Source organism: Bosea sp. (in: a-proteobacteria), assembly GCF_023953965.1.
Lineage (GTDB): Bacteria > Pseudomonadota > Alphaproteobacteria > Rhizobiales > Beijerinckiaceae > Allobosea.
Genome location: NZ_JAMLIX010000001.1, coordinates 2,438,829 through 2,492,490, shown reverse-complemented (window position 1 = coordinate 2,492,490; position 53,662 = coordinate 2,438,829). Strand labels below are relative to the sequence as shown.

Sequence of the window (53,662 nt, the reverse complement as noted above, 5' to 3'; positions counted from 1 at the left end):
GCGGCCGGTGATAGATCGTCTGGCCGTGCAGGCCGACGAGATCGATCGCGGAAAGATCGAGGCCCTGATCCGCCCCATAGGCCCGGATGGCGGCGAGATGGTCGGCGGTGACGGCGGCCTCGAGCTCCGTCAGCGGCTCGCGGCAGAGCCGTTCGGCGTCGGCGATGACGGCCTGCAAAGCCCGGCGCGTCTCGTCGCGATAGGGATAGGCGGCGCCAGTGCCGAAGGAAGGCCGGCCGCGCCCGTCGCTCGTCACCAGCGAGACGTCGATGGCGTCCATCGAGGTGCCGCTGATCACGCCGATGGCGGTCAGGACGGCGGCCGGGTCGGAGAGGCGATCCGTCAAGCCGCTATTCGCCCGGCTGCGGGCCGTCATAGCCGCCGATGATGACGAGGTCGGACTGGCCGGCGGCGCTGAGATGCTTCACCGCCTCCTGGTATTCCGGCGAGGCGTAGCAGGCGCGCGCCGTTTCCTCGTCCTTGAACTCGATCACGACGTTGTGCTTGCGGCCCTCGCCGCGGGCGAGCTTGTACTCGCCGCCGCGCACCAGGAAGCGCGCGCCGTATTTGGCGAAGGCCACGGCGTTGAGCGAGCGGTATCTGGCATAGGCCTCGGCGTTCTCGACATCGACGCGCGCGATCCAGTAGCCCTTGGCCACGGCTCAGGCTCCCTCGACGGCGACGAGGTCGATCTCGCCGGCGCCTTCGCGCAGCTTGCGGGCCTCGGCATATTCCGGCGAGAACAGATAGGCGCGCGCCGCCTCGAAATCATTGAACTCGATGACGATGTTGCGGGCGCGGCCCTCGCCCTCGCCGACCGTCATCGCGCCGCCGCGCACGATCGGCGTGCCGCCATAGATCTTCATGACCTCGGAGGCTTTGGCGGCGTACGCCGCCCATTTCGTCGCGTCGCAGACCTTGGCGCGGCCGATGACATATCCCTTGGGCATGATGCTGTCTCTTGGCTGAATCGGGTTCGAGCGGAGCTTACGAAGCCGCGACGATCTCGTCCATGACCGCGCCCGCCGCCGCGCGCGGGTCCGCCGCGCGGATGATGGGACGCCCGACGACGAGATGGTCGGCACCGACGCGGATCGCCTCGGCCGGGGTCAGCGTGCGCTTCTGGTCGCCCGCCGCGCTGCCCGAGGGGCGGATGCCCGGCGTGACGATGACCATGTCGGGGCCGATGACATCGCGCACGATCCCCGTCTCGGCGGCCGAGCAGACGATCCCGTCGATGCCGGCGCTGCGGGCCTGCTCGGCGCGCAGCCGCACGAGGTCGCGCACGGCCAGCCCATAGCCGGCGTCGCGCAGGTCGCCGTCGTCATAGGAGGTCAGCGCCGTGACCGCGAGCAGCTTCAGCGGCGCATCGCCGCGCCCCTCGACCGCGCCGCGCATGGTCTGCGGATAGGCGTGGACGGTGAGGAAGGTGACGCCGAGCCTGGTCAGCGAATCGACGCCCTCGGTCACGGTGTTGCCGATGTCGTGCAGCTTGAGGTCCAGGAAGACCTTCTTGCCCTCGGCCACGAGCTGGCGCGCGAGATCGAGCCCGCCGGCGAAGGCGAGGCGATAGCCGATCTTGTAGAAGGTGACGCCGTCGCCCAGCGTCGAGACGAGGCGATAGGCATCCCAGATGGTCGGCACGTCGAGGGCGACGATCAGGCGGTCGCGGACATCGTTGATCTTCTGCATCGGCCGGCTCCCCTGCGCTTTTTCGGGAAGGCGCACGATTCGAAGGGGGATGCAAGAGCGCGGCCGGCGCGCATCGGCCCCGCCCGAAAACGAATTCCGCCGATCCCGATAATCCTCTAGATCGTCGCGCGTCCTATCGGACGCGCGACGATGATCCATCCCATTGTCGGAGCATCGGAACTTTCCGGAAAGTGGATTCCACTTTTCGCATCCGATGCTTTAGGCGTCACGCTCCGTCCTGCTGGAGACCGCCGACGATGACCTGGGCCGCGCTGACCGGCTTTCTGCTGCTGACCGGCATGGCGGCCTATGTCCAGACGCTGACCGGCTTCGCCTTCGGCCTGATCACCATGGGCGGCGTCGGCCTGACCGGCCTCATCTCCCTGCCCGACGCCGCCATGCTCGTCAGCGTCCTGGCGCTGGTCAACGCGACGCAGATGCTGCTCAAGGGCTGGCGCGAGGTCGACTGGCGCAAGTTCGCGCTGGCGCAGCTCGGGAGCTGGCCCTGTCTCTTCATCGGCTTCCACCTGCTGGGATGGCTCGCGGAGAGCCGGGCCGATCTGCTGCGGCTCATTCTCGGCTGCGTGATCATCCTGTCCAGCCTGCAGCTCGCCGGCAGACCTGAGTCGCTCAGGCAGCCTTCGGGCCCGGCGAGCTTCCTGTTCTTCGGAGGCGTCGGGGGACTGATGAGCGGGATGTTCTCCGCCGGCGGGCCGCCGCTCGTCTATCATTTCTACCGCCAGCCGATGTCCCTCGTGGTCGTGCGCGAAACGCTGGTGGCGATCTTCGCGCTGAACTCCCTGTTCCGGACCGGGCTCGTCGTCGCCACCGACCAGATCCCCCCGGTATCGACGCTGTCGGGGCTCTTCGCGATTCCGGCGGTGATGGTGGGGACGCATCTGGCGCGCCGCTATCCGCCGCCGATCTCGCGAGCCGTGATGCGGCGGGTGGTGTTCGCGCTGCTGTTCCTCTCGGGCGTCTCGCTCGGCGCGCCCGCCGTGATCCACCTCACCGGGCTTTGAGCCGCCTCAGAACTGCGGCATCTGCGGCGTCTGCGCGGCAAGGACCTGCTGGAAGACCTGCGCCCAGACGTCCGGCGGCTGCGCGCCCGAGACCGCAAGCTTGCCATCAATAATGAAGAAGGGCACGCCGGTGACGCCGACCTTGCGGGCGTGGTCCTCGAGCCCGATCACGGTCTCGCGCAATTCGTCGTTGGCGAGCTCGTCGCGGGCGGCCTCACCGTCAAAGCCCTGCTCGACCGCGATCTGGATCAGCGTCTCGAGATCGCCGATGTCGCGCCCGTCCTGCCAATAGGCCTTGAACAGGGCGCCCGTCATCTCGCCGCCGCGCTGCACGGTCGCTGCGGCGGCGACCAGCATATGCGCCATGCGGGTGTTGACGCTGCGGGTCACCTTCGCCCAGTTGAAGGTGACGCCGCTCTCCAGCGCCGCCTCCGACAGCCTGACCTCGATCTCCCTGCGCTTGCCGGGGCCGAACTTGGCTTCGAGATATTGCGCGCGGTCCATGCCTTCGGCGGGCATCTCCGGGTTGAGCTCGTAAGGCAGCCAGGTGATGGCGAAGCGCTCTTCAAGGCCGTAGCGGGCGAGCGCCGTCTCCAGCCGGGCCTTGCCGATGAAGCACCAGGGGCAGGCGATGTCGGAGACGATCGCGAGCGGCAGCTTGTCCTGCATGTCGGTGTCCTTAACGTCAGGCGGGCGGATAGCGATGCAGCCCGCCCTGCCGGTCTTCGGCCAGCGCCTCCGCGCCCGGCGCCTCGCAAGGAGAGAGGAAGGCGGGGCCGACCGGAACCTTGCCGGCGCCGCCGGGGATGTCGAGGATATAGGTCGGCTGGCACAGCCCCGAAAGGTTGCCGCGCAGGCTTTTGACCAGGGCCTGCCCCTCCGCCAGCGTCAGGCGGAAATGCGCGGTGCCGGGCGCGAGGTCCGGATGGTGCAGGTAATAGGGCTTGATTCGGTTCTCGACGAAGGCGCGCATCAGGGCACTAAGCGTCCCGACATCGGCATTGACGCCCTTGAGCAGCACCGACTGGCCGAGCAGCACATGGCCGGCATCGGCCAGCGTCGCGATCGCCGTGCGGGCGGCCTCGCTGAATTCGCGCGGGTGGTTGGCGTGGATCGCGATATAGCTCGCCTTGCCCGGCATGCGCAGCGCCCTGGCGTAGTCCGGCGTGATCCGGCCGGGGTCGACCATCGGCACGCGCGTATGCCAGCGCGCGACCTTGATCTGCGGGATCGCGGCGAGGCGCCGGGCGACCTCGCGGACGCGGCGGGCCGAGAGGATGAAGGGATCGCCGCCGGTCATGATCACCTCCCAGATCTCCGGGCGGGCGGCGAGATAGGCGAGCGCGGCGTCGAGCTTATGGCCGGTCAGCGCATCGCCGCCGGGGCCGACCATCTCGCGGCGGAAGCAGAAGCGGCAATAGACCGGGCAGGCATGGACGAGCTTGAGCAGGGCGCGGTCTGGATAGCGATGCACCACGCCCTCGACCGGGGAATGGGCGTCGTCGCCGATCGGATCGGAGAGTTCCTGCGGCAGCGTCTGAAGCTCGGCCGCATCCGGGACGAACTGGCGCGCGATCGGGTCTGCCGGATCGGCCGGGTCGATCAGCCCGGCGATCGCAGGCGTCAGCGAGACGGCGTAGCGCTCCGCCACCTTCCGCAGGGCATCGCGTTTGTCTGGCGCGGCGAGGCCGGCTTCGACCAGCGCGTCGATGCTGCGCAGCGGCTGGCCGCCGGGGGGCTGGTGAATGCTCATGGTTCTCCCCTGCCCGGTTCCGCGACCGGCGTCCAGAGCACGTCCTCGATCCGGCGCGCACCCGTGCAGAGCATCGCCAGCCGGTCGAAGCCGAGCGCGATGCCGGACGCCGCCGGCATCAGCGCGAGCGCCGCCAGGAAATCCGCGTCGATCGGATAGCGCTCGCCATAGATGCGCTCCTTCTCGTCCATATCGGCCTCGAAGCGGCGGCGCTGCTGGGCCGGGTCGGTCAGCTCGCCGAAGGCATTGGCGAGCTCGACGCCGCAGGCATAGAGCTCGAAGCGCTCGGCCACACGCGGATCGCCGGGCTTGGGCCTTGCGAGGGCGGCCTCGCTGATCGGATATTCGCACAGGATCGTGGCACGGCCACGGCCGAGATGCGGCTCGATGCGCTCGCTGAGAACGCGGCTGAAGATGTCTGACCAGCTATCGTCTTCCGCCAGCCGGATCCCGGCGGCAACGGCCTGCGCCGCGAGCCCGGCGCGGTCGGTCGCGCCATCGGCCGAGACGGTCGCGAGGAGATCGATGCCGGCATGGCGGGCGAAGGCGTCGTCGAGCGTCAGCCGCTCGGGCTCGGCGAAGGGATCGGCTTGCGTTTCGCGCCAGCGCAGGGTGGAAGCGCCGGCGGCGCGCGCCGCCTCGGCCATCAGCGCCGCGCAATCCAGCATCAGCACGTCGTAATCCTCGCCGGCGCGATACCATTCCAGCATGGTGAATTCGGGATGGTGCAGCGCCGTGCGCTCGCGGTTGCGGAAGACGCGGGCGAAATCGAAGATGCGCGTCTCGCCGGCCGCCAGCAGCTTCTTGGCCGCGAATTCAGGCGAGGTGTGCAGGTAATAGGGATGGCTCTGAGCGGCATCGTCGATCAGCGTAGTCGCGAAGCCGTGCAGATGCGTCTCGTTGCCGGGCGAGCGCTGCAGGATCGCAGCCTCGACCTCGGTGAAGCCGCGATCCTCGAACCAGCGCCGAAGCGCCGTCTTGATCCGCCCGCGCGCCAGAAGCGCCGGGCGGCGGTCGGCATGGACATCGGGCCGCCACAACGGCGTGGGGGAGGAACTCATCGAATCTCGCGTCGGAACCGTCGGGAAGCTTCCGTTTCGCGCGCGAATGCGGTAGTGGCGCGGCGACAGGAATTCGTATAGCGCGCGGCCGGGCTGCGCACCAGAAGGACATTCACGTGGTCAAGGTCATCGCCTCTTCCGTCCGCAAGGGCAACGTCCTCGAAGTCGACGGGCATCTCTGCTCGGTGCTCTCGGCCGAGAGCTTCTTCCCCGGCAAGGGCACGCCGACGACGCAGATCGACATGCGCCGCATCGCCGACGGCGTGAAGGTGACGCAGCGCTACAAGACCACCGAGCAGGTCGAGCGCGCCTATGTCGAGGACCGCGACTTCACCTATCTCTACCAGGACGGCGAGCAATACGTCTTCATGAACCCGGAGAGCTACGACCAGATCCCGGTCGACAAGGACGTGGTCGGTGATACCGCGCCCTATCTTCAGGAGGGCATGAAGGTCTCGCTTTCGGTGTTCGAGGACAAGGCGGTGGCGATCGAGCTGCCGCAGCGCGTGACGCTCGAGGTCGTCGAGACCGAGCCGGTGACCAAGGGCCAGACCGCCTCCTCCTCCTACAAGCCGGCGATCCTCTCCAACGGCGTGCGCAGCGCCGTTCCGCCGCATATCGGCGTCGGCACCCGCATCGTCGTGATGACGGCCGACGGCTCCTATGTCGAGCGCGCGAAAGATTGATTGCCCAGCGCAGAGCGGGCTGAAGGAATATCCGCTATAACGACTTGCGGCGGGCCCTTTCCGGGCCCGTCGTCGTTTTGTCGAGGATATGCCATGCCGCTCACAGTCCAGGCCGCCGCCCTTTCCGGCTTCGTTCAGACGCTGAAGGCGCTCGACGCCATTCTCGACAAGGCGCTCGAGCAGGCGCAGGACCGCAAGATCCAGCCGGAGGTGCTGCTGAACGCGCGGCTCGCTCCCGACATGCTCGCCTTCACCCGCCAGATCCAGCTCTGCTGCGATTTCGCCAAGAACAGCGTGGCGCGCCTCTCCGGCGGCGACAACCCGCGCTTCCCCGACGAGGAGAAGACCTTCCCGGAGCTGAAGGAGCGCATCGCCAGGACGCTCGCCTTCGTCGCGGCGGCCGATGGCGCCGCGCTCGATGCCGGGCTTGCCCGCGAGATCACCCTCCCGCACGCCGCCTCGGCGCCCGTGACCTTGACCGGAGAGGTCTATCTCACCCGCTACGCCATCCCCAATTTCTACTTCCACGCCACGACCGCCTACGACATCCTGCGCGAGAACGGCTTCCAGATCGGCAAGCGGGATTTCCTGAAGGGCGTCTTCGCCTGAACGCGGCTGCGGCAGGGCGGCCCTTGAAAAGGCCGCAATGCCATCCCATATAGCCGTCACGGCGATGTCGAGGACGTTCCACGGTCCTCCGTCGCCAAGACGGCCATGGGCCGAACGTGTGACGCCGGATGTACGCGCACCGTTCCGCTGCATGGCCGTTGCCGTTTCTGGCGGCTGCCGGAGCTTCATGCTCCGTTCAGTCTCGATCGGCTTTCAAAAGCCGACACCATCGCAAACAATCCTCGGGGGAATGCCATGCGCAGCTATCTGAAGCCGAAATCGATCGCGATGCTCTTCGCGATCCTCGCCGGCCTGGTGCCGCCGCTCGCCATCACCGATGCCGCCCAGGCCCAGCGGGTTTCGCAAGGCCAGCGCGATGCCGCGCGCGGTCGCGTTCAGGCCGGGCGCGGCCAGCATGTGAACCGCCCCGCGCAGCGTCCGCGCAACAACGTGCACCAGCGCTCGCGCCAGACGATCCACCATCGGCCTCAGCACAACCTCCACCGCCGCTCGAACAATATCGTCGTCGTGCATCCGCGCCGCACCTGGCATCCGGGCGGCGCCATCGCGGCCGGCGCCGCGATCGGCTTCGTGGCCGGCGCCGCGGCCTCGTCCTGGGCCGGGCCGCCGCCGCGCGCCAATTACTGCTGGTTCTACACCAACCACGCCCGCACGCACGGCTTCTGGGACGTCTGCCCGCGCTGGTGAACCGAAGCGGGAAGCCGAGGTTGACCCGCGCCGGCGTCCCGCGCGACACTCAGGCCCGGGACGCAAAGACCAGGGAGTTTCCGTTGAATCGACGCTCATTTCTGACCGCGCTCATCGGCGGCATCGTCGCTGCGGGTCTTGCGAAAACGACGGGCGCGCAGGCCGCAGCCCCCTCTTCCGAAAATCTCCCCGCCGAGATCGCGCATGGGCTCGACGGGGTGGATGCGGAATTCAGCCAGAACCGCCGCAAGCGCCGTCAGCGCGAACGGCCCCCCGGCTCCGTCGACCGCCGGCACTGGAAGCACCATCATACGCGGCGGCGCCACAACAATTTCGACCGCGGCCGCATCTGAAATACGAGAAGCCGGGCGGCCTGAAGTTCAACCCCGCAGGAACGGATTGGTCCGCCGTTCCTCGCCCAATGTGCTGGCCGGGCCGTGGCCCGGCAGGAACTGGACGTCGTCGCCGAGCGGCAGGAGCTTCGTCCTGATGCCGCCGATCAGCGCCTCATGGTCGCCATAGGGGAAATCGGTGCGGCCGACGGAGCCGGCGAAGACCGTGTCGCCGGCCAAGAGGAAGCGCAGCTCCTTCTGGAAGAAGGTGACGTGGCCGGGCGAATGGCCGGGTACGTGCCGGACCGAGAAGGTGAGCCCGCCGAGCGAGACCTCGTCGCCGTCCTTCAGCCAGCGCGTCGGCACGACCGCCTTCATGCCGGGGATATCGAAGATCAGCCCCTGTTCGGGCAGGGTGTCGAGCAGGAACTTGTCGTCCTCATGCGGCCCGATGATCGGGATCGACAACGCCTTTGAAAGCTCGGTCGCGCCGCCGGCATGGTCGAGATGGCCATGTGTCAGCCAGATCGCCACGGGCGTGACGCCGAGCTCGGCGATGGCCGCCCGCAGGCGACCCACATCGCCGCCGGGATCCACGATCGCCGCCTGCTTCGTCGCGCTCTCCCAGATGATCGAGCAGTTCTGCTGGAACGGCGTCACCGGCAGGACGGCGATCTGGAGCGGCGGCTGGTCGGTCATGAGCGTCTTTCGATTGTTCCGGAAGGTTACTACCACGCTGTGCCGTCATTGCGAGCCCGCGCCCCTCGCAATGACGGGCGGGGCTCACCGTCCGCCGCAGCGATTGGCGATCAGCGCGCGGTAGTTCGCAAGCTCCGCATCCATCTCCGCGACGTTGCGCTCACGCTCGCCGCCGCTCTGGCAGGTGGCGAAGACCGAACGCGCCTTCTGGAGATAGCCGACATGCTCGCGATAGGCCCGGCACTGCGTCGCCGGGTCGGCTGTCGCCACCGCGGAAAGCCGCGTCTGCTCACGGCGGAAAGCGGCGTCGTTCTGGAACAGGTCGCGCGAGCAGGTCGCCGGGCGCGGCTGCTGGGCAAGCGCGGAGCCTGCCAGCAGCAGCACCGCCGCGGCGAGGGCGAGCCTCATCCGAGGTTCAGCTCCTTGAAGAAGTCGTTGCCCTTGTCGTCGATGACGATGAAGGCCGGGAAATCCTCGACCTCGATCTTCCAGACCGCCTCCATGCCGAGCTCCGGATATTCCAGCACCTCGACCTTGCGGATGCAGTCCTGCGCGAGGCGCGCCGCCGGGCCGCCGATCGAGCCGAGATAGAAGCCGCCATGGGTCTTGCAGGCTTCCCGGACAGCCGCCGAGCGGTTGCCCTTGGCCAGCATCACCATCGAGCCGCCGAAGGACTGGAACTGGTCGACGAAGGAATCCATGCGCCCCGCCGTGGTGGGCCCGAAGGAGCCCGAGGCGAAGCCCGCCGGCGTCTTGGCCGGGCCGGCGTAATAGACCGGGTGGTTCTTGAAATAATCGGGCATGCCCTCGCCGCGCTCCAGCCGCTCGCGGATCTTGGCATGGGCGAGGTCGCGCGCGACGACGATGGTGCCGGTGAGCGACAGCCGCGTCTTGACCGGGTGCTGCGACAGGGTGGCGAGGATCTCGCTCATCGGCCGGTTCAGGTCGATCCTGACGACGGCGCCGCCGAGCTTCGCCTCGTCGACATCCGGCAGGTATTTCGACGGGTCGGTCTCCAGCGCCTCGAGGAAGATGCCGTCCTTCGTGATCTTGCCCCTGGCCTGGCGGTCGGCCGAGCAGGAGACGCCGAGCCCGATCGGCAGCGAGGCGCCGTGGCGCGGCAGGCGGATGACGCGCACGTCATGGCAGAAATACTTGCCGCCGAACTGGGCGCCGACGCCGAGCGCCTGCGTCATCTTGTGGACCTCCTCCTCCATCTCGATATCGCGGAAGGCGTGGCCCGAGGGCGAGCCCCTGGTCGGCAGCGCGTCGAGATAGCGGGTCGAGGCGAGCTTCACCGTCTTGAGGTTCTGCTCGGCCGAGGTGCCGCCGATGACGATGGCGAGGTGATAGGGCGGGCAGGCGGCGGTGCCCAGCGTCAGGATCTTCTCCTTCAGGAACGCCATCATCCGCTCCTTCGTCAGGAGCGAGGGCGTCGCCTGGTAGAGGAAGGTCTTGTTGGCCGAGCCGCCGCCCTTGCAGACGAAGAGGAACTTGTAGGCGTCCTCACCCTCGGCATAGATGTCGATCTGCGCCGGCAGGTTGGTCGCGGTGTTCTTCTCCTCGAACATCGAGAGCGGGGCTAGCTGCGAATAGCGCAGGTTACGCTTGAAATAGGCATCATGGACGCCCTCGCCGAGCGCCGCCTCGTCGTCGCCGTCGGTCCAGACCTTGCGGCCCTTCTTGCCCATCACGATCGCGGTGCCGGTGTCCTGGCACATCGGCAGCACGCCGCCGGCGGCGATGTTGGCGTTCTTCAGGAGGTCGTAGGCGACGAACTTGTCGTTCGAGGTCGCTTCGGGATCGTCGAGGATTTTTGCGAGCTGCGCGAGATGGCCGGGACGCAGCAGGTGGTTGATGTCGATGAAAGCCTGCTCGGAGAGCCGGCGGATCGCCTCGCGCGAGACGCTGAGGATCTCGCGGCCGCGAAACGTCTCGATGCCGACGCCCTCGCTGCCGAGCTTGCGATAGGGCGTCGTATCCTCACCGAGCGGGAAGAGGTCGACATGCGTATAGGCCATGGCTCGCGGGCTCCGAAGCAGGGCGCGCCGCGCGCGGATGGCCGGCGCGACGCCGTCTGGCCGGGGTCATAGCCGGTCGCGGCGCCACGTCCAAGCAGTCTTTAACGCGTTTAAGCTGAGAGCGCCGAACGCAGCGCCATCGTTATTCCGGGGCTTCGCGCAGCGAAAAACTCGGAATGACAGCGCCTCACGCCGCCTGCACGGCCGCTTCGGCGAGGATGGCGTAGATCGCGGCCGGATCGCGCACCTTGCGCACCTGCTCGAGCACGGACTGGTTGCGCAGCACGCGCGCGACACGGGCCAGCGCCTTGAGATGATCGGCGCCCGCCCCTTCGGGAGCGATCAGCACGAAGACGATGTCGACGGGCTGGCCGTCGAGCGCGTCGAAATCGATCGGCTTCTCGGTGCGGGCGAAGAGGCCGACGAGGCGCTCGATGCCCGGCAGCCGGCCGTGCGGGATCGCGATGCCGTCGCCGATCCCGGTCGAGCCGAGGCGCTCGCGCTGGAGCAGGGCCTCGAAAACCTCGCGGTCGGGCAGGCCCGTCAGCAAAGCGGCATGCTGGGCAAGCTCCTGCAGAGCCTGCTTCTTGCCGTTGGCCCGCAGCGGCGAGATCACCGCGGCGGGGCTCAGGAGATCGGTCAGCGTCATTCGCCCGTCCATGCATGTCCCGCGCCGGTCGACAAGCCGGCGGCGCGGGTCAGGTTCGACGGCCGGTGCGGAACCCCGCCGGCCTTCAGGACAACGATGCCGGCGGGTCGATCCAGCCGATATTGCCGTCGCGGCGGCGGTATACGATGTTCATGCGGTCATTGCCAGCGTGGCGGAAGACGATCACCGGCGCGCCCGTCAGATCGAGCTCGGCGACCGCGTCGCCCACCGTCATGACATGCAGGGATTTGGTCGATTCCGCGACGATCACCGGGTTGTCGCCGCCCGCGGCCCCGTCGAATTCCTCGATATCGTCGGCGGGCGCCGCGATCACATAGCTGGGGATTGCGATTCCGGCATCGCGGCCATTGCCGCCCGAACGATCCTTCAGCCGGCGCTTGTAGCGCCTCAGCCGCTTCTCGATGCGCTCGGCCATCTTGTCGAGGCTGGCATAGGCATCGTGCGCGGTGGCGGAGGCTTCCAGCGTGATCCCGGAGGAGAGGTGCAGGACGCCGTCGGTGCGGAAGGCGGAGCCGTCCTTGTCGACCGTGACGTGGCCCTGATAGCCGCCCTCGTAATATTTGCTGACCGCCGCGGCGACCCGCTCCTCGGCCTGGCCGCGCAGGGCCTCGCCGACATCGAGATTCTTGCCGGAGATTCGCAAGCTCATGAACTGCTTCCCCTTGGTTTAGCCATGGCCGTATTCGGCCATCCTAGGGAGGTAAGAACCGGGAGTCGGGGTTGTCAATGAGACAGCGCAATCATGGCGCCCATGCGCGATTCCCCTGGAACAAATTCGCTCAGCGCCCGCCCAAGGCCGGCGCGGCTTTCTCGCGCCGCCGCTCCATCGAGGACGGAATCCTGAGCGATTCGCGGTATTTCGCCACGGTGCGCCGGGCGATGTCGATTCCCCCGGCCTTCAGCCTGGTGACGATGGCGTCGTCGGAGAGGACGGCGGCGGGATTCTCCTCCTCGATCATCTGCCTGATCCGGAAGCGCACGGCTTCAGCCGAATGCGCCTCGCCATGGCCGGTCGCGGCGATCGCCGCCGAGAAGAAGTATTTCATCTCGAAGACCCCGCGCGAGCAGGTGAGATATTTGTTCGAGGTGACGCGCGAAACCGTCGATTCGTGCATGCCGATGGCGTCGGCCACGGTCTTGAGGTTGAGCGGGCGCAGATGCTCGACGCCATGGGCGAAGAAGCCGTCCTGCTGGCGCACGATCTCGCTGGCGACCTTCAGGATCGTGCGGGCGCGCTGCTCCAGCGAGCGGGTCAGCCAGTTCGCGTTCTGCAGGCATTCGGCGATGAAGGCCTTCTCCGCCTCGTTGCGGACCGCGCGCGAGACGCGCGCGTGATAGGTCTGGTTGACGAGCAGCCGCGGCAGCGTGTCGGGGTTGAGGTCGATCAGCCAGGAGCCGTCGGGCGCGGCGCGGATGAAGACGTCAGGCACCACCGTCTCGGCCGCCGCACCGCCGAAGGCGCGGCCGGGCTTGGGATCGAGGCGGCGGATCTCGGCGACCATCTCGGCGATGTCCTCCTCGTCGACGCCGCACAGGCGCTTCAGCGCCGCGACGTCCCGCCTGGCGACGAGAGGCAGGTTCGCCACCAAGGCCTGCATCGCCGGATCGAAGCGGTCGCGGTCGCGCAGCTGGATGGCGAGGCATTCGGCGAGATCTCGGGCCGCGACGCCGGAGGGATCGAAGCCCTGCACGACGCCGAGCATCGCCTCGACGCGGCCGAGCGCGATGCCGAGGCGTAGCGCGATCTCGGCCAGCGGCTCGGAGAGATAGCCGCCCTCGTCGACCGCATCGATGATGTGGCGGCCGATGATGCGCTCGGCCGGGTCGGCGACGGCGAGATCGAGCTGCGCGACGAGATGGTCGTGCAGCGAAAGCTCCGCCGTCAGGCTCATCTCGAAGCCCTCGGGATCGCCGTCGAAGGAGCCGCCCGCCGCGCCGTAGGCGCCGCCGACGATCGGCAGGCTGTCGGCGCCGGCTGCCTCGCTGCGGGCCGGGGCCGGCTGCTCGCTCTGGAAAACGTTGTCGAGGCCGGTGCCGAGCCGGCCCTCCATGCCTTCCTGCGTGTTCAGGCTCTCGGCCCGGGAAAAGCTCTCGGGATCGGCGGCGAGGGGCTCCTGCGTCTCGTCGGGCCGCGCCGGCGGGTCGGCGGCCTCCTCGCGCTCCAGGAGCGGATTGCGCTCGAGCTCGCCCTCGACGAAGTTCCGGAGTTCCAGATGCGAGAGCTGCAGGAGCTTGATCGCCTGCAGCAACTGCGGCGTCATCACCAGGGACTGCCCCTGGCGCAGTTCCATGCGCGGCATCATCGCCATGCGCGAAAGGCCCTTCTCGCCCGCGCACCCTCGGCACGCTTCTTGCTTGTCGATAAGGACACTAGCGCCGGCTCACCGCCGCGTCAAAGGCTCTCTCGCGCGCGCGGGCGGAAATTGATGCATCGCAACAAAGCGGCGCGCGCTACAGCCGGAAATCCTCGCCGAGATAGACGCGCCGGACATCCGGGTTGGCGATGATCTCGGCCGGGGAGCCTTCGGTCAGCACCCGTCCGGAATGGATGATGTAGGCACGGTCGACGAGGCCCAGCGTCTCGCGGACATTGTGGTCCGTGATCAGGACACCGATGCCGCGATCGGTGAGCTGGCGCACCAGCGCCTGGATGTCGCCGACCGCGATCGGGTCGATGCCGGCGAAGGGCTCGTCGAGCAGGATGAAGGAGGGCTTGCCGGCGAGCGCGCGCGCGATCTCGCAGCGGCGCCGCTCGCCGCCGGAGAGCGCGATCGAGGGCGCCTTGCGCAGCCGGGCGATGGTGAATTCCTCGAGGAGCTGGTCGAGCTGGCGCTCGCGCGCCCTGCGGTCGGGCTCGACCACCTCGAGCACGGCGCGGATGTTGTCCTCGACCGAGAGGCCGCGGAAGATCGAGGCTTCCTGCGGCAGGTAGCCGATGCCGAGCCGCGCCCGCTGGTACATCGGCAGGGCGGTGATGTCGTCGCCCTCGAGCGAGATGATCCCGGCATCGGCCGCGACCAGCCCGGTGATCATGTAGAAGATCGTGGTCTTGCCGGCGCCGTTGGGGCCGAGCAGGCCGACCGCCTCGCCCTGGCGCAGATGCAGGCTGGCATCGGAGACGACGGCGCGCCCGCCATAGCTCTTGCGCAGGCCATCGACCGCGAGGACGCCCGGCCCGCCGATGGCGGAGGCCGAGGCCGCGGCCGGCCGGACCTCCCCTCTGTCGCGGCTGCCGAACAGGCCGCGCAGCCGGCCGAACGCACCAAGCGGCTGCGGGCGCGGAGCCGGCCGCGCCGGCACGGCCAGGGGACGAGGCGCTTCGGAAACGGTCACCGCGGCACGATTCAGTTGGTCGGCTTCGGCGCCGGCCTGGCGCCGGGCTTGCCGGCCTCGTTCTTGCCCGCGTCGGCCTTGCCGGCCTCACCCGAATTCGGAACGAAGAAGCCCTGCACGCGCCCGCCCTTGTTCTCGACATTGGCGACGCCGGTGACGGTGTTGTACACCAGCTTCTCGCCGCGGGTGATGTTCGGCCCGTCGTTGAGGGCGACGTTGCCGGTCATGATGACGAGGTTGTTGGCGCGGTCGAACTCGGCATTGTCCGAGGTCGCGGCCTGCGTCTTCGAAACCACCGTGACCGGCCCCTTGCACAGGATGCGCTTGATCGAGGAATCGTTGCCCTGCCCCGCGGCGGCCGGCGCCGCCGGGCGAGCGGTGGCGGCCGCGCCCTGCGCGCCGCGGCCCTCGTAGAGCACGGTCATCACCGTGCAGCGCACCGTGGTCTCGCCCTGCACGGCGACGACGTTGCCGGAGAAGATCGCCTTGTTCTCCTTGTCGAGCACGTCGAGCTTGTCGGCGTCGATCTTGATCGGCTCCTTGCTGTCGCCGCCGAGGCCGCCGAGCGCCGAGGAAGTGCCGGCGCCGCGCGCCTTGCCCTGGCCGGCCTGGGCGAAAGCCTCCTGCGGCGCGCCGAGGAGCATGAGCCCCGCCGCGACGATGAGCGCGGCGCCGCGGACAGGCACGAAACGGGGCATCCGGCCAGCCATGGTCATGTCACTGTCCCTTTCCATTTCCGCCCTCGCCGGCCGGAGCAACGCGATTCGCGTTCAGCAGTTCCGGCATCGGCGTGCTGCCCTCGCGCTCGGGGCCGGCGAGCGTGCCCGCCGGCGCGTTCCGGACGACGACTTTCACCCGCCCCGCGAAGACGATCAACTCGCCGTTGTTCTTCACGTCGAGGGTGTCGGCATCCACCGTCGTCTCGCCGAGGCTGACCTTGACCGGCTCCTTCGAGACCACCGTGCCGGATTTGAAGTCGACATCGGCGGTCTTCATCTGCATGTCGTGGCCGTTCTCGGTGCGGATCTTGACGTCGTCGACGAGGCGCAGCTTCTCCTTCTGCGTGTCGAACAGGCCGGTCTTCGCGTTCACCGTCACCCAGCCCTCGCGCTCCATCTGGATGCGCGCCGTCAGGGTCTGGAGCTCGATCTGGGTCGGGTCCCTGATCTCCTGGAAGGCGTTCAGCGCCGTGACCTGATAGGGCCGGTTGTCCTTGCGGTAGCCGGAGAGCTTCGGCGTCTCCATCCTGACCTTGCCGCCGGTGATGCCGACCGAGCCGATCGAGACATTGGCGAGCCGGCCGCCGAGCGGCGAGAGGAAGGGCATGACCACGAGCGACAGCACCAGCAGGACCGCCGCCGCGGGGATGGCCCGGCGCAGCAGCTGCACCAGCCGCGTATGGCGGCGCGCCGCGCGGAAGGCCGCGCGCCGGCGCAGCGCCTGCGCGGTGAGCCCCGCCACCGGGTCATTGAAGGTCATCGCCACAGTCATGCCCCGCGCAATGGCAGCCGCTCACGGCATTTTCGTGTCACGCGCGCGTCGCCCGCGCGCAGACTGACGCAAGAAGCCCCGAAGCTTGTCAAGTGTGCGCGAAGATATCGATCTCGCCCCAGCCGGCGAGATCGAGCTCGGCCCGATGGGGCAGGAATGCGAAACAGGCCGTGGCCAGAGCCGCACGCCCCTCGCGCGCCAGCATCGCCTCGAGCCTGGCGTGCAGCGCGTGCAGGTGCAGCACGTCGGAAGCGGCGTAGGTAAGCTGGGCCTCGCTCAGCATCTCGGCGCCCCAGTCGGAGGATTGCTGCTGCTTCGACAATTCGACGCCGAGGAGCTCGCGCACCAGATCCTTGAGCCCGTGGCGGTCGGTATAGGTGCGGGCGAGCTTCGAGGCGATCTTGGTGCAATAGACCGGCGCCGTCACCACGCCGAAGGCGTGCTTGAGCACGGCGACGTCGAAGCGGGCGAAATGGAAGAGCTTCAGCACGGCCGGGTCCTCGAGCAGGCGGATCAGGTTCTTCGGCCGCGCGCCATCCTTGAGGATCTGCACGACGTCGGCGCTGCCGTCGCCACGCGAGAGCTGCACGACGCAGAGCCGGTCGCGATGCGGGTTGAGGCCGAGCGTCTCGGTGTCGATCGCGATGCTGGATCCGGCCTCATAGCCATCCGGCAGGTCGCCGCGATGGAAACGGATGGTCATGCTCGAAACCTCACTGGGGCCGCGCACTGACGGCGCGCGCTTTCGCAGCTAGCGGGCCGCCCGGCCCCGTTCAAGCCCTTTCTGAGCCAGCCCTCGCCGTTAACCCTTTATTCACCATAAGCTTCAACCCGGCGGCAGGCCGTGCGACAAGGGCATCGGAGCCTTTCAGCATGTCCCTGATCCGCCTTTTCAGCGATTTCGACGGCCGCATCGGGCTGCGCGCCTTCTGGCTCGGCAGCATCGCGGTGGCGCTGGTGCTGCTTGCCATCCAGCATGCCGCCCCGCTTCTGGCGGACCGGCACGATGCGGCCATGATCATCGCCTTCACCAAGGCCTTCGCCCTGTTTCCCTGGGCGGCGCTCGCGGCCAAGCGCGCCAATGACCGCGGCAGCGCGCCGCTCTTCGGCATCCTGCTGATCGGCGCGATCGTGCTGCCGGAACAGCTGAGGCCGCTCGTCTCGTTCGGCTGGCGCCCCTCGCTGGAGGCGATCGCGACCATGGCCTGGGTCGTGGCCCTGATCGACCTCGGCCTGATGCCGTCCGCCGGGCGGAACGGGGTTGCGGCCGCGCCGGCCGGTGCTAAAGCGGCGGAATGAGCATCGCCCCGACCTCCCCCGCACTGCCCTTCGACCCGACCGACCCGATCGCCCTGACGCAGGCGCTGATCCGCTGCCCCTCGGTGACGCCGGCGGAAGGCGGCGCGCTGCAACTGCTCGCCGCCGTGCTCGCGGCGGAGGGCTACGCCGTGCATCGCCCCGTCTTCAGCACGCCGGGCACGCCCGATATCGAGAACCTCTACGCCCGCATCGGCACGACGGCGCCGGTCTTCGTGATCGCCGGCCATACCGATGTCGTGCCCGTCGGCGACGAAGCCGCCTGGACGCGCGAGCCCTTCGCCGGCACAATCGAGAACGGCACGCTCTACGGGCGCGGCGCCTGCGACATGAAGGGCGGGCTTGCCGCCATGGTCGCGGCGGCGATCCGCCACCGGCGCGAGACCCCCGGCGCGCCGGGCTCGATCGCCTTCCTGGTCACCGGCGACGAGGAAGGCCCCGCGCTCAACGGCACGGTCAAGCTCCTGCAATGGGCGCATGAGCGCGGCGAGCGCTTCGACCATTGCATCCTCGGCGAGCCGACCAATCCGGCGACGATGAGCGACATGATCAAGATCGGCCGGCGCGGCTCGCTGACCGGCCGGCTCACCGTGCAGGGCAGGCAGGGCCATGTCGGCTATCCGCATCTCGCCGACAATCCCGTCCGGGGCATGGTCCGGCTGCTGGCTGCCCTCGACGCCACGCCGCTCGACGCCGGCACCACGCATTTCGACCCGAGCAACCTCGAAGTGACGACGCTCGACGTCGGCAACCCTGCGACCAACGTCATCCCTGCCCAGGCGAAGGCGGTCTTCAACATCCGCTTCAACGACAGCTGGACGCCGGAGACGCTCGCCGCCGAGCTCGAGCGGCGCCTGCGCGAGGCCGCCGGCAACACGGTGCGCTATACGCTCGAGATCCAGCCGACCAACGCCATCGCCTTCCTGACCGAGCCCGGCCCCTTCGTCACGCTCGTCGCGGATGCCGTCGAGGCCGAGACCGGCAGGCGCCCGGCCCTGTCGACCACCGGTGGCACCTCCGACGCGCGCTTCATCAAGAACTATTGCCCGGTGGTGGAATACGGCGTCGTCGGCAAGACGATGCACCAGGTCGACGAATGCGTCGCCACCGCCGACGTCGTCGCGCTGGAACGGATCACGCGCCGCCTGCTCGCCGGTTATTTCGCAGCGCAGCGCCGGGCTTGACCCGGCGGAAACAAGAGCCATTATCCTGATTAGACAAAAGTCTAAGATTGCGGATGATGGAGGACGTGATGAGGCTTTTCGCCGACGACGTCGCGCGTTCGCTGCGCGGTTCCTGGCACCTGATGACGCGCGGGGCGGAAGCCCTGCCGGAGCTCGACCTGACGCGGGATGGATTTTGGCGCTCCTTTAGCGCCTTCGCCCTGATGCTGCCGGCGACGATCGCCATCCTCGCCGCGGTGCGGCTGACGGCCGGGCTGCCGAACAGCGCCGGGCTGTTCGCGGCGCCGGCGCTCGCCCTGTCGGTGGCCGCCGCGCTGGCGCTGACGGTCCTCGCCGTGCCGGCCCTGCTGATCGCATTGCGCCCGGAACTGGCGCAGACCGCGCACTTCACCAGCTTCGTGATCGCCTGGAACTGGGCCGGCATCGTCTCGGCCAGCCTGATGGCCGTGCCGGCGGCGATCTTCGCCATCGGCTGGGCGCCGCCCATGCTCGCCATGGTGCAGGCGCTGTTCTTCGCCACGATCGTGCTCAGGCTGCGCTATTGCGTGGCGCGGGCGGTCTTCGGTCCGGAAAGCCGCCGCATCGCCATGCTGCTGCTCGCTGCCAGCATCGTGCTCGATTATGGCGTGATCCGGCTGTTCGGGCTGGCCTGAGCCCCTTCAGTAATCCACCCCGGCGAGATAGAGCCCGCAGGACGGCGCCAGCGCCGCGCATTGCGAGCGGTCGCGCGCGGCCAATACCTTGCCGACCTTGTTTTCCGGCCAGCGCCCCATCCCGACCATCTTCAGGCAGCCGACGATCGAGCGGACCTGATGATGCAGGAAGGAACGGGCATGGACATAGACCACGATCTCCGCGCCCTCGCGGCGGACATCGCAGCGGTCGAGCGTCCGGATCGGACTGTTGGCCTGGCATTCGGCGGCCCGGAAGGTGGTGAAGTCGTGCTGGCCGATGAGCGCCTTGGCCGCCCGGTCCATCGCCTCGTGGTCGAGCCTGACCGGCACGTGCCAGACCCGCTCGCGCTCCAGCGCCGGCTGGGCCCGCCGGTCGAGGATGCGGTAGATGTAGTAGCGCCGCCGCGCCGAGATGCGGGCGTCGAAATCCTCCGGCACCACCTCGGCGCTCAGCACCGCGACCGGCAGCCGCTTCAGCCGGGCATTGGTCGCGTCGCGCACGACATCGGTGCGCCATTCCCTGTCGATGTCGACATGGGCGACCTGATGGGTGGCGTGGACGCCGGCATCGGTGCGGCCGGCGCAATGCAGCCTGACGGGATGGCCGCAGAAGGCTTCCACCGCCTCCTCGACGCTCTGCTGCACGGAGGGACCGTTGAGCTGGCGCTGCCAGCCCGAGAACGGGGTGCCATCATATTCGATGACGAGCTTGTAGCGCGGCATCAGGCGATCACTCCACCTTTGTCATTCCGGGTTCGCGCCTGCGGCGCGCCCCGGAATGACAAAGGTGGTTCTGATCGCGAACAAGCCAACAATTGCACCCACCACCTAAAGCCTGCCGCCGGCTCCGAGCCGGGCGCCGCGCAGGAATTCGGCCCCGCTCATCGGCGCCTTGCCGGCACGCTGGACCTGCAACAGCTTCACCGCGCCGACGGCGCAGGCGACCGTACCCTCGTCGTCGAGCAGCGTGCCGGGCTCGGCCGCCCCGCCGGCGCGGGCGGTGCGCAGGATCTTCAGCCGCTCCGGCCCCTTGCCGAGATCGATCTCGGCGAAGGCGCCCGGGAAGGGCGAAAGCCCGCGCACGCGGTCATGCACCTGCTGGGCCGGCAACGACCAGCTCAGCCTCGCCTCGGCATTGGCGATCTTGCTGGCATAGGTGACGCCTTCCTCCGCCTGCGGCGTGAACTGCAGGCCGCCGCGCCCGAGCGCCGCGAGAGCGCGCACCATCAGATCGGCGCCGAGGATGCTGAGCTGATCGTGCAGCTCGCCCGCCGTCATGTCCGGGCCGATCGCGAGCCGCTCGACCATGGCGACCGGGCCGGTATCGAGGCCCGCTTCCATCTTCATCACGCAGACGCCGGTCTCGGCATCGCCGGCCATGATCGCGCGCTGGATCGGGGCGGCGCCGCGCCAGCGCGGCAGGAGCGAGGCATGGAGGTTAAGGCAACCGAGCGCCGGCAGATCGAGGATCGCCTGCGGCAGGATCATGCCATAGGCGACGACGACCGCGACATCGGCCTCCTGCGAGGCGATGATCTCGGCCTGCTCCGGCGTCTTCAGCGTCGAAGGCGTGAAGACCGGGATGCCGAAGCGCTCGGCGGCGCGATGCACCGGCGAGGGCTTCACGTCGAGGCCGCGGCCGGCCTGCGCCGGGGCGCGGGTGTAGCAGGAGACGACCTCGTGCCCCTGCCCGACGATCTCGGTCAGCACCGGCACGGCGAAATCCGGCGTGCCCATGAAGATGACGCGCAAGCTCATCGGCTCGACCTTACGCGGCCCGCTCGCGCTTGGCCGCCTTGGCGAATTTCTTGGTGACGCGCTCACGCTTCAGCCGCGAGAGATGATCGATGAAGAGCACGCCGTCGAGATGGTCGACCTCGTGCTGCACGCAAGTTGCGAGCAGGCCCTCGGCCGAAAGCTCGCGCGCCACGCCGTCGAGATCAATGTAGCGGAGCTTCACCTGCGCCGGGCGCTCGACCTCCTCGTAATATTCGGGGATCGAGAGGCAGCCCTCCTCATAGGCGCGGACCTCGTCCGAGGACCAGGTGACCTGCGGGTTGATGAAGACCTGCGGCTTCCTCGGCTCCGGCTCCTCGCCTTCCTTCGCCTCGGGCTTCGACAGGTCGATCGTCACCACGCGCAGCGGCACGCCGATCTGAATCGCGGCGAGCCCGATGCCGGGCGCGTCGTACATCGTCTCGAACATGTCCGCGACCAGCGCCCTGATCTCGGGCGTGACGGCCTCGACCGGCTTCGAGACGAGGCGAAGCTGGGCGTCGGGCAGGATGACGAGCGGGCGAATGGCCATGGGAGTCCGCAGGAAAGAGGCTGTTGCAGCGGGACATAAGCATTTGTGGGCAAGCGGTCAAACTGTTCCGCTTTCGTTCGCCACAGCGAATCGAATCGGCTAGGCTTGGTCCATGAACGCCATCGCCTTCACCCTGCTGGAACGCCCGGTGACATGGGCCGAGGCCGCGCTCGGCTTCGGGGCCGCGAGCCTTTTCCTGCTGCTGATGGCGGTCGTCGCGGCCTGGCGCGGCGGCAGGAGCCGCGCGATCGAGGCAGCGATGGCGACCGAGCGCGCCCGCGAGATGGACGACAAGGTCGCGGAGATGAACCGCCAGCAGGCCGAGCTCGCCGGCCGGATGCAGTCCATGGCCGAGATCCTCTCGACCCGGCAGGGCGACCTCGCCCGCCTCGTCGCCGAGCGGATGGACGGCCTGCGCCAGCAGGTCGGCGCGGGGCTCGAGAGCAACGTCCGGCAGACCACCGAGAGCCTCGGCAAGCTGCAGGAGCGGCTGGCGGTGATCGACAGCGCCCAGAAGAACCTGAGCGACCTCACCTCCGAGGTGGTGACGCTGCGTGACGTGCTCGCCAACAAGCAGGCGCGCGGCGCCTATGGCCAGGGCCGGATGGAGGCGATCGTCCGCGACGGGCTGCCCGCCGCCTTCTTCGCCTTCCAGCCGCAGCTCTCGAACGGCAAGCGGCCGGACTGCCTCGTGACGCTGCCCGGCGACGGGCGCGGCCTCGTGATCGACGCGAAATTCCCGCTGGAGAGCTTCACGCTGCTGCGCGAGGCGCGCGGCGAGGAGGCGAGGAAGGCCGCCGGCCAGCGCGTGCGCGGCGATGTCGGCGTGCATGTGAAGGATATCGCCGAGCGCTATTTCCTGCCCGGCGAGACGCAGGACATCGCGCTCCTCTTCGTGCCGTCGGAGTCGATCTATGCCGACCTGCACGAGCATTTCGACGATGTCGTGCAGCGGGCGCACCGGGCCCGCGTGATGATCGTCTCGCCCTCGCTCCTGGCGCTGGCGATCCAGCTCATGCAGTCGCTCGTCCGCGACGCGCGCATGCGCGAGGAGGCGCAGGTGATCCAGACCGAAGTCGGCCGGCTGCTCGACGACGTGCGCCGCCTCGGCGAGCGCGTCGACAAGCTCGACACCCATTTCCGCCAGGCGCAGGAGGATGTCGGCCAGATCAAGACCTCGGCCGGCAAGGTGACGAGCCGCGCCGAGAAGATCGGCGCGCTCGATTTCGACGACGAGAAGAGCGAGCCGAAGCTGCCCTTCGCCAAGGGGCTGGAGCTGAAGCGCGCGGCGGAGTGATCAGCCGCGGTTCAGCACCGCCGTGAGCTCCGGCTTGACGTTCAGCGTCTGGAAGACGACGCAGTAGCGCTCGGTCAGCTTGATCAGCGCGTCGAGCTTCTCCTGCGGCGCATCGGTCTCGACGTCGAAGGAAAGCCGGATCGCCTTGAAGCCGACGGCCGCGTCCCTGGCGACGCCGAGCGTGCCGCGGAAGTCGAGGTCGCCCTCGGCCCGGACCACGCCCTTCTTCAGCTCGATCTCGAGCGCGGTCGCGACCGCCTTCAGCGTCACGCCGGCGCAGGCGACCAGCGCCTCCAGCAGCATGTCGCCGGAGCAGAGCTCGGCGCCCGAGCCGCCGGTGGCGGGATGGAGGCCCGCGAGCGCGATGGCGCGGCCGGTCTCGACCTTGCAGGCGATGTGCTGGTCGTCGAGCTCGCCATGGGCCTTCAGCGTGATGATCGCCGCCTCTGGGTTGGTCCGGTATTCGTCCTTGAGGGGAGCCTGCAAGGCGCGCAGCGCGGTGACGTCCATGGGTCGAGCCTCGGTTCGATTTAGAAAAACGGGTAGGTTCGCTGATAGACCGAAAGCCGGCCTACCACCACATCCCGGCGGTCTCGGCCGCCTTTTCCTGATGCGGGGCCTCGTCGCGCAGCGAGCGGTCGAGCGCGCGCAACGCCTCGCGCTTGGCGGCCTCGAAGCTGGGCGAAAGCCGGTCGCGCGGGCGGGCGAGCGGATTGTCGAGCTCGTCGAAGATGCGGCCTGGCTTGGGCTGCATCACGACGATGCGGTCGGCGAGCGTCACCGCCTCCTCGACATCGTGGGTGACCATCAGCACCGTCGGCCGGCTTTCCTGCCAGAGCGCCAGCAGGTGGCCGTGCAGGCTCGCCCGCGTCGTGGCGTCGAGCGCCGAGAAGGGCTCGTCCATCAGAAGGAGTTTCGGCCTCGTGACGAGCGCGCGCGCGATGGCGACGCGCTGCTGCTGGCCGCCGGAGAGCTCGCGCGGCCAGCGCTTCTCGTGGCCGGCGAGGCCGACGCGCGTCAGCGCGTTGGTCACCAGCCCCGCGCGCTCGGGGGCGGCAAGGTGCGACAGCCCGAAGCCGACATTCTCCGCGACGCCGAGCCAGGGGAAGAGCCGCGGTTCCTGGAAGATGACGCCGACATCGGCGCGCGGCTCGGTGATCGCCTCGTCTTCGAGGCGAATCGCGCCCTCGCTCGGCCGGTCGAGCCCGGCGACGAGGCGCAGCAGCGTGGTCTTGCCGCAGCCGGAGCCGCCGAGCAGGGCGACGATCTCGCCGCGCCCGACCTTGAGCGTGATCGCGGACAGGGCGCGCGTGCCGTCGGCATAGGTCTTGGAGAGCCGGTCGAAACTCAGCACGGGGAGCCTTCAGAGCTTGTCGCGCGCCGTATCGCGCCAGGCGAGAAACGGACGCGTGATGGCGACGAGCAGCCCGTCCGCCAGCTTGCCGAGCACGGCGAAGCTGATGATGGCCGCGATGATGGTGTCGGGCCGGCCGAGCTGCTGGCCGTCGACGAGCAGATAGCCCAGTCCCTCGCTCGCCCCCATGATCTCGGCCGCGACCACGAACATGAAGCCGAGGCCGAGGCCGGAGCGCAGCGACGTCACCCAGTCCGGCAGGATCGCCGGCAGCAGCACGCGGCGCACCATGGCGAGCCGCGACAGGCGGAAGACCCGGCCGACCTCGACGATCTTGCGGTCGATGCCCTGGATCGCGGCGGCGACGCCGAGATAGACCGGGAAGAAGACGCCGGCCGCGATCAGCGCCACCTTCGAGGCCTCGAAGATGCCGAGCCAGAGGATGAACAGCGGCACCCAGGCGATCGAGGGGATCGCGCGCAGCGCCTGCAGGGTCGGGTCGAGCAGGCTGCGGGCGACGGGCAGAGCCCCCGTGATCGCGCCGAGGATCGTGCCCGCGAGCGCGCCGAGCCCGAAGCCGGCCGCGACGCGCCAGAGCGTGGCGGCGGCGTGGGTCGCAAGCTCGCCCGAGGCGGCGAGCTCCCAGAGCGTGCGGCCGACGACGCTGGGCGGCGGCATCAGCCGGCCATTGGCGATGCCGGCCTTGACGAGCCATTCCCAGAGGATGGCCAGCACGACCGGCAGCAGGAAGCCGGCCATCGCGAGCCCGTAGGAGCGGCGCTGGGCGGCGGGGCGCCGCTCAGGCTCGTCGAGCTCGGTTGCGATCTCCAGGACGCTCATCGCCGCCGGCCACCCCGTCTCAGTTGGTGGGGACGAAGCGCCGGTCGAGCAGGGCGTCGACGGCGGCCTTCACATCGGTCGAGGCCGGCAGCACGCCCGCCTGCTGGAGTGCCAAGCCCGCAGCGGTGATGCCCTCGATCTGCGCCGGGCCGATGGCGGAGTGGGTCAGCTCGGTGCGGGTGAGCTGGCGATCGATCACCGGTCCGGGGAGCTTGGTCGCGTCGATCAGCACCTTCTTCACCGCGTCCGGGTTGGCGAGCGCATAGGCGCGCGCCTCTTCATAGGCCGCGATGACCTTGCGTACCAGCGCCGGATTCTCGTTTGCGAAAGCCTCGCGGACGTTGAGGATGCCCCAGCTGTTGTCCTCCGGCTTGCGGTAGAACAGCTTCGCCCCGCTCTCGACCTCGGCTGCGGCCATCATCGGGTCGAGCCCGGCCCAGGCGTCGACATCGCCTCGCTCCAGGGCAAGCCGCCCGTCGGGGTGCTGGAGCAGGACGAGCTTGACGTCCTTCTCGGTCAGCCCTGCATCGGCGAGCGCCCGGACCAGGAAGATGTGGGGATCGGTGCCGCGGGTGACGGCGACGCGCTTGCCCTTGAGGTCGGCGACCTTGGTGATCTCGCTCTTGGCGCCGGTGACGAGCGCCGTCCATTCCGGCCGGGAATAGACATAGATCGACTTGATCGGATTGCCGTTGATCTTGCCGATCAGCGCGGCGGCGCCCGCCGTCGAGCCGAAATCGATCGAGCCGGCATTGAGGAATTCGAGCGCCTTGTTCGAGCCGGCGGTGAAGACCCAGCGCACCTTGATGCCGTCGGCCTCGAGCGCCTTCTCGAGCGTGCCGCGCTCCTTCAGCAGGAGGCTGACCGGGTTGTAGGTGGCGTAGTCGAGCCGGATCTCCTTCGGCGCCTGCGCGAAGGCCGGCGCGGCGATGCCTGCGGCGGCGGCGAGAGCGAGCGCGAGACGGCGGGTGATGCTGGTCATGGGGGTGTCCCTCTGTCGGTGATGCGAGGGATCAGGAGGGCTTCAAGTCCCTGGCCCCACGCTTTAGCTGCACTTTTTTCGCGCCCGCAAGCTGGTGGCTCAAATCGGCGCGTATCCGACCTTTAGGTCCAACCGTTCTGTTTGTCAAACAACACATCTACGAATGGCGTTTGTTTTATTTAACATATTTTGTATGTTTAATTTTGTGCTCTCGCCGGCTCGCCGCCGCATGTTACGACAGGCGACGCCCGCCGCACCGGAGCCTATGTGACAGCGCCTCCGCCCAAGCCCGTCCTGTCGCTCGCCGAGATGCTGCACGCGCCCGAGGCCGGGGTCGCGCGGCTGTTCGAGACGATCAACCGGCGCGACAAGGCCCTGATGCGGCAGGTCCTGATGGCGGAGCTCAGGCAGGTGCTCGACGAGGGCCATGCCTCGGCGCGGGCGATCCTGGCGGGCCAGCGCGGCGGGCTTGCCTGCGCGCGCCGGCTCTCGGCGGTGATGGATGCGGTGATGCGCGCGCTGCACGGCGCCGCGACCGGCTATTTCTACCCGGCCGACAACCCCTCGCAATCGGAGCGGATCGCGGTCGTCGCGGTCGGCGGCTACGGGCGCGGCACGCTGGCGCCGGGTTCCGATGTCGATCTGCTCTTCCTGTTCCCGCACAAGCAGACGGCCTGGGGCGAGAGCGTGGTCGAATCGATGCTCTACCCGCTCTGGGATCTGAAGCTGAAGACCGGCCATTCCGTGCGCTCGATCGACGATTGCGTGCGCGAGGCCCGCGCCGACATGACGATCCGCACCGCCCTGCTCGAGGCGCGCTTCCTGGCGGGCGACCGGCCGCTGTTCGAGGCGATGGTCGCCCGCTTCGAGGCCGAGGTGGTCGAGGGCACGGCCGCGGCCTTCACCGAGGCCAAGCTCGCCGAGCGCGAGCTTCGGGTGCAGCGGGCCGGCGCCTCGCGCTATCTGGTCGAGCCCAACGTCAAGGACGGCAAGGGCGGCTTGCGCGATCTCAACACGCTGTTCTGGATCGCCAAATATTCCTACCGCATCCATGACGTGCGCGAACTCGTCGGGGCCGGGCTGTTCGACGAGCAGGAATTGCTGATGTTCCAGCGCTCGGAGGAGTTCCTCTGGCGCGTGCGCTGCTGGCTGCATTTCATCACCGGCCGGGCCGAGGAGCGGCTGTCCTTCGACCTGCAAAGGCAGGTCGCGGCGGAAATCGGCTATGCCGGCCGGCGCGGGCAGGCGCCGGTCGAGCGCTTCATGAAGGCCTATTTCCTGATCGCCAAGGACGTCGGCGACCTGACGGCCATCGTCTGCGCCGCGCTGGAGGCGCGCCAGCAGAAGCCGCGCGCAACGCTGTCGAAGCTGCTCGACTCGCTTGCCAAGCGCAAGCGAAAGCGCGAGCGCTCGCTCGGCCATCCCGATTTCAGGCTGACGAGCCAGCGCCTCGACGTCGTCGACGACGGCGCCTTCGAGCGCGATCCGGTCAATCTGCTGCGGCTCTACGCCATCGCCAGCCGCGAGGACCTCGCCATCCACCCGGATGCCAGCCGGCTGGTGACGCAGTCGCTCAGGTTCGTCACCCCGGCCCTGCGCAACGACCCTGAGGCCAACCGCATCTTCCTGGAGATCGTCACCGGCCGGCGCTCGCCGGAGGTGGTGCTGCGGCGGATGAACGAATCGGGGCTGCTCGGCCGCTTCGTCCCGGATTTCGGCCGCATCGTCGCGATGATGCAGTTCAACATGTACCACCACTACACGGTGGACGAGCATCTGATCCGCGCCATGGGAATCCTCGCCGAGATCGACGCCGGCGTGCTCGAGGCCGAGCATCCGCTCTCCAACGAGATCATGCCGACCATCGCCAACCGGCGCGCGCTTTATGTCGCGCTCCTGCTGCACGACATCGCCAAGGGCCGCGCGGAAGACCATTCGATCGCCGGCGCGCGGATCGCCCGCAAGCTCGGACCGCGCTTCGGCCTGACCAGCGCGCAGACCGAGACCGTCGCCTGGCTGGTCGAGCACCATCTCGACATGTCGACCGTGGCGCAGAGCCGCGACCTCGGCGACCCCAAGACGATCGAAAGCTTCGCCGCGACCGTCCAGACGCTGGAGCGGCTGAAGCTCCTGCTGATTCTCACCGTGGCCGACATCAAGGCGGTGGGCCCCGGCGTCTGGAACGGCTGGAAGGGGCAGCTCCTGCGCACGCTCTATTACGAGACCGAGCTCGTGCTCACCGGCGGGCATTCGGCGGTCGAGCGCAAGGCGCGCGTCCGCCAGAAGCAGGACGAACTGCGCCGGCGCCTGCCCGACTGGAGTGCCGAGGAGCGCGAGGCCTATATCGCCCGCCATTATCCGGCCTACTGGATCAAGGTCGATCCCGAGGAGCAGGAGAAGCACGCCCGCTTCCTGCGCGAGGCGGAAGCGGCCGGGCGCAGCATGGCGACCATCGTCGAGACCGACGAGTTTCGCGGCGTGACCGTGCTCACCGTGCTGGCGCCCGACCATCCGCGCCTGCTCGCCATCGTCACCGGCGCCTGCGCGGCCTCCGGCGGCAACATCGCCGACGCGCAGATCTTCACCACCAGCGACGGGCTCGCGCTCGACACGATCGCGATCTCGCGGGCCTTCGAGCGCGACGACGACGAGTTGCGCCGGGCCGAGCGCATCGCCGACGCGATCGAGCGGGCGCTCAAGGGCGAGATCAGGATCGCCGATCTGGTGGCTGAGCGCCGCGCCCCGCCGCCGCGCGGCCAGACCTTCCAGGTCGCGCCGGAGGTCATCATCGACAACGTGCTCGCTGCGCAGCATTCGGTGCTGGAGGTGTCCGGCCTCGACCGGCCGGGCCTGCTCTACGATCTCACCACCGCGATCGGGAAGCTCAACCTCAACATCGCCTCGGCCCATATCGCGACCTTCGGCGAGAAGGCGGTCGACGTGTTCTACGTCACCGACCTGACCCAGGCGAAGATCGTCTCGACCGGCCGGCAGCTTACGATCCGGAAGGCTCTGCTCGACGTCTTCAAGCTGGAGGCCGAGAAGCCGGTCCAGGCCAAGGCGAAATTGCCGCCCCGCGCTTGATTTGAGGGGCCATAAGGCCGATATCCGGCACGCAAGCGGCTTACGCCCGACGGGCCGGCCCCGCAAGGGCGGCGTGAGCCGGCCGAAAAAGGGACATGGAAGACAAGATGACGCAGAACCCTGCGACGGAAGACCCCAATCTCGAATCCGGTGCCCAGGCGCCCGAGCAGGCGGCCGCCGCCGAGGCAGGACAGGCCGCCGAGCTCGCCAAGGTTCAGGCTGAGCGCGACGATCTCAAGGACAAGCTGCTGCGGACGCTCGCCGACATGGAAAACCTGCGCCGGCGCACCGAGCGCGAGATCGCCGACGCCAAGGCCTATGCGGTGACGAGCTTCGCCCGCGACATGCTCGGCTCCTCCGACAATCTGCGCCGCGCGCTCGAAAGCGTCCCGGCCGACGCGCTGGCGAAAGCCGACGCCCTGACGAAGGCGCTGAACGAAGGCGTCGAGCTGACCGAGCGCGAACTGCTCAAGACGCTGGAGCGCCATGGCGTGCGCCGCATCGATCCGCTGGCTGAGAAATTCGATCCCAACCTGCACCAGGCCATGTTCGAGGCGCCCGATCCCGCGATCGCCAAGGGGCTGGTCTGCAAGGTCGTGCAGGTCGGCTACACGATCGGCGAGCGCGTGCTGCGCCCGGCCCTCGTCGGCGTCTCCGCCGGCGCGCCCAGGGCGCCCGAAGCACCAGCCGCACCGCACTGACGCCGTGTTCGAGGCTGCCGGCGTCGCCATCTTCGCGCTGACCGGCGCCCTCGTCGCCGCCCGCAAGGGCATGGACCCGTTCGGCTTCATCCTGCTGGCGACCGTCACCGGCGTCGGCGGCGGGACCTTGCGCGACGTGCTGCTCGGGCGCGGCATCTTCTGGGTGCACAATCCCGGCGACGTCGTCATCTGCACCATCGTCGCGCTCGCCGCCTGGGCCCTGGCCTATCTCCGCCCCGGCGTCCTCGAAGGCTGGGCCGGGCGCAAGCTGATGCTCTGGTCCGACGCGGCGGGGCTCTCGCTCTTCGCCGTCGTCGGCACGCTCAGGGGCCTGGACGCGGCGGTGCCGGTGCTCTCGGCCGTCGCGCTCGGCGCGATGACCGCGACCTTCGGCGGCATCCTGCGCGACATTCTCGCCGGCGACCGGCCGATGGTGCTGTGGAGTCGCGATTTCTACGTCACCGCCGCAACAGCGGGAGCGGCCATGACGGCGCTGCTCACCGGCCTCGGCCTGCCTGTCGCGATCGTGGTGCTCGGGGGGCTCACGGCCGGCTTCGGCCTGCGGGCCGGCTCGCTGCTGTTCGGCTGGTCGTTCCCCGGCCTGCTCCGCAAGGCGCAGGATTAGGACCCCTGTCATTCGGGGCTTCCCGTCAGCGGAGAACCCGGAATGACAGGGGTGGCTCCAGGCCGGGCGAACGCTATTTCGGCTTCGTCACCCTTCTCAGCGTCAGGTTGATCCGCCCGCCCTCCGGCAGCAGCGTCGAGGAGCCCGACAGGATACGGTCGATGCCGTGATAGGCGAGCCGCGCCTCTCCGCCGAACAGCAGCACGTCGCCGGAAGCGAGCCTGAGCGACATCGTCCTGCCGCCGCGGGTCGTGCCGCCGATGCGGAAGAGAGCGGCGTCGCCGAGCGAGACCGACAGCACCGGAGCATCGAAATCCTGCTCGTCGCGGTCCTGATGCAGGCCCATCTTCGCGCCGGCGGCGTAGAAATTGACGAGGCAGGCCTCGGGCGGATGCGGATAGCCGGCAAGCTCCGTCCACAGGTCCATGAGCGGCGCCGGCATCAGCGGCCAGGGCTCGCCGGTTTCAGGATGCAGCGGCTGGTAGCGATAGCCCTTCTCGTCGGAAACCCAGCCGAGCGAGCCGCAATTGGTCATGCGCACCGAGAAGGGCTTGCCGGTCTTCGGCATGCGCGGCTGGAAGAACGGCGCCTTGCGCGCCACCGCCCTGAGTTCCGCGACCAGCGCCGCCTGCTCCACCGGCGCGAGCCGGCCCGGCCAGTGGACGACGCCCGGTGCGACGACGAGGCGGGTCATGGCCCTAAAGCGCGTCGAGGCCGAGCACGTCGGCCATGGAATAGAGGCCGGCCCCGCGCCCCCTGCCCCAGAGCGCGGCCTTGACCGCGCCCTGCGCGAAGAGGCTGCGGTCCTCCGCGACATGGGCGAGCTCGAGCCGCTCGCCGCTGCCCGCGAAGATCACCTTGTGATCGCCGACGACGGTGCCGCCGCGCAACGAAGCGAAGCCGATCGTGCCGGCCTCGCGCGCGCCGGTGATGCCGTCGCGGCCGGCGACGCGCCGCTCGGCCAGATCGACCGCGCGCCCCTCGGCCGCCGCCTCGCCGAGCAGCACGGCGGTGCCGGAAGGCGCATCGACCTTCATGCGGTGATGCATCTCGACGATCTCAATGTCCCAGTCGGTGCCGAGCGTCGCCGCGACCTTGCGCACCAGCGCCGCCAGCAGGTTGACGCCGAGGCTCATATTGCCGGAGCGGATGACGGGTGTGCGCCGCGCCGCCTCGGCGAGCTGCGCCAGATGGACGGGTTCCAGCCCGGTCGTGCCGACGACGTGCAGGATGCCGGCCCTGGCCGCCAGATCCGCGAAGGCGACCGTCGCCGCCGGCGCGGTGAAATCGAGGACGCCGTCGGCTGCGGCGAAGGCCGCGGCGGCATCCTCCGTCACGACGACGCCGCGCGCCGGCAGCCCGGCGAGAACGCCTGCATCCGCGCCGATCTCGGGCGAGCCCGGCCGCTCGACCGCCGCCACGAGCACTGAGCCCTGCGCCTGATCGATGGCGCGGATCAGCATCCGGCCCATCCGCCCGGCGGCACCGACGACGACGAGACGCATGTCACTCATGGAAGGAGGGCTCCGGGCGAAATCCGTGGAAAGGCCGATGCCTTCGCCAGTAGCGCAAGAGGCCGCGCTTCGCCAGCGGCGAGAGCCGCGCATGACGAAACGGCCGGGTCGCCCCGGCCGTTCCCCGGTCTCGACCGTGCAGGCTCAGGTCGCCTGCTGGATCCCCGAGAGCATCCAGCCGCCGCCGCGCCGGCGCAGGAAGGTCCAGTATTCGCTGACCTCCTGGGGCTCGGTCGCGTTGCCGTCGACGATCCGGCCGCTCTTGCGGTCATAGAGCGCGTTGATCAGGCTGAAGCGCATCGCGACCGTCGCGTAGTCGGTGTCGCCCTCGCGCCAGGCCTGCGACAGGTCGCCCTGCAAGAGCTTGACGTCCGAGACCCGGTCGGCGACGCCGCGGCGGGCGTTCTCGCCCAGATCCTCGTCGAAATAGCCGAACATCTCGGGCGTCACGCGCTGGCGCAACCCCGCCTCGTCCTCGTTGGAATAGGCGGCGTTGATCTCGCCGAGCAGGCGCTCGAAGGTGTCGAAATCCGCGCCCGAAAGCTCGATCGGCTGCGGCTGCGCGGCGGCGGCCCCACCGCCGAAGCCGCCCATGCGGGCAGCGCCCGGCTGCGGCGCGTCATGACCCTGGCGGGCGAAGGGCGCGCCCGCGCCGGCGAGCTGCGGCTCGGACCGGCGGCGGAAGAAGCGGATGGCCAGCATCACGATGCCGGCGATCAACGCGAGCTGGAGCATAAAGCCGAGCAGGCCGGCGAAGGAGGCGAGGCCTCCGAAAAAGCCGGAGCCCGAAAGCATGCCGAACAGCCCCGCGCCGAGCAGGCCGGCGCCGATGCCCATCATCATGTTGCGGGCGAGCGACGGGCGGGCGGCCTGCGCCATGGCCGCGCCGGCCGAGGGAGCGGCCATCGACGGCGACGGCGCCGAGCGCTGGAACGTCTGGGCACCACCCGGTGTCGTATTGGTCGGGGGCGGCGCCGTCCTGGTGAAGGATCCGCGGCTGCCGAAGCTGCGTCCGCCGCCCGGACGGGCCTCGGCGACGAGCGGCACGAGTATCAGGGCCCCGGCGAGCAGGGCAACGGCACGTCCACGACGGGCGAGCGAAATCAGCGTCATCATTCCTCCCGGAGCCCACCACGGACCCACTTTCGTCCAATATGGAGGGAGCCGGCATGCCGCGCAAGGTCCTGCCGGGCTAAGGACCTGAAATCCCTGACTATTTCAAATCAGTACATAATCATTCGTCACGATCGGGTCGGCATGGTACACTTCCGTGGACGTCTCGCCCTGGCGCGGGGAGAGAGCCATGACCGGATTCGGATCGAGCCCTCGCCGACAGCGCATGCCGGGCCGGCTGTCCACGCTCGCCGTCCTGTTCCTCCTGAGCCAGGCGGCAGTGGCCGGGGAGCCGGCCGTCGCGCTCGACCCGCCGCGCCTCGCCCAGGCGCCGGAACCGCTCTGCTTCTGCTGGAACGACGGCCGCAAGATCGCCGAAGGCGCGATGTCCTGCATCAGGACGACGCAGGGGCGCCGGCTCGCGACCTGCGGGCGCGTCGTCAACATGATGTCCTGGCACCTGACGGAAACCGCCTGTCCGGAAAGCTGAACGGGCCCGCAATCGATCCGCGAACGAAAAACGCCGCCGGGACTTCTTCCCGGCGGCGTTGTTGTCATTGCTCCTGTGGTCCTAGCGACTTCGAGACTGACCCGTTGTCAGAACGCTCCCAGAACGATCGCCATCATGAAAACGAAAGCCGCACCCATGATCAATCGGTCGAGACGTAGCGTGACACTCATCACACCCTCCTGTGTCATTGACCTGACATCAAGGCTACCAGAATTGACGCCGGCCGCAAGGGGGCAGCATCGTGGCACGCCTCGGGCGGAAGCTAGATCGTCCTTAATCAGTGGTTAAGCCATTGATGAAGCTTGTGGATATTTCCGGATGCGCGATTTCGTCGCGAGTCCGCCACAGCTTCGCCACGGTTCGATCTGCACGGCGAGCGCACTGATCTTGCCGACACCCGGCCGGCGGACGCGGAACACGCAATCGCCCCGATCCGGACCCGCGAGGCGCTCTTAAGGCCCGATTCACCAAAGCGGCAAAGATAGCCCGCCTGTGGCGGCGCGAGCGCAGTCGGTTGAGAAACCGTTCATCTGCCGGTTCGCATTTGAATGGGTCATGCGACGCGCTCATCTTTCCCTCATCGCACTCGCCCTTGCCGGAGCAGCCGGCCTGGCGGGCTGCGGAAAGTTCCAGAAGCCGCAGCGTGCCGCCTGGCGCGACCAGGCGGAAGCGGCCTGCATGTCCTCCCGCCAGGTGCAGCTCTCGGCCTATGTCAGCCTGCGCGGCAAGGCGATCGACGGACCCGGCACCTGCGGCATGCAGCAGCCGCTCAAGGTCCAGGCCTTCGCGGGCGGCGGCATCGGGCTGACCAGCGCAGCCACCCTCTCCTGTCCGGTCGTCTCGACCACCGACCGCTGGCTGGCGGAGGTGGTGCAGCCGGCGGCGATGAACCTGCTCGGCGCCCAGGTCGTGGAACTGCGGGCCGGCTCCTATTCCTGCCGGGCGATGAACAACGGCACGGCGACGACGCGCACCTCCGAGCACGCCTTCGGCAACGCCGTCGACGTCTTCTCCTTCCGGCTCAACGACAACCGCGTGGTGACGGTGAAGGACGGCTGGCGCGGCTCGCCCGAGGAGCAGAACTTCCTGCGCGAGGTCTTCGTCGGTGCCTGCGAGCATTTCTCGACGGTGCTCGGCCCCGGCGCCGACCCGCTGCATTACGACCATTTCCACATCGATCTCGCCCGGCACGCCAAGGGCCGGCACATCTGCAAGCCGGTGATCAAGTACACGCCGAACTACAATCTGCAGCCGCCGGATCCGGCGCGCCCCTATGCCTCGGCCCAGCCGCTGCCGCGCGGCCCGGCACCCGCGGCCGCCACCATGGTCGCGGGCGGGGGGCTCCTCAGGCAGCCGAGCGAGGGCCTGCGGCCGCCGGGCAGCGTGCGGGGTGGCTATCCGGTCGCGAATTACGGCCAGGGCCTCGACGCGCAGCGCCGTTCCCTCGAGCAGCCATCCTACCGCCCGCAGCCGCTGCCGAGCGAGAGCGGCGGGCCGCTCACCCTGCCGGGCGCGGTGCCGCCGACGGAGGAGGCGATCCTCGGCGACGAGGGCGGCGCGGGCGTCGTCGATCTCGAGGGCGAGGACCAGGCCCAGCCGTTGATCACGCCGCAGCACGATCCCTTCGCCTACAGCTCGGGGCGCGTGCCGCCGCGGCGCTGAGGCGCTCGCTCAGCGCATCGGACCGACAATGAGATAGATCATCGTGATCGCGTCCGATCGGACGCGCGATGATCTAGCGCGAGACCAGCACCTGCCGGCATTCCGGCGGCAGGGCGTCGAGCGACATCGGCGGCTTCGGCTTAGGCTTGGGGCCCGGCCTCGGCTTGGGCGGATTGAAGATCGCCTTGTGCTGGCGCTCGATCCAGCCGGTGAGCTCGGCGCCACAGCCATCGCCGAAATTCGGCGGCTCCTGGCCCTGGCAGCTCGCCATCCCGGCCGGGCAGGAGAGCCGGATGTGGAAATGGTAGTTGTGGCCCCAGATCGGCCGCACCTTCTCCAGCCAGCTCTTGTCGGCGCCCGCCTCGCGGCAGAGCGCGACCTTCAGCGCCGGGTTGACGAAGATGCGCTCGACCTGCGGCTCGGCCGCGACGGCGCGGATCAGCCTCGTATGCGCCGGGGTCCAGTGGCGGGGATCGACGTCGCGCCAGTCGGCGCGAGCCATGTTGACCGCCGGCATGTTCTCGCGCTCGGCGCGCTCGAGCCGGCCCTTCGGCATCGGGGTGAGCCAGACATCGGCGTCGAGCCCGATCTGGTGGGAGGCGTGGCCGGTGAGCATCGGCCCGCCGCGCGGCTGCGACATGTCGCCGACGAGCAGACCCGGCCAGCCGGTGAGGCGCGGCACATCGCGGGCAAGCCTCTCCAGATAGCTGACCAGCGCCGGATGGCCCCAGTTGCGGTTGCGGTTGAGCCGCATCACCTGCCAGCTCGGCCCGTCGACCGGCAGCGCCGCGGCGCCGGCGAGGCAGCCACGCGCATAGGAGCCGATGGCGCGCGCCTGCATGCTCGCCGGCCCGGTCTGCTGGCCGAAGAGCGAGCGGGCGGCGTCGGGCCAGGCAGCGATGTTGGCGGCGCGGTTCCTCGCCTCCTGCTCGGCGGTCGACTGGGCGAGGCCCACGGCCGGAGCCATGAGGAGGATCGCGGCGGTGAGGACGGCGATTCGGGAGCGCGCGAACATGGACGCAGCATCGGCGCAGGCGTCAGGCAGCGTCAAGCCGATGCCGGAGTGGCGGAACCGGGGGTTCCCGACCGGCGTTTCCCGCTCGACCTCGCCCTGAACGGGCGCCGATACACGGGAGTTAGCCATGTCCACCGTCCTCATCATCGTGCTGCTCATCCTGCTTCTGGGAGGCGGCGGCTATTACGGGCATCGCAGCTACGGCAATGCCGGGCTCGGCGGCGTTCTCGGCCTCGTCCTGGTCATCGTCCTGATTCTGTGGCTCATGGGCGCCATCGGCGGCGCCCGGATCGCCTGACGCACACGGCTCAGGCCGCGGCGTTCCGCTCCCAGACCGCAACCGCCGCCGCCAGGTCCTCGAGCGCGACGCCGACCGATTTGAACAGCGTGATGCCGCCGCCCTCGACCGGCCCGGCGATCCGGCCCCGGCAGAGATCGGCGAGCGTGCCGGCGACCCGGTCGGCGCTGTAGCTGCCTTCGGCGATGGCGACGGCGACGTCGCCGCCCTCGTCGATCGCCTTGCTGGAATCGACCACGACGCGGGCGCGATGCAGCGCGTCGGAATCGGCCTCGCGCATCTGCATGGTGAAGCCGCCGATCAGGTCGAGATGGGCCTCGCGCTTCAGCCAATGGCCGTGGATCAGCGGCTCGGTCGCATTGGTCGCGCAGGAGATGATGTCGGCGGTGCGCGCCTCGCCTTCGAGGTCGGTGGTGGCGCGGGCCTCGATGCCGTCCTGCGCCAGTTCGGCGACGACGGCCTCGGCGGCTTCAGGCCGCCGCGCCCAGACCGCGATCTCGGTCAGCGGCCTGACCGAGCGATGCGCCTTGACGATGAAGGGGGCGAGCGCGCCGGCCCCGACCATCAGCATGCGGCTGGCCTGCGGATTGGACATGTAGCGCGAGGCGAGCGCCGAGGCCGCGGCGGTGCGCCAGGTGGTGAGCCGGTTGCCGTCCATCACCGCGAGCGGCTCGCCCGTCACGCCGTCCATCAGGAGATAGGCGCCCATCACCCCCGGCAGGCCGCGCTTGCCGTTGCCGAAGAAGACCGAGACGATCTTGGTGCCGATATAGGGCCTGGCGACATCGGGCCCGCTCCAGGCCGGCATGGTCAGCAGGATCGCATCGGCCTCGCCCGGCCGCTCGATCGCGTATTGGCCGCGCTTGGGCGCGACGACGTCGCTGCGGAAGGCTTCGTCGAGAATGTCGATCAGGGCGGGGTAGCTCAGGGCCGCGTCGATCCCGGCCGCATCGAAAAGCCGCATCAACGGCTTCCGTCGGTCAACGCCGGCAGGGCGGAATCGGGCACGGCGGAACGCAAAGCCCGGGTTTCGGAGCGCAGCGCCTCGCTCTCGCGGCGGCTGCGGCGGGCAGCCTTGCGGTGCTTGCCCTGCGCGAGCCAGGACGCGAGCCCGCCGATCAGCACGCCCACCGCGATCGCGGCGAGCACCACGGCGAAAAGCGGCGCCTCATAGGAGAGCATCGGCAGGTCGCGGCTGAACGGATCGAGAGAGACGCGCACCGACCCGCGATTCGCGACCGAGAACAGGACGATCACCAGCGCGACGGGAACCAGCACCAATGCCTTGAAGAAGGCTTTCATCACGATCTCCGCGTAGCCGGCGCCAGGATCAGCCCTTGCCCAGGATCAGCCCTTGCCGTTGAGGCGCAGGCGCAGTTCCTTGCCCGTCTTGAAGACGGGGACGAACTTCTCCTCGACCGCGACCGCGTCGCCCGTGCGTGGATTGCGGCCGATGCGGGCCGAGCGGCCCTTGCGCGAAAAGGCGCCGAAGCCGCGCAGCTCCACCCGGTCGCCCCGCGCCAGCGCCTTCACGATCTCGTCCAGGATGGCCGAGACGATGTTCTCGATATCGCGCTGGTAGAGATGGGTGTTGCGGTCGGCGATCCGCTGGACGAGTTCGGATTTGATCATCGCTAGAGTATAACCATTTGTATCAACATCACTTTTCAGCGGCAGGCTGCCAGAGCGCCAGGGGCGCGTCAAGCCGCAAGCCGACCGGCTGGTCCGCCGCGCGCGCGATCGTCGCCGCAAGCGCGTCAAGACCGGCGCCGCGCGCCATCGCCTCGGCGAGGCTCCACAGGCCGAAGGCGGAGGATTCGCTGCGCCGGCGCCAGTCGCGGACCCTGAGGTCCTTGGCCAGGTTCTTCTCCTGCTCCATCCAGGCGATCGCCTCCGGCTCGCCGCCGATCTGGTCGACGAGCTTCAGCCCCAGCGCCTGGCGGCCGGAATGGACCCGCCCGTCGGAGACCGAGGCGACCTCGCCCTCTGCGAGATGGCGGCGCTCGCGCACCATGTCCCTGAACCAGGCGTAGTTGTCGTCGACGACGCGCTGGATCGCCGCGCGCGCTTCCGGCGAGGTCGGCTCGAAACCGTTCGGGGCGGCCTTGAGCGGGCTCGACTTGATCGCCTCGACCTTGACGCCGACCGTATCCAGCAGGTTCGACACGTTCGGGAACTGGAAGAGCACGCCGATCGAGCCGACGAGCGAGGTCTGGCGGGCGACGATGCGGTCGGCGCCCATCGCCGCGATATAGCCGCCGGAGGCGGCGACGCCGTCGACGACCGCGACCATCGGCTTTTTCGCCGCGAGCCGACGCAGCGCGGTATGCAGCGCCTCGGCACCGGCCGTGGTGCCGCCGGGGCTGTCGACGCGCAGCACGACGGCGGAAACCGCGTTGCTGTCCTCGACAGACTTGATCAAATCGAGCGTGCGGCGATCGCCGGAGATGAAGCCGGAGACGGTGAGACGGGCGACATGCGCCCCACGCAGGCTGGTCGGACCCTCGCCCTTCCAGGCGAGACCGCCGATCACCGCAGCCGTGATCACGCCGACGACGGCGAGCACGCGCCAGCGCGTCAGCTTGCGGCGCAGGCTGCGGCGGTCTGCGAGCAGATCGGCATCGGGCGGCATCGGATACTCCCGGAGCCCGTTCCGACCGGAACAGGCTCAGCTTTTAGTTTGGCGCGAATTCTTTTCGTTCGACCGGCTCCGGCCGAACGGAAAGCGCGCGGCGGCTGCGGGTCCGTGATGTAGACCCGTCGGCCCGGCCCGGCAAGGCGCCTCAGGCCGCGACGCAGGCGCGCGCCCGGTCGCGCGCCAGAAGCGCGAGCCCGCTGGCGACCGAGCGGAAGGCGTCGCCGATATGCACCTTGCCGGCACCGAAGCGACGCTCGAACAGGCGCCGCACGGCCGGGACGTAAGAGGTGCCGCCGGTCATGAAGACGGCCTCGATCCGCCCAGGCTCCAGCCCGGCATCAGCCAGCGCGCGGTCGAGCGCGGCTTCGATCGCGCCGACGTCCTCGGCGATCCAGCGCTCGAAATCGGCGCGGCGGATCGGCTTCTCGATGGTGACGCCCATCTGGCTGAAGCTGAGCGTCGTCGCCTCGCTGTCGGAGAGCGAAAGCTTCGCGGCCGAGACGGCGCGATAGAGCTCGTAGCCGAGATCGTATTCGACCACGGTCAGCAGGTCGGTGAGCTTGCCGGGCTCGACGGCCTCGCGGATCAGGGCGTTGAGCTCGGCCATGGTCTCGCGGCTCTTCATCAGCGAGAGCTTGTGCCATTGCGCGAAGGCGGCATGGTAATGCGCCGGCACCGGCAGGAGCTTGCCGAAGGAGCGGTATTCCGTGCCCTTGCCGAGCGCCGGCGAGACCGCATGCTCGATGATGCGATAGTCGAAGGTGTCGCCTGCGACGCCGATGCCGGCATGGGAGAGCGGGATCGCCGTGAGCCCTCCCCGCGCGGCGGGCTCGAAGCGCATCACCGAAAAGTCGCTGGTGCCGCCGCCGAAATCGGCGACCAGCATGGTCTGCGGCTGCTTCAGGTCGCGGGCGTACCAATAGGCGGCGCCGAGCGGCTCATAGGCGAAATCGACCTGGGCCATGCCGGCCTCGCCATAGGACGCCCTCAGGCGGGCGAGTGCCAGCTCCTCGTCCGGCCGCTCTCCGGCGAACACGACCGGGCGGCCGGAGACGAGCGGCAGCGCCTCGCGGCCGGAAAGGCCGTCCGAGAGATCGCTGAGGAAGACGCCGATCAGGTCCTCCAGCCGGAAAAGCTTGCCGAACAGGCGCGTCTCCTGGAAGGCGCGGCTGGAGAGATGGGTCTTGAGCGATTGCAGGAAGCGGTGTTCGGCCGTCATGCCCAGCGCCATGTCGAGCGCATCGGGGCCGCTGACATGGCTGATTCGGGTCTGAGGCGGGCGCCCCTCGCGCCAGAACATCAGCGCCGAGCGATAGGCGTCGACCGCGCCCTGCCGCGTCGCGAAGGAGCGCGTCGTGACCGAGCCGTCGGCGCCGGCCAGCGCGACGACGCTGTTGGTGGTGCCGAAGTCGATGCCGATGGCGGCAGGGGTCATGGCGGGCTCCCGAAGGCGAAACAAAAGCCCGCGCGGATCGCTCCGCGCGGGCTGATCTCAAAGGCCGGCTGCTTGCGCAGCCAAAACCTCACTTCTTGTCGCCGGCCTTCTTGAGGGCGGCGCCCAGGATGTCGCCGAGCGAGGCGCCGGAGTCGGACGAACCGAACTGGGCGATCGCCTCCTTCTCCTCGGCCATCTCCAGGGCCTTGATCGAGACCTGGATCTTGCGGGCCTTCTTGTCGAACAGCACGACGCGGGCGTCGATGCGCTCGCCGGCCGCGAAGCGCTCGGGGCGCTGCTCGGAACGGTCACGCGCAAGCTCCGCGCGCTTGATGAAGGTCATCATGTCGGTGTCGGCGATCTTCACGTCGAGACCCGACTCCTTCACCTCGACCACCTCGCAGGTGACGATCTGGCCCTTCTTGAACTCGCCGGCATCGACGAAGGGATCGCCGCCGAGCTGCTTCAGGCCGAGCGAGATGCGCTCCTTCTCGACGTCCACATCGAGGACGACGGCCTGGAGCACGTCGCCCTTCTTGTATTCCTCGATGACCTGCTCGCCCGGACGGTTCCAGTCGAGATCCGAGAGGTGGATCATGCCGTCGATGTCGCCTTCCAGGCCGAGGAACAGGCCGAACTCGGTCTTGTTCTTGACCTCGCCCTCGACCGTCGAGCCCGACGGGTGCTGCTCGGCGAACAGCTCCCACGGGTTGCGCAGCGTCTGCTTGAGGCCGAGCGAGATGCGGCGCTTGACCGGATCGACCTCGAGGATCGCGACGTCGACTTCCTGCGAGGTCGAGACGATTTTGCCGGGGTGGACGTTCTTCTTGGTCCAGCTCATCTCGGAGACGTGGATCAGGCCCTCGATGCCCGGCTCCACTTCCACGAACGCGCCGTAGTCCGTGATGTTGGTCACGCGGCCCTTGAGGCGGGTGCCGACCGGGTAGCGCTCGGCGATGCCGTCCCACGGATCGGCGAGCAGCTGCTTGATGCCGAGCGAGATGCGGTGCGTGTCCTGGTTGATCTTGATGATCTTGACCTTGACCGTCTGGCCGATGGTCACGACCTCGGACGGATGGTTGACGCGGCGCCACGCCATGTCGGTGACGTGCAGCAGGCCGTCGATGCCGCCGAGGTCGACGAACGCACCGTATTCGGTGATGTTCTTGACGACGCCGTCGATGACCTGGCCCTCTTCGAGCGAGGCGACGAGCTCGGAACGGGCCTCGGCGCGGGTCTCCTCGAGGACGGTGCGGCGCGACACGACGATGTTGCCGCGGCGGCGATCCATCTTGAGGATCTCGAAGGGCTGCGGCTGGCCCATCAGCGGGCCGACGTCGCGGATCGGGCGGATGTCGACCTGCGAACGCGGCAGGAAGGCGACGGCGCCGTCGAGATCGACGGTGTAGCCGCCCTTGACGGTGTTGAAGATCATGCCGGTGACCTTCTCGCGGGCCTCGAAGGCCTTCTCGAGCTTGACCCAGCTCTCTTCGCGGCGGGCCTTGTCGCGGCTGATGACGGCTTCGCCGAGCGCGTTCTCGATCCGGTCGAGATAGACCTCGACCTCGTCGCCGACGTTCAGCTCCTGCTCGCGGCCGGGGCCGGTGAATTCCTTGAGCGCGACGCGCCCTTCCGTCTTCAGGCCGACGTCGATGATCGCCATATCCTTCTCGATGGCGACGACCTTGCCCTTGATGACCGAACCCTCGAGGGCTTCGTTCTTGGTGAAGGACTCTTCGAGCAGGGCGGCGAAATCCTCGCGGCCCGCGTTGTAGCTCTCAACTGCTGACATGTGATCTCCTGGGAGCCGGCCGCGTATCCCGCGGATGTCCGGCATGGTGCCTCGGGCTCGTGCTGCACGGCGGATCGCTGCCGTCGGCGCCTCCGCGCGGGAGGCTTCCGGCTCGTCGAGAGCCACGGGGCACCTGGGCCGCCGGCTCGATCCGCATCAGAGGGGTCACGTCGCCAACACGAAACGGGAGCAAGCCGCAAAGGCCGCCCCCGGCGCATGATGGATCACCGCCCTTCGGACAGGGGCGGTGTAATGCAAGCCCGCCGCGAGGGCAAGGCCGCAATCAGCCGCGCAGCAGCTTGTAGCGCTTCTGCACCATGCAATTGTCCATGATCGAGGCGTAATCCGTCGTCGCCTGCTCCAGCGTGGCGGCCGCACCTTCGGAGGTCGCCTCCCCCATCGACTGGACGGCGTTCGTCGCCGCGGCGAGCACATGCGCCTGGCGGAAGCCCGGCACCGGGATATAGCTTGCGAGCGTGCCGGCCACCTGCAGCGCAGCCCCGGTCTGCTGCTGCTTCGTCGCCCGGCCGATCGCCGCCGCCTGCGGAACCGCCTGCAGCTTGCAGGCCAGCAGATCCTGCTCGTATTTCTGCGGTTTCACGCGCGTCGTGTCGACGAGCGGCTCGTAGAGCGCCGGGCCGGGCTCGCCCGGCGGCGGGGCGGCGGTTGCCACCGCGACAGGGCGCCCTGCCGCCGGTGCCGCCGGCGGCAGGGCCGGCGCGGCGGGCAAGGCCGCCGCTGCCGCCACCGGCTCCGGTCCTTCGGACTGCACGGTTTGATTGCACGCGCCCGCCATCACGGCAAGCAGCGCCGCCAAGACTATCCTCATCGCCCCAACCTCTTGTTATCGTTTTGAAATGCGGGCCCCCGCCCGCATCGTGCCAGCCGCCTCCTACACATCACAGCCCGGCGTCGAGATCAATATGAAGGATGCGGCTTTCCCGGAATCGGCCTTCATGCCAGTCTGCCGCGGCAAGGCTTGCGGCGAAATGTAAAGGAGAGCGCCCGATGGGCTGGATCATTCTGGGACTGGTCGCGGCCCTCGCCGTCTATCTGGTCATGACCTATAACGGGCTCGTGGCGATGCGGCAGCGCGTCAACCAGGCCTTCGCCGACATCGACGTCCAGCTCAAGCAGCGCCACGACCTGATCCCGAACCTCGTCGAGACGGTGAAGGGCTACGCCACCCACGAGAAATCGACGCTCGACGCGGTGATCGCGGCGCGCAACGTGGCCCAGGGCGCGAGCAGCGTCCACGACAAGGCGGCGGCCGAGCAGCAGCTCTCCGGCGCGGTGGGGCGGCTCCTGGCGCTCGGCGAGGCTTATCCGGACCTGAAGGCCAGCGCCAATTTCCAGCAGCTCCAGGTCGATCTCGGCAATGTCGAGGACAAGCTCGCGGCGGCGCGGCGCTTCTTCAACAATGCGGTGAGCGAGTTCAACGCCGCGATCCAGGCTTTCCCGGCCGTGCTGTTCGCCCCGCAGATGGGCTTCACCCAGCGCGAGTTCTTCGATGTCGGGACTGAGACCCGCGCGCAGATCGAGGTCGCGCCCAGCGTGAAGTTCTGACGCGTCGGCGCTCACGGCAAGGGGAGCGGCTGCGATGGCGCAGGCCTTCGGGCTCTACACGCACCAGCGCAACAACCGGATCAGGTCGAACCTCCTGATCGCCGGCCTTTTCCTGCTGGCCTATCTCACCGCCTGGGGCCTGCTGCTGATCGCCTATGGCTTCGGCGGCGTGGCGCCCGGACAATCCGCCTTCGGCGAGGCGAGCCGCATCTTCCGCTCGTGGTTCCCCTTCATCACGGCGGCGACGGTCATCTGGATCTTCATCGGCTTCCGCATGAACGTCGCGCTGATCGGGGCGGTGACGGGGGCGAAGGGCCTGAAGCGCGAGGACAACCCCAAGCTCTACCGGATGCTGGAGAATCTGTGCATCTCGCGCGGGTTGCCGATGCCGAAGCTCGCCATCGTCGAGAGCGACGCGCTCAACGCCTTCGCCAGCGGCGTCAACGACAAGCAGTTCACCGTCAGCGTCACGACGGGACTCCTGGCCGAGCTCGACGACGCCGAGATCGAGGCGGTTCTGGCGCATGAACTGACCCATATCCGCAACGGCGACGTCAGGCTGATGGTGATCGCGGTGGTGATCGCCGGGGTGATCTCCTTTGCCGGCGAGCTCGCCTTCCGCGGCTTCGGCCGCGGCGGCGTCCGCTTCTCCTCCGGCAATTCGCGCGACAAGGGCAACGGGCTCGCCATCCTCGTCGGCATCGCGGTGATCGTGATCTCCTGGTTCCTGGCGGTGGTGATCCGGCTGTCGCTGTCGCGCTCGCGCGAATATCTCGCCGATGCCGGGGCGGTGGAATTGACCAAGAACCCGGATGCGATGATCTCCGCCCTGCTCAAGATCTCCGGCCGCGCCGATCTCGAGGGCGTGCCGTCCGGCGTGATGGACATGTGCTTCGAGAACGATCCGGACGATGTCGCCGACCTGTTCTCGACCCACCCCTCCGTCACCAAGCGCGTGCAGGCGCTGGTCGAGACCGCCGGCGGGCGCATGCCGGCGATGCCGCCGCACCCGCCGAAGATCGGCGAGCGCCAGGACCTGCCGACCATGGTCGGGGAGACCGCGCGGGGACCTTGGGGGAAGCGGCCGGAGGGGCCGGGTTAGACACGGTGGACCCCACAGCCTTCATTCCGGGTTCGCGCTTCCCGGTTCAGCAGCCTTCCGCCGCCCATTCGAGCGCTTCCTCGAGGCGGTCGTCGCCCCAGAACAGCTCGCCGTCGCCGGTGACGAAGAAGGGCGCGCCGAAGATGCCGATCGACTTGGCGTATTCGATCTCGGCCTTGAGCCGGCCCTTGACCTCCTCGCTGCGCGAGAGCGGCAGCGCGTGGCCCGGATCGCCGCCGGCCTCCTTCAGCGCCGCGCTCAGCACCGCCTCCTCGGCGAGGTTGCGCCCCTCGCAGAAATGCGCCCGGAACAGGGCCCGGGAGAAGACCGGCGTCCAGCCTTCCTCCCGGCCGGCGAGCGCCAGCCGCGCGGCGGTCAGCGAATTCTGGGGAAAATTCTCCGGCTTGACGAAGCTGATGCCCTGGCGCCGGCCGCGCCGCGCCGTGTCGCGCCACATATAGCGCCCCTTGCTGGGAAAGAGCGCGAAGGGCGAGGTGTTCCAGCCCTGCGCCGCGAAGATCGGCCCGAGCAGGAAAGGCCGCCAGCGCAGGGCGACGCCGGCCTCATCGGCCAGCTTCTCGATTCTGAGGGCGCTCAGGCAGGAATAGGGCGACGCGAACTCATACCAGAAGTCCAGAACGGGACGATTCGGCATTCAGCCTCCGAGCAGATCGTCATGTCGTGCCGCGCCGGTCGAGCCTGCGCCCTTCGCGACACGACCGCAAGCGCCCTTGAGCGGACGCAGGCGCATGGGAGGGACGACACCGCCGCCGGCACCGATCCATCACGCAACGACGCGGGATCGATCAGAAGGTTCCGATTGCTTCGCCCCCATGGCTGCGATAGTGCGCCATTGCGTCCGAAACGCGGCCCCTGGAAGCCGCCAGAAGGAAAACGAACAGATGGCTGACAGCAGCGTGAAAAAGGTCGTTCTCGCCTATTCCGGCGGTCTCGACACCTCGATCATCCTCAAATGGCTGCAGACCACCTATCGCTGCGAGGTCGTGACCTTCACCGCCGATCTCGGCCAGGGCGAGGAGCTCGGCCCGGCGCGCGACAAGGCGCTGCTGCTCGGCATCAAGCCGCAGAACATCTTCATCGAGGACCTGCGCGAGGAATTCGTGCGCGACTACGTCTTCCCGATGTTCCGGGCCAATGCCGCCTATGAGGGCGTCTACCTGCTCGGCACCTCGATCGCCCGCCCGCTGATCGCCAAGAAGCTGATCGAGATCGCAGAGCAAACCGGCGCCGACGCCGTCTCCCACGGCGCCACCGGCAAGGGCAACGACCAGGTCCGCTTCGAGCTGACGGCCTATGCGCTGAAGCCCGACGTCGTGGTGATCGCGCCCTGGCGCGAATGGGACCTGCGCTCGCGCGAGCAGCTCATCGCCTTCGCCGAGCAGCACCAGATCCCGATCGCCAAGAACAAGCGCGGCGAGGCGCCCTTCTCCGTCGACGCAAACCTGCTGCACGCCTCCTCCGAGGGCCGCGTGCTGGAGGACCCGGCGGAGGAAGTGCCCGATTACGTCTATTCCCGCACCGTCTCGCCCGAGGAGGCGCCGGACAAGCCGACCATCGTCACGATCTCCTTCCAGAAGGGCGACGCGGTCGCGATCGACGGCGAGAAGCTTTCGCCTGCGACGCTGCTGGCGAAGCTCAACGATCTCGGCCACGACAACGGCATCGGCCGGCTCGACCTCGTCGAGAACCGCTTCGTCGGCATGAAGTCGCGCGGCATGTACGAGACGCCCGGCGGCACGATCCTGATCGCGGCCCATCGCGCGATCGAATCGATCACGCTCGACCGCGGCGCGGCGCATCTCAAGGACGAGCTCATGCCGAAATACGCCGAGCTGATCTATAACGGCTTCTGGTTCTCGCCGGAGCGCGAGATGCTGCAGGTGCTGATCGACAAGAGCCAGGAATTCGTCACCGGCGAGGTCCGCCTCAAGCTCTACAAGGGCGGCGTCCACGTCATCGGCCGCTCGAGCGACTATTCGCTCTACGACCAGGACCTCGTCACCTTCGAGGAGGGCGCGGTCGCCTATGACCACCGCGACGCGGCCGGCTTCATCAAGCTCAACGCGCTGCGCCTGCGCACGCTCGGCCAGCGCAAGAGGAAGCTCGGCCTCTGAAGCCGCCGCTCCGGCACGGAGCTTGCTTGGCCCGTCGTAGCCCTTATCCTGCACGGAACGAGAAGCCCCATGAGTCCGGAAGCGATGCCCAGCGAACGCCCCATCGGGATCGGCCACAACGGCGGCCCGCCGCTGAAGCCGCGCAAGCGGCGTCAGGCCACGGGCTCAGGGGCAATCGGCCGCTATTTCGACTGGCGCTTCGCCCATCGCAGGGCGTGGAAGAAGCCGCGCGACATCGCGTTGAGGCGCGAGGAGAACGCCGCGAAGCTCGGCCTCACTTACGAGGAATACGCGCTCGAGATCATGGAGCGCGGCTATTTCCCGCAAGCGGAGCATGTCGAGGCGATCAAGGCGCAGCGCGCCCGGCGGCGCAAGGACGGCGGCGTGGTCGGCCAGTCGCTCAAGGGGATGAGGCTGAGCTGAGCCGGCGCCGGACGAGCCGCGTCGCCGGCTTCTCGAAGAAGCGGTGGACCATGAGCGCCGCGATCACGGAACCGGCGAGCGCCAGCGCGATATAGAGCGCCGGCATAGGCAGCCCGAGCCGCAGTACGACCTCGCGCAGGCCCCGGATCACGAAGGGATGGACGAGATAGAGCGCATAGGAGGCATCGCCCACGACCGCCAGCGCCTTCACGGGTCCGATGGGCACGATGCCCTCGCGCCCGCAACCGGCGGCGAGCATCAGGAGGATCGCAGCCCCGCCACGCCAGAGCACGCTGCTCCAGGGGCCGTCCGTGCCCGGAAGATGGGCAGCCGCGATCAATAAACCGGCACCGGCCGCCGCGACCGCGATGCGCAGGGCCCCATGCAGCCGCAAGCCCTTCCGCCGCAGCACGGCGATGCCCATCCCCGCGGCGAATTCGAGCACGATCGGCTGCCCCCAGAAGCCGAAGGGCAGCGCGAGAGGCCCGGCGAGGCTTTGCGCCGCCACCAGGCCCGCGAGCACGAGCGTCACGGCCGGCAGCGTCAGCCGCGCCGGCAGCATCAGCCCGGCGGCGAACAGGACGTAGAACAGCATCTCGTAGTTCAGCGTCCAGCCCAGCGAATAGACCGGCTGCACCAGCCCTTGCGTCGAGACGACCGGCCAGAACAGGTAGGAGCCGAGGACCTGCCCAAGGCTCGGCGCATCCGAATTGAGCAGGGCCGGAACGGCCAGCCCGGCCAGCAGGAACAGGCTCGTCATCGCCCAGTAGAGCGGCACGATGCGCGCGAGCCGCCGCGTCAGGAAGGCGCGCGCGGCGCCGGCCCGCCCGAACAGCTCCTGCGAGGCATGGACCATGATGAAGCCGGAGACGACGAAGAAGATGTCGACGCCGGCCATCCACGGCAAAAGATCGCTGCGGGCGAAGCTCAGGCCCGCGCGCTCCGCGATCACGGCGGCGTCCGGCTGGACATGGTGGACCGCGACCATGAGCGCCGCGAGCGCGCGCAGGACCTGGATGGAACGGATGGGCTGCACGCGAACCTTATGGAGAGCGGTGAGCGGAGGGACCGCTCAGCCAAACCACAGCCGCTTCGGATCGTCGAGCCCGAAGCGGTGGAGATTGGCGGCGATCGCGGTAAGCCCCTGCTCGGCCGCGTCGGTCGCGGTCACGACATGCAGGGCAAAACGCGCCGCGAGGTCCTCCATCGGCGGCTTCAAGGCGAAGGCGGCGCGGATCGCGGCCCTGTCCGCCAGCGGCAGGAGATGCGGCGCGATGCCGCCTGCGATGAAGACGCCGCCGGTCGCCTTGAAGACGAGCGCGAGATCGCCCGCGACCCGCGCCAGCAGGCGCCAGAAGCAGACCACGGTCATCAGGGCCGCCGGGTCGCCGTCATGGGCGAGGCGGGAGATGTCGGCGGCGGCGACATCGGCCTCCAGCAGGCCGGACGTCCGGGCCACCGCCCTGTGCAGCCGCACCAGCCCGTCGCCGCTGAGCAGATGCTCGACGGTCAGGCGCAGGCTCCCCTCGCTCAGCGCCGGCCAGAGCCGCTGCTCGGCCTGATCCTCCGGGCCGATGCCGATATGGCCGGCCTCGGTCGCAACCAGCATGCCGCGCTCGCCGCGCATCAGCAGGGCGGCGGCCCCGAAGCCGGTCCCCGGCCCCAGCACCAGCCGCACGCCCTCCGGCTCCGGCGCGCCCTCGACCAGGGTCGCGAGGTCGCCCGGCACCAGAACGGGAAGCGAGGCCGAGAGCGCCTCGAAATCATTGACCATCAGCCCCTGGGTGAGATCGAGCGCGCCCGCGATCCGCGGCCCGTCGAGATGCCAGACGGCGTTGGTGAGCTGGGCCTGCCGGCCCTCGATCGGTCCGGCGACGGCGAGCACGGCCGAGCGCGGCTTGTCGGGAACCGTCGCGAGCACCGCGGCGAAGGCGGCCTCAGGCGTCGGGTAACTGCCGGTGCCGATCCGCGCCAGCGGCCGGTGCGGGCCTTCCGGATCGACCACCAGCGAAACCCGGCAATTGGTGCCGCCGATATCGGCGATCAGCACCGGATAGGCGATCGACGGCGGACGCATCAGAGCGGCTTTCGCCAGGGCGCGAACCAGCCGAGCCCCTCGAGCGTGCCATGCGCCGGCCGGTATTCGCAGCCGACGAAGCCGTCATAGCCCAGCGTGTCGAGCAAGGCGAAGAGGCTCGGATAGTCCGGCCCCGCGGCGTCCGGCTCGTGCCGGCCGGCGGCGCTCGCGATCTGGACATGGCCGACGAGCGGATAGAGCGCCTTCAGCCGCGCGGGCACGTCGCCATGGATCAGCTCGCAATGATACATGTCGAACTGCAGCCGGACGTTCGGCCGGCCGGCTTCGCGCACGAAGGCCGCCGCCTGGTCGAAATCATTGAGGAAATAGCCCGGCATGTCCTTGCCGTTGATCGGCTCCAGCAGGAGGTCGATGCCATGCTCGCCGAGCCTGTCGGCAGCATAGGCCAGCGCGGCGCGATAGGCCTCCTGCGCGGCCGGATCGGCGGCGGCGGCGAGCCCCGCCATCATGTGCAGGCGCTTGACCCCGGTCTCGTGGACATAGGCCAGCGCGGTGTCGACCGAGGCCCTGAACTCGTCCTCGCGCCCGGGAAGCGCCGCAAGGCCGCGCTCGCCTTGGGCCCAGTCGCCCGGCGGCAGGTTGTAGAGCGCCTGGGTGAGCTCGCCGCCGGTCAGCGCAAGCCCCACCTGCTCGGGCGTATGCTCGTAAGGAAACAGGAACTCGACCGCCTCGAAACCCGCCTCGGCCGCCGCCTTGAAGCGATCGAGGAACGACCATTCGGTGAACATCATCGACAGATTGGCGGCGAAACGCGGCATGGGGCTCTCTGTGGGCTGGGGTATCGGTCGGGACGGAGTCTAAACCGATGCGCCGGCCGCGTCATGGCCAAACGCCGCAGGAAGGGGATGCGTTCCGCCGGAAACGCGGCTGCCCTCACCGCTCCTCCCGGATCGCGGCCAGCACCGGCGGCAGCGCGACATCCTCCGGGATGCTGCAGAGCCCGCGCCGCGCGAGCCAGGCTCCGAAGCCAGGCGAGGCCGTCAGCATGGCGAAGGGGATCGCCAGCCCATAGCCGGCGGTCAGCGGCAGCGACCAGACCAGCACCGCCGGTGCCGTCAGGCCCAGCGTGACAGCGAGGTAGATCCCGAACAGCAGATGCGGCCACAGGCCCGAAAAGGCGCTCGCGAAGGACAGGGCATGGGCGTCGCGCGCCTGCCCGTTCCAGTCGATCCGCGCCCGCCCGAAGGCAAGCCCGACCATGAACAGCGTCGTCCGAAAGCTCGACACCGCCCCTTGCAGGAAGGAAAAGACGGTCTCGATCACCGCCGAGACGAGGAAGCGCAAGCCCCCGCCATAGCTCGGAACGGCGCCGCGCGTCATCAGGACATCGGCGAAACCGGCGAGCTTCGGCGCCAGATGCATCGTCAGGAACAGGAGATAGAGCCCGATGGCGAGCCCGGCCGGATAATCGGCGATCGCGCGGTCCTCGAACGCCTTGAGCGGCAGGAGCGCGATCATCAGCGTCCAGGCCGGCAGAGCGAGGAACATCAGGATCGCCCAGACCAGCTGGAAACGGCTCATCGGCTCCAAGCCCGGCAGATTGAGCAGTTTGAGATATTGCAGGTTGCCCAGGCACCAGCGCAGTTCGCGCCTGGTGAAATCGAGCATGGTCGGCGGGTTTTCCTCGAAGCTGCCGCCCTCGACCGGCAGCACGCGCACCTCGTAGCCGGCCCGGCGCATCAGCACCGCCTCGACCTGGTCATGGCTCATCACCGCTCCGCCGAGCGGCGGGCCGCCCGGCAGCACCGGAAGATGGCAATGCTCGCGGAACGGCGCGATCCTGACCAGCGCATTGTGCCCCCAGAACGGCCCGCAATCGCCGCTCCACCAGGCCGCACCCATCGTGTAGGAGCGCATGCCGTGGCGCATGCCGAACTGGAAGATCCGGGCGAAGGCGGAGCGGCTCGGCATGCCGACCACGAGGCTCTGCAGGATCCCGAGCCTGGGATGGGCCTGCATCATGCGGGCCATGGCGAGGATCGTTTCGCCCGCCATCACGCTGTCGGCGTCGAGCGGCAGCATCAGGGCGTAGCGCTCGCCCCAGCGCTCGCAGAAATCGCGGAGATTGCCGGCCTTGAAGCCGGCATTGTCGCCGCGGCGGCGATAGTTCAGCCGCGCCGGCTCGCCGATCTCGCGCGCCCAGGCCGCGGCCAGCTCCTCCTCCGCGCGGGCGACCGCCGGGTCGTTGGTGTCGGACAGCACGAAATAATCGAACCAGACGCCCTCGCCGGTCGCGTCGAGGCTGTCCTTGACGGCTCTAAGCCGGCGGAAGGCCCGCCCCGGGTCCTCGTTGCGCAGTGTCATCAGCACGGCGGTGCGCAGCGCGAAAGGCGCCGCCGCCTCGGCCGCCACGGCGAAGGGCGCGGCCGCGCGCAGCCCCTGCGCCCTGCCGTGCAGGAGCCAGAAGCCGATCGCCGCGTTCCAGAAGCCGAGCACGCTCCAGGGCGCCGCGACCAGGAAGGCGACGAGGATCACCCCGTCCGCAACGCTCCAGCCCCCGGCGCCGAGCACCTGCGCAAGCGCGGCGAGCAGCGCCGCGAGCGTGACGAGGTTCAGCGCCAGCACGAGGAACCGCCGGCGGCGCAGCGTGGTTTGCCCCTGCAGCCCGGCCGGCGTCATGCCGCCCGGCACAACCTCTTGCGCCGCCCGCCGGAACGTGGTCGGAGCGGAATGCTGGTTCATGGCGGTCTCTGTCATGGAAACGCAGACAGGCTCGAACGGAGGGATCGGCAGGATGGCGCGGGAGCCGGAATCTGCAACGGCGGGTGACGGCAGGGCAAGGGCTCTGGCGCTGTGGTATGCAGCGCCCCGTGAATGCCACCTGAATGAGGTCTCCCTGCCCGCCCTCGGGCCGCAGGATTGCCGCGTCACCACCCTGTGGAGCGGGATCAGCCGGGGCACCGAACGGCTGGTCTTCGAAGGCCGCGTGCCGGCTTCCGAGCACGGGCGCATGCGCGCGCCGTTTCAGGAGGGCGGCTTCCCTTTCCCCGTCAAATACGGCTATTGCGCCGTCGGCCGCGTGGATTCAGGCCCGCGCGACATGCTCGGCCGCGTCGTCTTCTGCCTCCATCCGCATCAGGAGCGTTTCGTCGTCCCGCGCGAAAACCTGGTCCCGGTGCCGGAGGCGGTTCCCGCCCGGCGCGCCATCCTCGCCGCCAATCTGGAGACCGCGCTCAACGCCCATTGGGACGCCGGCTCCGGCCCTGCTGACAGGATCGTGATCGTCGGCGGCGGCACGCTGGGCCTGCTGACCGGCTGGCTCGCCGCCCGCCTGCCCGGCGCCGAGGTCACGCTCGTCGATATCGAGCCGTCCCGGCAGGCGCTCGCGGCCCGGCTCGGCCTCGGCTTCGCCTTGCCGCGGGCAGCGCCCTTGGACGCTGATATCGTCTTCCACGCCAGCGCCAGCGCCGCCGGCCTCTTAACCGCGATCGGCTGCGCCGGGCAGGAGGCCCGCATCGTCGAGCTGAGCTGGTACGGCGAAGGAACGGTACCGGCCCCGCTCGGCGGCGCCTTCCATGCGCGGCGCCTTGCGCTCGTCGCCTCGCAGGTCGGCATGGTCGCGCCGTCGCGCCGCGCACGCTGGGATCACGCCCGCCGGGCGCGGGCCGCGATGGCGCTGCTCACCGACGAGCGGCTCGATGCGCTGATCACCGACGAGGTCGCCTTCCACGACCTGCCGCGGCGCCTGCCTGAACTGCTGGCGCCCGGCGCGGCTGGCCTGACCGCCGCGATTTGCTATGAAGCGCGCCCCTGACCGGCATTTCCGGGAGATCGCATGTATTCCGTCGAAGTCCGCGACCGCATCATGATCGGCCATTCCCTGCCCGATCCCTTCTTCGGCCCGGCGCAGAACCCGCACGGCGCGACCTTCGTGGTCGACGTCGCCTTCTTCCGCGAGACGCTGAACCGGCACAATG

Annotated in this window: 61 protein-coding genes and 1 riboswitch (2 of these 62 only partly in view); of the genes, 21 read left to right on the top strand and 40 right to left on the bottom strand. The window is 69.1% G+C overall.

The window, feature by feature from the left end; all coding sequences use genetic code 11:
- The 4 genes in view from M9917_RS11590 to pyrF are tightly spaced (at most 37 nt apart) and all read right to left on the bottom strand, a layout consistent with a single transcriptional unit that may run on beyond the window.
- Positions 1–346: the 5' end (the start) of an anhydro-N-acetylmuramic acid kinase gene (locus M9917_RS11590; RefSeq protein ID WP_297253809.1), read on the bottom strand. 785 nt of this gene lie to the left of the window's left edge; only the first 346 of its 1,131 coding nucleotides appear in the window; the start codon lies at positions 344–346; the stop codon falls past the left edge of the window.
- A 4-nt stretch (positions 347–350) separates the two neighbouring features.
- Positions 351–659, bottom strand: a complete 309-nt coding sequence (locus tag M9917_RS11585; RefSeq protein ID WP_297253807.1) for a DUF1330 domain-containing protein — start codon at positions 657–659, stop codon at positions 351–353.
- Between the two features lie 3 nt (positions 660–662).
- Complete coding sequence (locus tag M9917_RS11580; RefSeq protein WP_297253804.1) at positions 663–950, bottom strand: DUF1330 domain-containing protein; 288 nt, start codon at positions 948–950, stop codon at positions 663–665.
- Between the two features lie 37 nt (positions 951–987).
- A complete protein-coding gene (gene pyrF, locus M9917_RS11575) occupies positions 988–1,692 on the bottom strand; it encodes an orotidine-5'-phosphate decarboxylase (RefSeq protein ID WP_297253802.1) in 705 nt (234 codons plus the stop codon).
- Positions 1,693–1,949: 257 nt separating this feature from the next.
- Between pyrF and M9917_RS11570 the strand changes: the two genes are divergently transcribed.
- The gene (locus tag M9917_RS11570) at positions 1,950–2,714 is read left to right on the top strand and encodes a sulfite exporter TauE/SafE family protein (protein WP_297253800.1); all 765 of its coding nucleotides are present in this window, start codon (positions 1,950–1,952) and stop codon (positions 2,712–2,714) included.
- Between the two features lie 6 nt (positions 2,715–2,720).
- Here the strand turns inward: M9917_RS11570 and M9917_RS11565 are convergent, their stop codons facing one another.
- From M9917_RS11565 to epmA, 3 genes are read right to left on the bottom strand one after another with little or no spacing between them, the layout of a single operon-like run.
- Positions 2,721–3,383 (bottom strand): DsbA family oxidoreductase, encoded by a 663-nt coding sequence (locus M9917_RS11565; protein ID WP_297253798.1) that lies wholly within the window; start codon positions 3,381–3,383, stop codon positions 2,721–2,723.
- A 16-nt stretch (positions 3,384–3,399) separates the two neighbouring features.
- Positions 3,400–4,467: a lysine-2,3-aminomutase-like protein gene (locus tag M9917_RS11560; protein WP_297253796.1), complete on the bottom strand. Its 1,068-nt coding sequence runs from the start codon at positions 4,465–4,467 to the stop codon at positions 3,400–3,402.
- Positions 4,464–5,528 (bottom strand): EF-P lysine aminoacylase EpmA, encoded by a 1,065-nt coding sequence (epmA, locus tag M9917_RS11555; protein WP_297253794.1) that lies wholly within the window; start codon positions 5,526–5,528, stop codon positions 4,464–4,466. The genes M9917_RS11560 and epmA overlap by 4 nt, the downstream gene beginning before the upstream one ends.
- A gap of 116 nt (positions 5,529–5,644) precedes the next feature.
- On the opposite strand from epmA, the gene efp reads away from it, so the two are divergent.
- The 4 genes from efp (at position 5,645) to M9917_RS11535 (ending at position 7,884) form a co-directional block, all read left to right on the top strand.
- Positions 5,645–6,214: an elongation factor P gene (efp, locus tag M9917_RS11550; RefSeq protein WP_297253792.1), complete on the top strand. Its 570-nt coding sequence runs from the start codon at positions 5,645–5,647 to the stop codon at positions 6,212–6,214.
- Positions 6,215–6,307: 93 nt separating this feature from the next.
- Positions 6,308–6,823 (top strand): DUF1993 domain-containing protein, encoded by a 516-nt coding sequence (locus M9917_RS11545; protein WP_297253790.1) that lies wholly within the window; start codon positions 6,308–6,310, stop codon positions 6,821–6,823.
- A 255-nt stretch (positions 6,824–7,078) separates the two neighbouring features.
- Positions 7,079–7,531, top strand: coding sequence for a hypothetical protein (locus M9917_RS11540; protein ID WP_297253788.1), 453 nt, complete (start codon positions 7,079–7,081; stop codon positions 7,529–7,531).
- Positions 7,532–7,551: 20 nt separating this feature from the next.
- Entirely contained in the window at positions 7,552–7,884 is a 333-nt protein-coding gene (locus M9917_RS11535; RefSeq protein ID WP_297253786.1) for a hypothetical protein, read from the top strand.
- Positions 7,885–7,911: 27 nt separating this feature from the next.
- Here M9917_RS11535 and M9917_RS11530 read toward each other — a convergent pair whose 3' ends face one another.
- From M9917_RS11530 to M9917_RS11485, 10 genes are all read right to left on the bottom strand, one after another.
- A complete protein-coding gene (locus tag M9917_RS11530; RefSeq protein WP_297253784.1) occupies positions 7,912–8,562 on the bottom strand; it encodes an MBL fold metallo-hydrolase in 651 nt (216 codons plus the stop codon).
- 84 nt (positions 8,563–8,646) lie between these two features.
- Positions 8,647–8,970, bottom strand: coding sequence for a hypothetical protein (locus M9917_RS11525; protein ID WP_297253782.1), 324 nt, complete (start codon positions 8,968–8,970; stop codon positions 8,647–8,649).
- Positions 8,967–10,583 carry a fumarate hydratase gene (locus M9917_RS11520; RefSeq protein WP_297253780.1) on the bottom strand — a complete coding sequence of 539 codons (1,617 nt, stop codon included), beginning with the start codon at positions 10,581–10,583 and terminating at the stop codon, positions 8,967–8,969. The genes M9917_RS11525 and M9917_RS11520 overlap by 4 nt, the downstream gene beginning before the upstream one ends.
- Before the next feature lie 187 nt (positions 10,584–10,770).
- Positions 10,771–11,232: a PTS IIA-like nitrogen regulatory protein PtsN gene (gene ptsN, locus M9917_RS11515; RefSeq protein WP_297253778.1), complete on the bottom strand. Its 462-nt coding sequence runs from the start codon at positions 11,230–11,232 to the stop codon at positions 10,771–10,773.
- Positions 11,233–11,317: 85 nt separating this feature from the next.
- Complete coding sequence (gene hpf / locus M9917_RS11510; RefSeq protein WP_297253776.1) at positions 11,318–11,902, bottom strand: ribosome hibernation-promoting factor, HPF/YfiA family; 585 nt, start codon at positions 11,900–11,902, stop codon at positions 11,318–11,320.
- 130 nt (positions 11,903–12,032) lie between these two features.
- Positions 12,033–13,562, bottom strand: coding sequence for an RNA polymerase factor sigma-54 (gene rpoN / locus M9917_RS11505; RefSeq protein ID WP_297253774.1), 1,530 nt, complete (start codon positions 13,560–13,562; stop codon positions 12,033–12,035).
- A gap of 142 nt (positions 13,563–13,704) precedes the next feature.
- The gene (gene lptB / locus M9917_RS11500; protein WP_465246351.1) at positions 13,705–14,586 is read right to left on the bottom strand and encodes an LPS export ABC transporter ATP-binding protein; all 882 of its coding nucleotides are present in this window, start codon (positions 14,584–14,586) and stop codon (positions 13,705–13,707) included.
- Between the two features lie 11 nt (positions 14,587–14,597).
- Positions 14,598–15,302, bottom strand: a complete 705-nt coding sequence (locus M9917_RS11495) for an LptA/OstA family protein (RefSeq protein ID WP_297253773.1) — start codon at positions 15,300–15,302, stop codon at positions 14,598–14,600.
- A 1-nt stretch (position 15,303) separates the two neighbouring features.
- Entirely contained in the window at positions 15,304–16,065 is a 762-nt protein-coding gene (gene lptC / locus M9917_RS11490; RefSeq protein WP_297253771.1) for an LPS export ABC transporter periplasmic protein LptC, read from the bottom strand.
- Positions 16,066–16,165: 100 nt separating this feature from the next.
- Positions 16,166–16,780: a ribonuclease D gene (locus tag M9917_RS11485; protein WP_297253769.1), complete on the bottom strand. Its 615-nt coding sequence runs from the start codon at positions 16,778–16,780 to the stop codon at positions 16,166–16,168.
- Between the two features lie 170 nt (positions 16,781–16,950).
- Here M9917_RS11485 and M9917_RS11480 point away from each other — a divergent pair, with 170 nt between their 5' ends.
- From M9917_RS11480 to M9917_RS11470, 3 genes are all read left to right on the top strand, one after another.
- Positions 16,951–17,376: a DUF805 domain-containing protein gene (locus M9917_RS11480; protein ID WP_297253768.1), complete on the top strand. Its 426-nt coding sequence runs from the start codon at positions 16,951–16,953 to the stop codon at positions 17,374–17,376.
- On the top strand, positions 17,373–18,578 hold the full coding sequence (gene dapE / locus M9917_RS11475; RefSeq protein WP_297253766.1) for a succinyl-diaminopimelate desuccinylase: 1,206 nt from the start codon (positions 17,373–17,375) through the stop codon (positions 18,576–18,578). The genes M9917_RS11480 and dapE overlap by 4 nt, the downstream gene beginning before the upstream one ends.
- A 68-nt stretch (positions 18,579–18,646) precedes the next feature.
- Entirely contained in the window at positions 18,647–19,231 is a 585-nt protein-coding gene (locus tag M9917_RS11470) for a hypothetical protein (RefSeq protein ID WP_297253764.1), read from the top strand.
- Between the two features lie 6 nt (positions 19,232–19,237).
- Here the strand turns inward: M9917_RS11470 and truA are convergent, their stop codons facing one another.
- From truA to def, 3 genes are all read right to left on the bottom strand, one after another.
- The gene (gene truA / locus M9917_RS11465) at positions 19,238–19,975 is read right to left on the bottom strand and encodes a tRNA pseudouridine(38-40) synthase TruA (protein WP_297253762.1); all 738 of its coding nucleotides are present in this window, start codon (positions 19,973–19,975) and stop codon (positions 19,238–19,240) included.
- A 105-nt stretch (positions 19,976–20,080) separates the two neighbouring features.
- Entirely contained in the window at positions 20,081–21,010 is a 930-nt protein-coding gene (gene fmt, locus M9917_RS11460; protein ID WP_297253761.1) for a methionyl-tRNA formyltransferase, read from the bottom strand.
- A gap of 10 nt (positions 21,011–21,020) precedes the next feature.
- Positions 21,021–21,560, bottom strand: a complete 540-nt coding sequence (def, locus tag M9917_RS11455) for a peptide deformylase (RefSeq protein WP_297253759.1) — start codon at positions 21,558–21,560, stop codon at positions 21,021–21,023.
- Positions 21,561–21,672: 112 nt separating this feature from the next.
- Here def and M9917_RS11450 point away from each other — a divergent pair, with 112 nt between their 5' ends.
- A complete protein-coding gene (locus tag M9917_RS11450) occupies positions 21,673–22,857 on the top strand; it encodes a DNA recombination protein RmuC (protein WP_297253757.1) in 1,185 nt (394 codons plus the stop codon).
- Here the strand turns inward: M9917_RS11450 and M9917_RS11445 are convergent, their stop codons facing one another.
- From M9917_RS11445 to M9917_RS11430, 4 genes are all read right to left on the bottom strand, one after another.
- Positions 22,858–23,367 (bottom strand): OsmC family protein, encoded by a 510-nt coding sequence (locus M9917_RS11445; RefSeq protein ID WP_297253756.1) that lies wholly within the window; start codon positions 23,365–23,367, stop codon positions 22,858–22,860.
- 61 nt (positions 23,368–23,428) lie between these two features.
- On the bottom strand, positions 23,429–24,211 hold the full coding sequence (locus M9917_RS11440; protein ID WP_297253754.1) for an ABC transporter ATP-binding protein: 783 nt from the start codon (positions 24,209–24,211) through the stop codon (positions 23,429–23,431).
- Between the two features lie 9 nt (positions 24,212–24,220).
- On the bottom strand, positions 24,221–25,051 hold the full coding sequence (locus M9917_RS11435; RefSeq protein ID WP_297253752.1) for an ABC transporter permease: 831 nt from the start codon (positions 25,049–25,051) through the stop codon (positions 24,221–24,223).
- Positions 25,052–25,070: 19 nt separating this feature from the next.
- Positions 25,071–26,033, bottom strand: coding sequence for an aliphatic sulfonate ABC transporter substrate-binding protein (locus tag M9917_RS11430; protein WP_297253750.1), 963 nt, complete (start codon positions 26,031–26,033; stop codon positions 25,071–25,073).
- 38 nt (positions 26,034–26,071) lie between these two features.
- Positions 26,072–26,154: riboswitch (SAM riboswitch) on the bottom strand.
- A gap of 188 nt (positions 26,155–26,342) precedes the next feature.
- Here M9917_RS11430 and M9917_RS11425 point away from each other — a divergent pair.
- From M9917_RS11425 to M9917_RS11415, 3 genes are all read left to right on the top strand, one after another.
- Complete coding sequence (locus tag M9917_RS11425) at positions 26,343–29,117, top strand: [protein-PII] uridylyltransferase (protein WP_297254834.1); 2,775 nt, start codon at positions 26,343–26,345, stop codon at positions 29,115–29,117.
- 95 nt (positions 29,118–29,212) lie between these two features.
- Positions 29,213–29,818 carry a nucleotide exchange factor GrpE gene (gene grpE / locus M9917_RS11420; protein ID WP_297253748.1) on the top strand — a complete coding sequence of 202 codons (606 nt, stop codon included), beginning with the start codon at positions 29,213–29,215 and terminating at the stop codon, positions 29,816–29,818.
- A 4-nt stretch (positions 29,819–29,822) separates the two neighbouring features.
- Positions 29,823–30,443 (top strand): trimeric intracellular cation channel family protein, encoded by a 621-nt coding sequence (locus M9917_RS11415; protein WP_297253746.1) that lies wholly within the window; start codon positions 29,823–29,825, stop codon positions 30,441–30,443.
- 73 nt (positions 30,444–30,516) lie between these two features.
- On the opposite strand, the gene M9917_RS11410 is transcribed toward M9917_RS11415, so the two are convergent.
- The 3 genes from M9917_RS11410 to M9917_RS11400 form a co-directional block, all read right to left on the bottom strand.
- On the bottom strand, positions 30,517–31,137 hold the full coding sequence (locus M9917_RS11410) for an alpha-ketoglutarate-dependent dioxygenase AlkB family protein (RefSeq protein ID WP_297253744.1): 621 nt from the start codon (positions 31,135–31,137) through the stop codon (positions 30,517–30,519).
- A gap of 4 nt (positions 31,138–31,141) precedes the next feature.
- On the bottom strand, positions 31,142–31,948 hold the full coding sequence (gene dapB, locus M9917_RS11405) for a 4-hydroxy-tetrahydrodipicolinate reductase (protein WP_297254832.1): 807 nt from the start codon (positions 31,946–31,948) through the stop codon (positions 31,142–31,144).
- A 153-nt stretch (positions 31,949–32,101) separates the two neighbouring features.
- Complete coding sequence (locus M9917_RS11400; protein ID WP_367273919.1) at positions 32,102–33,070, bottom strand: Tim44 domain-containing protein; 969 nt, start codon at positions 33,068–33,070, stop codon at positions 32,102–32,104.
- Positions 33,071–33,260: 190 nt separating this feature from the next.
- Here M9917_RS11400 and M9917_RS11395 point away from each other — a divergent pair, with 190 nt between their 5' ends.
- A complete protein-coding gene (locus M9917_RS11395) occupies positions 33,261–33,560 on the top strand; it encodes a hypothetical protein (RefSeq protein WP_297253740.1) in 300 nt (99 codons plus the stop codon).
- A 576-nt stretch (positions 33,561–34,136) separates the two neighbouring features.
- Positions 34,137–35,243 (top strand): extensin-like domain-containing protein, encoded by a 1,107-nt coding sequence (locus tag M9917_RS11390; RefSeq protein WP_297253738.1) that lies wholly within the window; start codon positions 34,137–34,139, stop codon positions 35,241–35,243.
- Positions 35,244–35,316: 73 nt separating this feature from the next.
- Here the strand turns inward: M9917_RS11390 and mepA are convergent, their stop codons facing one another.
- Entirely contained in the window at positions 35,317–36,258 is a 942-nt protein-coding gene (gene mepA / locus M9917_RS11385; protein ID WP_465246377.1) for a penicillin-insensitive murein endopeptidase, read from the bottom strand.
- A gap of 127 nt (positions 36,259–36,385) precedes the next feature.
- Here mepA and M9917_RS11380 point away from each other — a divergent pair, with 127 nt between their 5' ends.
- Positions 36,386–36,556 (top strand): DUF3309 family protein, encoded by a 171-nt coding sequence (locus M9917_RS11380; protein ID WP_297253734.1) that lies wholly within the window; start codon positions 36,386–36,388, stop codon positions 36,554–36,556.
- Positions 36,557–36,566: 10 nt separating this feature from the next.
- Here the strand turns inward: M9917_RS11380 and lhpI are convergent, their stop codons facing one another.
- The 7 genes from lhpI to M9917_RS11345 all read right to left on the bottom strand — a co-directional run bounded on the left by lhpI (position 36,567) and on the right by M9917_RS11345 (position 43,250).
- Positions 36,567–37,520, bottom strand: coding sequence for a bifunctional Delta(1)-pyrroline-2-carboxylate/Delta(1)-piperideine-2-carboxylate reductase (gene lhpI / locus M9917_RS11375; RefSeq protein WP_297253732.1), 954 nt, complete (start codon positions 37,518–37,520; stop codon positions 36,567–36,569).
- Positions 37,520–37,858: a LapA family protein gene (locus tag M9917_RS11370; RefSeq protein ID WP_297253730.1), complete on the bottom strand. Its 339-nt coding sequence runs from the start codon at positions 37,856–37,858 to the stop codon at positions 37,520–37,522. The genes lhpI and M9917_RS11370 overlap by 1 nt, the downstream gene beginning before the upstream one ends.
- Positions 37,859–37,903: 45 nt before the next feature.
- On the bottom strand, positions 37,904–38,188 hold the full coding sequence (gene ihfB / locus M9917_RS11365) for an integration host factor subunit beta (RefSeq protein ID WP_297253728.1): 285 nt from the start codon (positions 38,186–38,188) through the stop codon (positions 37,904–37,906).
- 28 nt (positions 38,189–38,216) lie between these two features.
- Positions 38,217–39,188 carry a signal peptide peptidase SppA gene (gene sppA, locus M9917_RS11360; RefSeq protein WP_297253725.1) on the bottom strand — a complete coding sequence of 324 codons (972 nt, stop codon included), beginning with the start codon at positions 39,186–39,188 and terminating at the stop codon, positions 38,217–38,219.
- A 151-nt stretch (positions 39,189–39,339) separates the two neighbouring features.
- Positions 39,340–40,629 (bottom strand): Hsp70 family protein, encoded by a 1,290-nt coding sequence (locus tag M9917_RS11355; protein ID WP_297253722.1) that lies wholly within the window; start codon positions 40,627–40,629, stop codon positions 39,340–39,342.
- 88 nt (positions 40,630–40,717) lie between these two features.
- Entirely contained in the window at positions 40,718–42,421 is a 1,704-nt protein-coding gene (gene rpsA / locus M9917_RS11350; protein ID WP_297253720.1) for a 30S ribosomal protein S1, read from the bottom strand.
- A gap of 283 nt (positions 42,422–42,704) precedes the next feature.
- Complete coding sequence (locus M9917_RS11345; RefSeq protein WP_297253718.1) at positions 42,705–43,250, bottom strand: hypothetical protein; 546 nt, start codon at positions 43,248–43,250, stop codon at positions 42,705–42,707.
- A gap of 179 nt (positions 43,251–43,429) precedes the next feature.
- Here M9917_RS11345 and M9917_RS11340 point away from each other — a divergent pair, with 179 nt between their 5' ends.
- Both M9917_RS11340 and M9917_RS11335 read left to right on the top strand, forming a co-directional pair.
- Positions 43,430–43,987 (top strand): LemA family protein, encoded by a 558-nt coding sequence (locus tag M9917_RS11340; protein ID WP_297253716.1) that lies wholly within the window; start codon positions 43,430–43,432, stop codon positions 43,985–43,987.
- A gap of 34 nt (positions 43,988–44,021) precedes the next feature.
- Positions 44,022–45,089 carry a M48 family metallopeptidase gene (locus tag M9917_RS11335; protein ID WP_297253714.1) on the top strand — a complete coding sequence of 356 codons (1,068 nt, stop codon included), beginning with the start codon at positions 44,022–44,024 and terminating at the stop codon, positions 45,087–45,089.
- 46 nt (positions 45,090–45,135) lie between these two features.
- On the opposite strand, the gene M9917_RS11330 is transcribed toward M9917_RS11335, so the two are convergent.
- Complete coding sequence (locus tag M9917_RS11330; protein ID WP_297253713.1) at positions 45,136–45,744, bottom strand: 2-hydroxychromene-2-carboxylate isomerase; 609 nt, start codon at positions 45,742–45,744, stop codon at positions 45,136–45,138.
- Between the two features lie 247 nt (positions 45,745–45,991).
- On the opposite strand from M9917_RS11330, the gene M9917_RS11325 reads away from it, so the two are divergent.
- Both M9917_RS11325 and M9917_RS11320 read left to right on the top strand, forming a co-directional pair.
- Positions 45,992–47,224 carry an argininosuccinate synthase gene (locus tag M9917_RS11325; protein WP_297253710.1) on the top strand — a complete coding sequence of 411 codons (1,233 nt, stop codon included), beginning with the start codon at positions 45,992–45,994 and terminating at the stop codon, positions 47,222–47,224.
- Positions 47,225–47,293: 69 nt separating this feature from the next.
- Positions 47,294–47,647, top strand: coding sequence for a hypothetical protein (locus M9917_RS11320; RefSeq protein ID WP_297253708.1), 354 nt, complete (start codon positions 47,294–47,296; stop codon positions 47,645–47,647).
- Here M9917_RS11320 and M9917_RS11315 read toward each other — a convergent pair.
- The 4 genes from M9917_RS11315 to mdoH form a co-directional block, all read right to left on the bottom strand.
- Complete coding sequence (locus M9917_RS11315) at positions 47,625–48,683, bottom strand: acyltransferase family protein (protein ID WP_297253707.1); 1,059 nt, start codon at positions 48,681–48,683, stop codon at positions 47,625–47,627. The genes M9917_RS11320 and M9917_RS11315 overlap by 23 nt on opposite strands.
- 36 nt (positions 48,684–48,719) lie before the next feature.
- On the bottom strand, positions 48,720–49,724 hold the full coding sequence (locus M9917_RS11310) for a glucokinase (protein ID WP_297253705.1): 1,005 nt from the start codon (positions 49,722–49,724) through the stop codon (positions 48,720–48,722).
- A complete protein-coding gene (otnI, locus tag M9917_RS11305) occupies positions 49,724–50,503 on the bottom strand; it encodes a 2-oxo-tetronate isomerase (RefSeq protein ID WP_297253704.1) in 780 nt (259 codons plus the stop codon). Before otnI ends, M9917_RS11310 begins: the two co-directional genes overlap by 1 nt.
- 115 nt (positions 50,504–50,618) lie before the next feature.
- Positions 50,619–52,427 (bottom strand): glucans biosynthesis glucosyltransferase MdoH, encoded by a 1,809-nt coding sequence (gene mdoH, locus M9917_RS11300; RefSeq protein WP_297253702.1) that lies wholly within the window; start codon positions 52,425–52,427, stop codon positions 50,619–50,621.
- Positions 52,428–52,440: 13 nt separating this feature from the next.
- Between mdoH and M9917_RS11295 the strand changes: the two genes are divergently transcribed.
- Positions 52,441–53,499 (top strand): zinc-dependent alcohol dehydrogenase, encoded by a 1,059-nt coding sequence (locus tag M9917_RS11295; RefSeq protein WP_297253700.1) that lies wholly within the window; start codon positions 52,441–52,443, stop codon positions 53,497–53,499.
- A gap of 21 nt (positions 53,500–53,520) precedes the next feature.
- Positions 53,521–53,662 carry the 5' portion of a 6-pyruvoyl trahydropterin synthase family protein gene (locus M9917_RS11290; RefSeq protein WP_297253698.1) on the top strand. The gene runs 260 nt beyond the window's last position, so only the first 142 of its 402 coding nucleotides appear in the window; its start codon is at positions 53,521–53,523; the stop codon falls past the right edge of the window.

Bases quoted from the DNA above. Each gene is read 5' to 3' on its own strand.
- M9917_RS11580 (WP_297253804.1), bottom strand. From the start codon at position 950: ATGCCCAAGGGATATGTCATCGGCCGCGCCAAGGTCTGCGACGCGACG.
- pyrF (WP_297253802.1), bottom strand. From the start codon at position 1,692: ATGCAGAAGATCAACGATGTCCGCGACCGCCTGATCGTCGCCCTCGAC.
- M9917_RS11570 (WP_297253800.1), top strand. From the start codon at position 1,950: ATGACCTGGGCCGCGCTGACCGGCTTTCTGCTGCTGACCGGCATGGCG.
- M9917_RS11565 (WP_297253798.1), bottom strand. From the start codon at position 3,383: ATGCAGGACAAGCTGCCGCTCGCGATCGTCTCCGACATCGCCTGCCCC.
- M9917_RS11560 (WP_297253796.1), bottom strand. From the start codon at position 4,467: ATGAGCATTCACCAGCCCCCCGGCGGCCAGCCGCTGCGCAGCATCGAC.
- epmA (WP_297253794.1), bottom strand. From the start codon at position 5,528: ATGAGTTCCTCCCCCACGCCGTTGTGGCGGCCCGATGTCCATGCCGAC.
- M9917_RS11545 (WP_297253790.1), top strand. From the start codon at position 6,308: ATGCCGCTCACAGTCCAGGCCGCCGCCCTTTCCGGCTTCGTTCAGACG.
- M9917_RS11540 (WP_297253788.1), top strand. From the start codon at position 7,079: ATGCGCAGCTATCTGAAGCCGAAATCGATCGCGATGCTCTTCGCGATC.
- M9917_RS11530 (WP_297253784.1), bottom strand. From the start codon at position 8,562: ATGACCGACCAGCCGCCGCTCCAGATCGCCGTCCTGCCGGTGACGCCG.
- M9917_RS11525 (WP_297253782.1), bottom strand. From the start codon at position 8,970: ATGAGGCTCGCCCTCGCCGCGGCGGTGCTGCTGCTGGCAGGCTCCGCG.
- M9917_RS11520 (WP_297253780.1), bottom strand. From the start codon at position 10,583: ATGGCCTATACGCATGTCGACCTCTTCCCGCTCGGTGAGGATACGACG.
- ptsN (WP_297253778.1), bottom strand. From the start codon at position 11,232: ATGACGCTGACCGATCTCCTGAGCCCCGCCGCGGTGATCTCGCCGCTG.
- hpf (WP_297253776.1), bottom strand. From the start codon at position 11,902: ATGAGCTTGCGAATCTCCGGCAAGAATCTCGATGTCGGCGAGGCCCTG.
- rpoN (WP_297253774.1), bottom strand. From the start codon at position 13,562: ATGGCGATGATGCCGCGCATGGAACTGCGCCAGGGGCAGTCCCTGGTG.
- M9917_RS11495 (WP_297253773.1), bottom strand. From the start codon at position 15,302: ATGACCATGGCTGGCCGGATGCCCCGTTTCGTGCCTGTCCGCGGCGCC.
- lptC (WP_297253771.1), bottom strand. From the start codon at position 16,065: ATGACCTTCAATGACCCGGTGGCGGGGCTCACCGCGCAGGCGCTGCGC.
- M9917_RS11485 (WP_297253769.1), bottom strand. From the start codon at position 16,780: ATGACCATCCGTTTCCATCGCGGCGACCTGCCGGATGGCTATGAGGCC.
- M9917_RS11480 (WP_297253768.1), top strand. From the start codon at position 16,951: ATGTCCCTGATCCGCCTTTTCAGCGATTTCGACGGCCGCATCGGGCTG.
- dapE (WP_297253766.1), top strand. From the start codon at position 17,373: ATGAGCATCGCCCCGACCTCCCCCGCACTGCCCTTCGACCCGACCGAC.
- M9917_RS11470 (WP_297253764.1), top strand. From the start codon at position 18,647: ATGAGGCTTTTCGCCGACGACGTCGCGCGTTCGCTGCGCGGTTCCTGG.
- truA (WP_297253762.1), bottom strand. From the start codon at position 19,975: ATGCCGCGCTACAAGCTCGTCATCGAATATGATGGCACCCCGTTCTCG.
- fmt (WP_297253761.1), bottom strand. From the start codon at position 21,010: ATGAGCTTGCGCGTCATCTTCATGGGCACGCCGGATTTCGCCGTGCCG.
- def (WP_297253759.1), bottom strand. From the start codon at position 21,560: ATGGCCATTCGCCCGCTCGTCATCCTGCCCGACGCCCAGCTTCGCCTC.
- M9917_RS11450 (WP_297253757.1), top strand. From the start codon at position 21,673: ATGAACGCCATCGCCTTCACCCTGCTGGAACGCCCGGTGACATGGGCC.
- M9917_RS11445 (WP_297253756.1), bottom strand. From the start codon at position 23,367: ATGGACGTCACCGCGCTGCGCGCCTTGCAGGCTCCCCTCAAGGACGAA.
- M9917_RS11435 (WP_297253752.1), bottom strand. From the start codon at position 25,051: ATGAGCGTCCTGGAGATCGCAACCGAGCTCGACGAGCCTGAGCGGCGC.
- M9917_RS11430 (WP_297253750.1), bottom strand. From the start codon at position 26,033: ATGACCAGCATCACCCGCCGTCTCGCGCTCGCTCTCGCCGCCGCCGCA.
- M9917_RS11425 (WP_297254834.1), top strand. From the start codon at position 26,343: ATGCTGCACGCGCCCGAGGCCGGGGTCGCGCGGCTGTTCGAGACGATC.
- grpE (WP_297253748.1), top strand. From the start codon at position 29,213: ATGGAAGACAAGATGACGCAGAACCCTGCGACGGAAGACCCCAATCTC.
- M9917_RS11410 (WP_297253744.1), bottom strand. From the start codon at position 31,137: ATGACCCGCCTCGTCGTCGCACCGGGCGTCGTCCACTGGCCGGGCCGG.
- dapB (WP_297254832.1), bottom strand. From the start codon at position 31,948: ATGCGTCTCGTCGTCGTCGGTGCCGCCGGGCGGATGGGCCGGATGCTG.
- M9917_RS11400 (WP_367273919.1), bottom strand. From the start codon at position 33,070: ATGACGCTGATTTCGCTCGCCCGTCGTGGACGTGCCGTTGCCCTGCTC.
- M9917_RS11395 (WP_297253740.1), top strand. From the start codon at position 33,261: ATGACCGGATTCGGATCGAGCCCTCGCCGACAGCGCATGCCGGGCCGG.
- M9917_RS11390 (WP_297253738.1), top strand. From the start codon at position 34,137: ATGCGACGCGCTCATCTTTCCCTCATCGCACTCGCCCTTGCCGGAGCA.
- mepA (WP_465246377.1), bottom strand. From the start codon at position 36,258: ATGTTCGCGCGCTCCCGAATCGCCGTCCTCACCGCCGCGATCCTCCTC.
- M9917_RS11380 (WP_297253734.1), top strand. From the start codon at position 36,386: ATGTCCACCGTCCTCATCATCGTGCTGCTCATCCTGCTTCTGGGAGGC.
- lhpI (WP_297253732.1), bottom strand. From the start codon at position 37,520: ATGCGGCTTTTCGATGCGGCCGGGATCGACGCGGCCCTGAGCTACCCC.
- M9917_RS11370 (WP_297253730.1), bottom strand. From the start codon at position 37,858: ATGAAAGCCTTCTTCAAGGCATTGGTGCTGGTTCCCGTCGCGCTGGTG.
- ihfB (WP_297253728.1), bottom strand. From the start codon at position 38,188: ATGATCAAATCCGAACTCGTCCAGCGGATCGCCGACCGCAACACCCAT.
- sppA (WP_297253725.1), bottom strand. From the start codon at position 39,188: ATGCCGCCCGATGCCGATCTGCTCGCAGACCGCCGCAGCCTGCGCCGC.
- M9917_RS11355 (WP_297253722.1), bottom strand. From the start codon at position 40,629: ATGACCCCTGCCGCCATCGGCATCGACTTCGGCACCACCAACAGCGTC.
- rpsA (WP_297253720.1), bottom strand. From the start codon at position 42,421: ATGTCAGCAGTTGAGAGCTACAACGCGGGCCGCGAGGATTTCGCCGCC.
- M9917_RS11345 (WP_297253718.1), bottom strand. From the start codon at position 43,250: ATGAGGATAGTCTTGGCGGCGCTGCTTGCCGTGATGGCGGGCGCGTGC.
- M9917_RS11340 (WP_297253716.1), top strand. From the start codon at position 43,430: ATGGGCTGGATCATTCTGGGACTGGTCGCGGCCCTCGCCGTCTATCTG.
- M9917_RS11335 (WP_297253714.1), top strand. From the start codon at position 44,022: ATGGCGCAGGCCTTCGGGCTCTACACGCACCAGCGCAACAACCGGATC.
- M9917_RS11330 (WP_297253713.1), bottom strand. From the start codon at position 45,744: ATGCCGAATCGTCCCGTTCTGGACTTCTGGTATGAGTTCGCGTCGCCC.
- M9917_RS11325 (WP_297253710.1), top strand. From the start codon at position 45,992: ATGGCTGACAGCAGCGTGAAAAAGGTCGTTCTCGCCTATTCCGGCGGT.
- M9917_RS11320 (WP_297253708.1), top strand. From the start codon at position 47,294: ATGAGTCCGGAAGCGATGCCCAGCGAACGCCCCATCGGGATCGGCCAC.
- M9917_RS11310 (WP_297253705.1), bottom strand. From the start codon at position 49,724: ATGCGTCCGCCGTCGATCGCCTATCCGGTGCTGATCGCCGATATCGGC.
- otnI (WP_297253704.1), bottom strand. From the start codon at position 50,503: ATGCCGCGTTTCGCCGCCAATCTGTCGATGATGTTCACCGAATGGTCG.
- mdoH (WP_297253702.1), bottom strand. From the start codon at position 52,427: ATGAACCAGCATTCCGCTCCGACCACGTTCCGGCGGGCGGCGCAAGAG.
- M9917_RS11295 (WP_297253700.1), top strand. From the start codon at position 52,441: ATGGAAACGCAGACAGGCTCGAACGGAGGGATCGGCAGGATGGCGCGG.